The organism is Desulfovibrio sp. TomC, assembly GCF_000801335.2.
Classification (GTDB): Bacteria; Desulfobacterota; Desulfovibrionia; order Desulfovibrionales; family Desulfovibrionaceae; genus Solidesulfovibrio.
Window position 1 is genome coordinate 115,344 of record NZ_JSEH01000009.1, and the last position, 57,671, is coordinate 173,014.

The 57,671-nt window shown below is 65.3% G+C and carries 47 protein-coding genes (2 of these 47 cut by a window edge); 29 read left to right on the plus strand and 18 right to left on the minus strand.

All coding sequences use genetic code 11. The annotated features are described in order from the left end of the window. On the plus strand, positions 1–672 hold the 3' end of the coding sequence (locus tag NY78_RS10530) for a DUF7948 domain-containing protein (RefSeq protein ID WP_197084232.1). Its footprint begins 2,541 nt before the window's first position; 672 of the gene's 3,213 nt are visible here — the last part of the coding sequence; its start codon lies off the left edge, out of view; it ends in the stop codon at positions 670–672. Between the two features lie 12 nt (positions 673–684). Here NY78_RS10530 and NY78_RS10535 read toward each other — a convergent pair whose 3' ends face one another. Together NY78_RS10535 and NY78_RS10540 are read right to left on the minus strand one after the other, a co-directional pair. Next, positions 685–2,418 carry a TIGR03768 family metallophosphoesterase gene (locus tag NY78_RS10535; protein ID WP_043635363.1) on the minus strand — a complete coding sequence of 578 codons (1,734 nt, stop codon included), beginning with the start codon at positions 2,416–2,418 and terminating at the stop codon, positions 685–687. A gap of 147 nt (positions 2,419–2,565) precedes the next feature. Then, positions 2,566–3,603 (minus strand): HAD family hydrolase, encoded by a 1,038-nt coding sequence (locus NY78_RS10540; protein ID WP_053062187.1) that lies wholly within the window; start codon positions 3,601–3,603, stop codon positions 2,566–2,568. 201 nt (positions 3,604–3,804) lie between these two features. Here NY78_RS10540 and NY78_RS10545 point away from each other — a divergent pair, with 201 nt between their 5' ends. The 8 genes from NY78_RS10545 (at position 3,805) to NY78_RS10580 (ending at position 13,871) form a co-directional block, all read left to right on the plus strand. After that, positions 3,805–4,068 carry a hypothetical protein gene (locus tag NY78_RS10545; RefSeq protein ID WP_156180921.1) on the plus strand — a complete coding sequence of 88 codons (264 nt, stop codon included), beginning with the start codon at positions 3,805–3,807 and terminating at the stop codon, positions 4,066–4,068. Positions 4,069–4,276: 208 nt separating this feature from the next. Then, positions 4,277–5,365 (plus strand): HlyD family secretion protein, encoded by a 1,089-nt coding sequence (locus tag NY78_RS10550; RefSeq protein WP_156180922.1) that lies wholly within the window; start codon positions 4,277–4,279, stop codon positions 5,363–5,365. Then, complete coding sequence (rbbA, locus tag NY78_RS10555) at positions 5,362–8,115, plus strand: ribosome-associated ATPase/putative transporter RbbA (protein WP_043635368.1); 2,754 nt, start codon at positions 5,362–5,364, stop codon at positions 8,113–8,115. The genes NY78_RS10550 and rbbA overlap by 4 nt, the downstream gene beginning before the upstream one ends. Before the next feature lie 2 nt (positions 8,116–8,117). Beyond that, the gene (locus tag NY78_RS10560; protein ID WP_082139966.1) at positions 8,118–9,242 is read left to right on the plus strand and encodes an ABC transporter permease; all 1,125 of its coding nucleotides are present in this window, start codon (positions 8,118–8,120) and stop codon (positions 9,240–9,242) included. A gap of 281 nt (positions 9,243–9,523) precedes the next feature. Further along, positions 9,524–11,035, plus strand: a complete 1,512-nt coding sequence (locus NY78_RS10565) for a hypothetical protein (RefSeq protein ID WP_043635371.1) — start codon at positions 9,524–9,526, stop codon at positions 11,033–11,035. Then, entirely contained in the window at positions 11,025–12,074 is a 1,050-nt protein-coding gene (locus NY78_RS10570; RefSeq protein WP_043635373.1) for a DUF202 domain-containing protein, read from the plus strand. The genes NY78_RS10565 and NY78_RS10570 overlap by 11 nt, the downstream gene beginning before the upstream one ends. Further along, on the plus strand, positions 12,071–13,489 hold the full coding sequence (locus NY78_RS10575; RefSeq protein WP_043635375.1) for an ATP-binding protein: 1,419 nt from the start codon (positions 12,071–12,073) through the stop codon (positions 13,487–13,489). The genes NY78_RS10570 and NY78_RS10575 overlap by 4 nt, the downstream gene beginning before the upstream one ends. Beyond that, on the plus strand, positions 13,470–13,871 hold the full coding sequence (locus NY78_RS10580; protein WP_043635377.1) for a response regulator: 402 nt from the start codon (positions 13,470–13,472) through the stop codon (positions 13,869–13,871). The genes NY78_RS10575 and NY78_RS10580 overlap by 20 nt, the downstream gene beginning before the upstream one ends. Before the next feature lie 102 nt (positions 13,872–13,973). On the opposite strand, the gene phnW is transcribed toward NY78_RS10580, so the two are convergent. The 3 genes from phnW to phnX all read right to left on the minus strand — a co-directional run bounded on the left by phnW (position 13,974) and on the right by phnX (position 17,407). Beyond that, entirely contained in the window at positions 13,974–15,089 is a 1,116-nt protein-coding gene (gene phnW, locus NY78_RS10585; RefSeq protein ID WP_156180923.1) for a 2-aminoethylphosphonate--pyruvate transaminase, read from the minus strand. Positions 15,090–15,093: 4 nt separating this feature from the next. Then, positions 15,094–16,467 carry a (R)-1-hydroxy-2-aminoethylphosphonate ammonia-lyase gene (gene pbfA, locus NY78_RS10590; RefSeq protein ID WP_043635379.1) on the minus strand — a complete coding sequence of 458 codons (1,374 nt, stop codon included), beginning with the start codon at positions 16,465–16,467 and terminating at the stop codon, positions 15,094–15,096. Positions 16,468–16,576: 109 nt separating this feature from the next. Beyond that, a complete protein-coding gene (gene phnX / locus NY78_RS10595) occupies positions 16,577–17,407 on the minus strand; it encodes a phosphonoacetaldehyde hydrolase (protein WP_043635382.1) in 831 nt (276 codons plus the stop codon). Positions 17,408–17,802: 395 nt separating this feature from the next. On the opposite strand from phnX, the gene NY78_RS10600 reads away from it, so the two are divergent. Both NY78_RS10600 and NY78_RS10605 read left to right on the plus strand, forming a co-directional pair. Next, positions 17,803–18,396 (plus strand): TetR/AcrR family transcriptional regulator, encoded by a 594-nt coding sequence (locus NY78_RS10600; RefSeq protein ID WP_043635385.1) that lies wholly within the window; start codon positions 17,803–17,805, stop codon positions 18,394–18,396. Positions 18,397–18,588: 192 nt separating this feature from the next. Further along, positions 18,589–19,794 carry an MFS transporter gene (locus NY78_RS10605; protein ID WP_043635388.1) on the plus strand — a complete coding sequence of 402 codons (1,206 nt, stop codon included), beginning with the start codon at positions 18,589–18,591 and terminating at the stop codon, positions 19,792–19,794. Between the two features lie 121 nt (positions 19,795–19,915). Here the strand turns inward: NY78_RS10605 and NY78_RS10610 are convergent, their stop codons facing one another. Beyond that, positions 19,916–20,992, minus strand: coding sequence for an AraC family transcriptional regulator (locus NY78_RS10610; protein ID WP_082139967.1), 1,077 nt, complete (start codon positions 20,990–20,992; stop codon positions 19,916–19,918). 281 nt (positions 20,993–21,273) lie between these two features. On the opposite strand from NY78_RS10610, the gene NY78_RS10615 reads away from it, so the two are divergent. The 7 genes from NY78_RS10615 (at position 21,274) to NY78_RS25480 (ending at position 29,632) form a co-directional block, all read left to right on the plus strand. Continuing rightward, the gene (locus NY78_RS10615; protein WP_043635391.1) at positions 21,274–22,065 is read left to right on the plus strand and encodes a hypothetical protein; all 792 of its coding nucleotides are present in this window, start codon (positions 21,274–21,276) and stop codon (positions 22,063–22,065) included. Between the two features lie 111 nt (positions 22,066–22,176). Beyond that, entirely contained in the window at positions 22,177–23,415 is a 1,239-nt protein-coding gene (locus tag NY78_RS10620; protein WP_053062190.1) for a hypothetical protein, read from the plus strand. Between the two features lie 51 nt (positions 23,416–23,466). Then, the gene (locus NY78_RS10625; protein WP_043635393.1) at positions 23,467–25,965 is read left to right on the plus strand and encodes an arylsulfatase; all 2,499 of its coding nucleotides are present in this window, start codon (positions 23,467–23,469) and stop codon (positions 25,963–25,965) included. Between the two features lie 137 nt (positions 25,966–26,102). After that, positions 26,103–27,641, plus strand: coding sequence for a DUF1254 domain-containing protein (locus NY78_RS10630; protein ID WP_043635396.1), 1,539 nt, complete (start codon positions 26,103–26,105; stop codon positions 27,639–27,641). A 40-nt stretch (positions 27,642–27,681) separates the two neighbouring features. Continuing rightward, complete coding sequence (locus NY78_RS10635; RefSeq protein WP_043635399.1) at positions 27,682–28,515, plus strand: DUF2092 domain-containing protein; 834 nt, start codon at positions 27,682–27,684, stop codon at positions 28,513–28,515. A gap of 54 nt (positions 28,516–28,569) precedes the next feature. Beyond that, entirely contained in the window at positions 28,570–29,226 is a 657-nt protein-coding gene (locus NY78_RS10640) for a hypothetical protein (protein ID WP_043635401.1), read from the plus strand. 67 nt (positions 29,227–29,293) lie between these two features. After that, positions 29,294–29,632, plus strand: coding sequence for a hypothetical protein (locus NY78_RS25480; RefSeq protein ID WP_047960132.1), 339 nt, complete (start codon positions 29,294–29,296; stop codon positions 29,630–29,632). 131 nt (positions 29,633–29,763) lie between these two features. Here the strand turns inward: NY78_RS25480 and NY78_RS10650 are convergent, their stop codons facing one another. From NY78_RS10650 to NY78_RS10660, 3 genes are all read right to left on the minus strand, one after another. Continuing rightward, positions 29,764–30,555, minus strand: coding sequence for a sigma 54-interacting transcriptional regulator (locus tag NY78_RS10650; protein WP_043635404.1), 792 nt, complete (start codon positions 30,553–30,555; stop codon positions 29,764–29,766). A gap of 167 nt (positions 30,556–30,722) precedes the next feature. Continuing rightward, the gene (locus tag NY78_RS10655; protein ID WP_043635407.1) at positions 30,723–32,066 is read right to left on the minus strand and encodes a sigma-54-dependent transcriptional regulator; all 1,344 of its coding nucleotides are present in this window, start codon (positions 32,064–32,066) and stop codon (positions 30,723–30,725) included. Next, the gene (locus NY78_RS10660; protein ID WP_043635410.1) at positions 32,056–33,510 is read right to left on the minus strand and encodes a sensor histidine kinase; all 1,455 of its coding nucleotides are present in this window, start codon (positions 33,508–33,510) and stop codon (positions 32,056–32,058) included. The genes NY78_RS10655 and NY78_RS10660 overlap by 11 nt, the downstream gene beginning before the upstream one ends. A gap of 208 nt (positions 33,511–33,718) precedes the next feature. On the opposite strand from NY78_RS10660, the gene NY78_RS10665 reads away from it, so the two are divergent. The 7 genes from NY78_RS10665 to NY78_RS25755 are packed head-to-tail and all read left to right on the plus strand — an operon-like array spanning position 33,719 to position 43,809. Next, the gene (locus NY78_RS10665; protein WP_043635413.1) at positions 33,719–34,144 is read left to right on the plus strand and encodes a universal stress protein; all 426 of its coding nucleotides are present in this window, start codon (positions 33,719–33,721) and stop codon (positions 34,142–34,144) included. Then, complete coding sequence (locus NY78_RS10670; protein WP_043635416.1) at positions 34,141–35,082, plus strand: sulfite exporter TauE/SafE family protein; 942 nt, start codon at positions 34,141–34,143, stop codon at positions 35,080–35,082. The genes NY78_RS10665 and NY78_RS10670 overlap by 4 nt, the downstream gene beginning before the upstream one ends. 2 nt (positions 35,083–35,084) lie before the next feature. Continuing rightward, positions 35,085–35,831 carry a TIGR02186 family protein gene (locus NY78_RS10675; RefSeq protein WP_043635419.1) on the plus strand — a complete coding sequence of 249 codons (747 nt, stop codon included), beginning with the start codon at positions 35,085–35,087 and terminating at the stop codon, positions 35,829–35,831. 59 nt (positions 35,832–35,890) lie between these two features. Beyond that, on the plus strand, positions 35,891–38,392 hold the full coding sequence (locus tag NY78_RS10680) for a PEP/pyruvate-binding domain-containing protein (RefSeq protein WP_231583911.1): 2,502 nt from the start codon (positions 35,891–35,893) through the stop codon (positions 38,390–38,392). A gap of 2 nt (positions 38,393–38,394) precedes the next feature. Then, positions 38,395–38,829 carry a response regulator gene (locus NY78_RS10685; protein WP_047960133.1) on the plus strand — a complete coding sequence of 145 codons (435 nt, stop codon included), beginning with the start codon at positions 38,395–38,397 and terminating at the stop codon, positions 38,827–38,829. 10 nt (positions 38,830–38,839) lie between these two features. After that, complete coding sequence (locus NY78_RS10690) at positions 38,840–41,233, plus strand: PEP-utilizing enzyme (protein WP_047960134.1); 2,394 nt, start codon at positions 38,840–38,842, stop codon at positions 41,231–41,233. Beyond that, complete coding sequence (locus NY78_RS25755) at positions 41,230–43,809, plus strand: PEP/pyruvate-binding domain-containing protein (protein WP_047960135.1); 2,580 nt, start codon at positions 41,230–41,232, stop codon at positions 43,807–43,809. Before NY78_RS10690 ends, NY78_RS25755 begins: the two co-directional genes overlap by 4 nt. Before the next feature lie 233 nt (positions 43,810–44,042). Here the strand turns inward: NY78_RS25755 and NY78_RS10700 are convergent, their stop codons facing one another. The 5 genes from NY78_RS10700 to NY78_RS24690 all read right to left on the minus strand — a co-directional run bounded on the left by NY78_RS10700 (position 44,043) and on the right by NY78_RS24690 (position 47,248). Then, positions 44,043–44,714: a metallophosphoesterase family protein gene (locus tag NY78_RS10700; protein WP_043635425.1), complete on the minus strand. Its 672-nt coding sequence runs from the start codon at positions 44,712–44,714 to the stop codon at positions 44,043–44,045. Between the two features lie 312 nt (positions 44,715–45,026). Continuing rightward, entirely contained in the window at positions 45,027–46,085 is a 1,059-nt protein-coding gene (locus tag NY78_RS10705; RefSeq protein ID WP_043635427.1) for a sulfite exporter TauE/SafE family protein, read from the minus strand. A gap of 104 nt (positions 46,086–46,189) precedes the next feature. Further along, on the minus strand, positions 46,190–46,486 hold the full coding sequence (locus tag NY78_RS10710) for a hypothetical protein (RefSeq protein WP_043635430.1): 297 nt from the start codon (positions 46,484–46,486) through the stop codon (positions 46,190–46,192). Positions 46,487–46,540: 54 nt separating this feature from the next. After that, complete coding sequence (locus tag NY78_RS10715) at positions 46,541–47,080, minus strand: universal stress protein (protein WP_043635432.1); 540 nt, start codon at positions 47,078–47,080, stop codon at positions 46,541–46,543. A 6-nt stretch (positions 47,081–47,086) separates the two neighbouring features. Beyond that, a complete protein-coding gene (locus tag NY78_RS24690) occupies positions 47,087–47,248 on the minus strand; it encodes a hypothetical protein (protein WP_156180924.1) in 162 nt (53 codons plus the stop codon). Between the two features lie 251 nt (positions 47,249–47,499). On the opposite strand from NY78_RS24690, the gene NY78_RS10720 reads away from it, so the two are divergent. Further along, positions 47,500–49,524, plus strand: a complete 2,025-nt coding sequence (locus tag NY78_RS10720; RefSeq protein ID WP_043635434.1) for a S16 family serine protease — start codon at positions 47,500–47,502, stop codon at positions 49,522–49,524. A gap of 111 nt (positions 49,525–49,635) precedes the next feature. On the opposite strand, the gene NY78_RS10725 is transcribed toward NY78_RS10720, so the two are convergent. The 4 genes from NY78_RS10725 to NY78_RS10740 all read right to left on the minus strand — a co-directional run bounded on the left by NY78_RS10725 (position 49,636) and on the right by NY78_RS10740 (position 55,793). Then, complete coding sequence (locus tag NY78_RS10725) at positions 49,636–50,994, minus strand: sigma-54-dependent transcriptional regulator (protein ID WP_043635436.1); 1,359 nt, start codon at positions 50,992–50,994, stop codon at positions 49,636–49,638. Then, positions 50,991–52,445, minus strand: coding sequence for a sensor histidine kinase (locus tag NY78_RS10730; protein WP_231583912.1), 1,455 nt, complete (start codon positions 52,443–52,445; stop codon positions 50,991–50,993). Before NY78_RS10730 ends, NY78_RS10725 begins: the two co-directional genes overlap by 4 nt. Before the next feature lie 343 nt (positions 52,446–52,788). Beyond that, positions 52,789–54,411, minus strand: coding sequence for a peptide chain release factor 3 (locus NY78_RS10735; protein WP_043635437.1), 1,623 nt, complete (start codon positions 54,409–54,411; stop codon positions 52,789–52,791). Between the two features lie 344 nt (positions 54,412–54,755). Beyond that, positions 54,756–55,793, minus strand: coding sequence for a sigma-54 interaction domain-containing protein (locus tag NY78_RS10740; RefSeq protein WP_043635439.1), 1,038 nt, complete (start codon positions 55,791–55,793; stop codon positions 54,756–54,758). Positions 55,794–56,098: 305 nt separating this feature from the next. Between NY78_RS10740 and NY78_RS10745 the strand changes: the two genes are divergently transcribed. From NY78_RS10745 to NY78_RS10755, 3 genes are all read left to right on the plus strand, one after another. Then, complete coding sequence (locus tag NY78_RS10745) at positions 56,099–57,070, plus strand: sulfite exporter TauE/SafE family protein (RefSeq protein WP_043635442.1); 972 nt, start codon at positions 56,099–56,101, stop codon at positions 57,068–57,070. A 46-nt stretch (positions 57,071–57,116) separates the two neighbouring features. Further along, the gene (locus NY78_RS10750) at positions 57,117–57,536 is read left to right on the plus strand and encodes a hypothetical protein (RefSeq protein WP_043635444.1); all 420 of its coding nucleotides are present in this window, start codon (positions 57,117–57,119) and stop codon (positions 57,534–57,536) included. Between the two features lie 84 nt (positions 57,537–57,620). Next, positions 57,621–57,671: the start of a sigma 54-interacting transcriptional regulator gene (locus NY78_RS10755; RefSeq protein WP_043635447.1), read on the plus strand. Its footprint extends 1,227 nt past the window's final position; only the first 51 of its 1,278 coding nucleotides appear in the window; the start codon lies at positions 57,621–57,623; its stop codon lies beyond the right edge, outside the window.

A 57,671-nucleotide genomic window follows, 5' to 3' on the forward strand; every position in this document is an offset into this window, starting at 1 on the left:
GGCATCCTCGGCGACTGCGACTGCAGCGGCGCTGTCGAGTTGTGGGAATTGCAAAATGCCCTGAATGTCTACCTCAGTGCCCTGTCGCCGCCGTTTTGCATGGTCACCGACTACAGCGCCATCATCAAGGCCTCTGACCTGACCACCATCATCAACAACTATGCGATCCCGCCCAGCGACGCGGCCGCGGCGGACGCCTCCTTCACCCGGCAGGCCGATGCCGGGGCGTCGGCCGGACTGCGGCTCGGCACAGCGGAAAAACGGGCCGACGGCTGGTATGTGCCGGTGCTCTACACGGCCGCCAAGGATACCCCCACCAGCGCCGTGGCCACCCGTATCGGCTACGACGCAACGGCCTACGCCTCGGTGGACGCGATCATCGGACCGGCCGCCAAGGCGGCCGGCAAGGAACTGCTGGTCAACGCCAAGAACCCCGGTACGTTGGCCATGATGGCCATCAGCACCGCCAACAAGGCCTCCATCGGCGACGGCATTCTGGCCTGGCTGCGGCTCGTTCCCGTCGCCGGGACCGAGAACCCGCTGACCGCCCTGACCCAGGCCGGCGACGCCTCCACGCCCCAAGGGCAGGCCGTGGCGGTCCAAAGCACGGGCAAGGCCGTTCTGGCGGTTCCTGCCGGAGTCGGCGCTTCGCTTGGCCTGCTGCTCCAGTAGGCCAGGTGCGGCTTAGGCCCCGGTGGTCGCCGGGGCCGTGGCGGCTGGGATCGGCGTCCCGTGCGGGTGCAGTTTTGCCTGCATCTCCGGGCTCAGCGGCACCATCAGCTCGCCATTGTATGCGCCTGTGGGCAGGTAGGGCATGGGGTCGGAGGAGATCGCCGGATTCTTGATGAGCTGTTGGGCGGCGACGGCATGGGAACGGGACACGGTGGCCAAGGCTCCGTCCTCAAGCCGGGGGCCGGCATTGATGGTCACGATGGAGACGGTGCCGTCGCTGTTGCGCACGATGTCGAAGGTGCGAAACTGCTGGGGAAAGTCCCGCAATGAGGCGGTTTCGACCTGCCAGAAGCCAAGCTCCGGCCGGGCCGGGTCCGGGGAGGGAAAGGCGGTGACCGTGTTGTAATGCCGGTGTCCGGCGATCCACAGGAGGAGATTGGGATAGCTGTGCAGCTTGGCAAAAAGCGCCTCTTCCGTGACGTAGGCCTTGTCCCACCAACTCATAAACGCGCCCGGCTTTTCCACGCCGATGGGGATGTGGGCGGCGATGATCATGAGTTTGCCTTCGGCCTGCCCCTTGTCCAGTTCGCCGACCAGCCACTCCCACCGCTTCTTGTCCACGCTGCCGTGCCAGAGAAATCCCCGGCCGGAGAAGTCCTCGTTTTGCTGGGTGTCGTCGAGGACGATGACCCGAAGCGGCACGTCGGCCTTGGGCTCGAAGCTGTAGCAGGCAAAGTCCGCATCGACATTGGCCTGGCTGAAGCCATGGCCGACCGGTTGGGAGGACGTCTTTAAAAATTCGCCCATCCACTCCTTTCGCGTCAGCGGCCGGCGGTCGGGGTCGGGGACGACCGTGGGCGCAGCGGCGAAGTCGGCGACCGGCCCGGAACCGACCACCGTGCCGGAGGGCGTGCTCCCGTCGATGGTCCCCATGTAAAAGCCCCGGCTGTCCATGCCGTCGACCAGGATGTTCCCCAGGTTTATGACCGTATCGCCGAGGCAGGCCTGGCGCAGGGAGTCGTCGACCGGGGCGGACCCCAGCCAGAAATGGTCGTGGTTGCCCAGAGCCTGATACCAGGGGATCGACTGGTGCAGCCCGGCGGCCTGGAAGGGTTTTTGATAGTCGATGGTCTCGGCCCCGGCATGGGCTCCGGAACTGGGGGCGATGGGCTTGCCGTCCAGGATGTCGACGTACCAGCGCAGTTCGTTGTACAGGGTGCTGTTGCAGGCATCGCCCAAGGAAATGCCGAAATCGATGGGATCCTGGGCGTGGAGGGCGTTTATGGTCTGCACGGCCGCGTCGAACACCTGGGTGGTATAGAGCATGACCGGGGAATAGGCCGAGGAGATGTGCCGCGCAAGACCGAGACAGATCAACTGGGCCGGCGATTCCTTGTCCGTCAGATGAATGTCGCTGATGGTAAAGAAGCGGACCAGCCGCGCCGCCTGGGTCACCCCCTGGCCGGTGTAGGCAGACGGCATGAGATCCAGCCTTCTTTGGCAGGCCAGCCCCGGGGCATACTGCCAGGCCCCGTAGCCGTACCGGGCGAATTGGGCGATGTCTGTCGGCGGCAGCAGGGGAGACGCGGCCGGCACGGGGACAGGAATCACCGTCCGCTCCAGAGTGGTCCAGGGAATGACCGCCGCCGCCGCCGGTTGCGCGCCGGGCATGGCGAACACGCCGCAGGCAATACAGGCCGCGCCGGCTGCTCCGGTCTTCAGGAAGGCTCTTCTCGACAAAGCCATGGCTTTCTCCGATGTGTCAGCACGGTTGGGGTTTGGATGTGAGGCCCGATGGCTGCAACCGCCCCGGATACCGACAGGCCGGAGACACGGCGAGGGGATGGCCGCAAACCGGCCCGCCCTTTCGCCGCAGTCGTGGGGTGTCCGTCATTATTCCCAGGGAAAAATGCGTTTCCAGTCGTTTTTCATGCTGATGACGACCCAGCCCTGTTGGGCCGCTTCCGCCCTCAGGGCATCAGGGAACGTCCCGACCTTGGACTGCGCGCCATAGGCGTATTCCCGGACGGCGTCATCGTGATGCACGAGCATCATAAGGCGCGTCCCGCCGCCGGCCTGGGTGTATTCGAGCATTTCCTTGTCCCCGTCGGAGTTGCCGAACGCCGCCTGGGGACGCCGGCCGATCATGAGCTGGATGCCCTCGGGCTTGCCCGGTCCGACGTTGTTGAGCAACAGCCGGGGCTCCTCGGTGAGGACCGGCTTGCCGTCCGCGCCATAGCTGAATTGTGTGGCATTCAAGGTGCCGACCACCTGCTCGGGCGGGATGCCGTAGACCTTTTCGGCATAGGCGCGCAGGAAATCCTGGCCGCCGCCGGTGACGAAATAGGTCCTGTAGCCATGGGCGCGCAGGAGCTGCATCACTTCCAGCATGGGCTGGTAGACCAGCTCGGTGTAGGGCCGATGCCAGCGCCCGTCCCTGGCCGTGTCCAGCCACTGCCGCACCTGTTCTCCGAGCGCTTCGACCGGCATGCCGGTCATGGCGGCGGCGTAGAGTTTCACGATGTCGCTCATGGGCATGGCCGCCAGGCGCTCCATGTTGCCGGACAACACGGACTTGAACGGTTCGGCCTCGGCCAGCTCCGGCTTCTCCTTGGCCAACTCCCGCAGCCGCGCCAGACAGTAGAGCATTGGCGTGTACATGGGCTGTTCAACCCAGGTCGTGCCGTCCTGGTCAAAGGCGGCGATACGCGCCTCGGGCGGGACATAGCCCGGGTTCGACGCATCGGTGGTCGCTTGGACAAAGGCCAAAATCGCCTGCTTGGCCGGTCCCTCGTTCCACGAGGGCAAGGGGTCGGACTGGGCCAGCGCCGCCGTGGCCACAAGCAACAGGCAACACAAGACCAGGACGGCCAGGCGGCCCTGCCGATGCAGACCGCAAACAGTGCGTAAGGCTCGCAACCGGATACCCATGCTTTTCCTCCGCTTGATTTACGACCGCCGACGACCAGGAATCTGGCCGGCACAGTGCAGATACAATGGGGACGCGCCGGCCACGGACCGTCGATGTCCGGGCAAGACGCACCCCCCGTTTGCGTCAGTATACAAGGCGGCCATCACCGCGCCAAGCGGCCATTTGCCGTGGCCGGGGCGGCTCTCCGCCGTTGGAGGGCCTTGAACCGTTGGTCCGGCGTCGCAGCGGCATCCGAAACCCTTCACAAGAAGGCCGGACACACCCTCGAGTTTCCTGTCGCCCTGCCCAAAGGCGGCATGGCCCCCCAGGTTTTTCAGGCGTTCAACGAGCTTTTCGGCTTCAATCAAGATGGTCCGGGTCTGGGAACGGAGTTTCTCGTTGCTGGTGCGTCGGGCGGGGGACAGCTGTGGGTACAACACCATAATATGGCGATAGTACTAGGCTTGTTTTTCAAAAGGCGTTAATAGTAGGGCGTCGGTGCACTGCAGGAAGGCCCGAAGAATCAAGCGCGCGTTTCTCGAAAAAAGGCGCAGGACAAGGCCCCGCAGCGGCCGACTGGTTGTCTGGGCGCAGCCACCCGTTTTTGGAGAATGGACTTGCCGCGTCGGAGCATCCTGCAGTCCGTTGCGGCGCATCAGGGCCGTACGCAGGAATTTTGCAGGAGTGAAGGTCATGCCGTCCACACCGTTTAAGCGTTGGATCATGTGCGCCGGAATTCTTTTCTGCCTCGGCGGCGCGGCCCTCGCCTGGTATTTTTATGCCAACCAACCGGCAACTTTCGATTTTGCCTCGGGAAACGGGCGCATCGAGGCCACCGAGGTGCTCATCTCCACCAAGCTGGCCGGGCGTTTGGCCACGGTGCTGGCCAAGGAAGGAGACGACGTCGCCCAGGGACAGGTGTTGGCCCAAATGGACGTTACGGTCCTTGAGGCCAATCTGCGGGAGGCCAAGGCCGCCATCGGGCAGGCGACCTCCAGGAAAGCCAGCGCCATTGCCGCCGTCAATCAGCGCCAAAGCGAAATCGCTGCGGCCGAGGCCCTGGTGGCCCAGCGCATAAGCCAGTTGCACCTCTCGGCCAAAGAGGAAAAGCGGACCCGGCAACTCTACCAGGGCGACTTCATCACCGGCTCAAAAATGGACGTGGACCAGACCACCACGGAAACCAACAACGCCCAGGTGATCGCAGCCAAAGCCCAGCTCCAGGGGGCTTTGGCCGCCCTGGAGGCGGCCAAGGCCGGGGTCCTCGAGGCCCAGGCCGCCATTGAGGCGGCCATGGCCCAGGCAGCCCGGTATCAGGCCGACATCGGGGACTCCACCCTGACCGCGCCCATAAGCGGGCGCGTGCTCTACCGGCTGGCCGAACCGGGCGAGGTGCTCGGCGTCGGCGGCCATGTCCTGACCCTGCTCGATTTAAGCGACGTCTATATGACGCTCTTTTTGCCCACCTCCCAGGCCGGCCGGGTCGCGCTTGGGGCCGAGACTCGCATCGTGCTGGACGTCCGGCCGGATATCTCCATCCCGGCCCAGGTCACCTTTGTCTCGCCCCAGGCCCAGTTTACGCCCAAGGCCGTGGAAACCCACACCGAACGCGAAAAGCTCATGTTCCGGATCAAGGTCACGATTCCGCCGGACCTGCTCCTGGCCTATGCCAAGCACGTGAAAACCGGCCTGCCCGGCGTGGCCACCGTGCGCCTTGAGCCCGACGCCCCCTGGCCGAAGCGCATGCCGCCGCTTGTTGGCGAGAAGAAGATCGGCCAATGACCTCCCCCGGCGTGGCCCGGCTGGCCGGCGTGTCCTTGCGCTACGGGAAAACCACAGCCCTGGACGCCGTCGACCTGGATATCCCGTCCGGCTGCATGGCTGGCCTGATCGGCCCGGACGGCGTGGGCAAATCCAGTCTCCTGGCCCTGGTCTCCGGCGCGCGCCGTATCCAGACCGGCACGGTCGCCGTGCTTGGCGGCGACATGGCCGCTGCCGGCCACCGCAAGGCGGTTTGCCCCCGCATCGCCTACATGCCCCAGGGCCTGGGCAAGAATCTGTATGCAGCCCTTTCCGTGACCGAAAACCTGACCTTTTTCGGCCGGCTCTTCGGCCAGGGCCGGGCCGAGCGGGAAGAACGCATTGCCGCGCTGTTGACCGCAACCGGGCTGGCCGCCTTTGCCGACCGCCCGGCCGGCAAACTCTCAGGCGGCATGAAGCAGAAACTCGGCCTGTGCTGCGCCCTGATCCACGATCCCGACCTGCTGCTCCTCGATGAGCCGACCACCGGCGTGGACCCCTTGTCCCGGCGGCAGTTCTGGCGGCTGATCCAATCCATCCGGGCCGGACGTCCGGGCATGAGCGTGCTGGTGGCCACGGCCTACATGGAAGAGGCCGAGAGCTTTGACTGGCTGGCGGCCATGGACGGCGGCCGCATCCTGGCCCAGGGCAGCCCGCAGGAGCTTTTGGCGCACACGAAAACCCCCGACCTTGAGGCGGCTTTTATCGAACTGTTGCCCCAAGACAAGCGCCGGGGACATACGGCCCTGGTCGTCCCGCCGTTTGCGGTCCGGGAGGGGGAACCGCCGGCCATTGTCGCCAAGGGCCTGACCATCCGTTTCGGCGCGTTCACGGCCGTGGACCATGTGGATTTTGCGATCCGGCGCGGCGAGATCTTCGGGTTTCTCGGTTCCAACGGCTGCGGCAAGACCACGACCATGAAAATGCTCACCGGCCTTTTGCCGCCAAGCGAAGGGGAGGCCATGCTCTTTGGGCAAAAGGCCGATGCCCGGAATCTGGAAACGCGCAAGCGCGTCGGCTTCATGACCCAGGCCTTTTCGCTCTACAGCGAGTTGACCGTGCGCCAGAACCTCACCCTGCACGCCCAGCTCTTTCACCTGCCAACGGCCGAGATTGTCCCGCGCGTGGCCGAGATGCTGACCCGGTTCGATCTGACCGATCAGGCCGACGCCCTGCCGGACCAACTGCCCCTTGGCCTGCGCCAGCGCCTGTCCCTGGCCGTGGCCGTCATCCACCGGCCCGAGATGTTGATCCTGGACGAGCCGACGTCCGGGGTGGACCCCGTGGCCCGGGACAGTTTCTGGGAGCTTTTGATCGATCTCTCCCGCAACCAGGGCGTGACCATCTTTATTTCCACCCACTTCATGAATGAAGGCGAACGCTGCGACCGGATTTCCCTGATGCATGCCGGCCGGGTGCTGGCCAGCGACACGCCGGCGAAACTGGTCGAGCAGCGCGGCCAGGCCACCCTGGAGGATGCGTTCATCGACTGCCTGGAGGAAGCGACCGGCCGGGAAACAGCGGCGGCCGGCCCGGACCGTCCCGGTCCTGCCGCGTTGCCGCCGCCCGAGGCCGGCCCCCGGGGCCGGCCTCGGCGCGACCGGGGCAACAGCCTGCTGCGCCTTTTGGCCTACGCCGACCACGAGACGCGGGAGATGCTGCGCGACCCGGTCCGACTGGTCGTTTCCCTGCTGGGGTCGGTCTTGCTGCTCTTTGTCCTGGGCTATGGCATCACCTTTGACGTGGAGCATCTCAAATTTGCCGTTTTGGATCGGGACCAGTCGCCGGAGAGCCGGGATTATATCCGCAACATGGCCGGCTCCCGCTATTTTATCGAGCAGCCGCCCCTGGCCGACGCCGCCGCACTCGACCGGCGCATGGCCGGGGGCGAGTTGAGCCTGGCCCTGTCCATCCCGCCGGACTTTGGCAAGGATCTTCTGCGGGGCAGGGCGGTTGAAATCGGCGTCTGGGTGGATGGGGCCATGCCGTTTCGCGGGGAAACCGTGCGCGGCTACATCGACGGGTTAAACACCCTGTACCAGCAGCAACTGGCCCTTCGCACCCAGGGCGTCGTCACCGGGCTGCCGGCGGCCGGCACGCAGGTGCGCTACCGCTACAACCAGGATTTCCGCAGCCTCTACGCCATGGTTCCCGGGGTCATCCCCTTGATGCTGATCTTTATCCCGTCGATCATGATGGCCCTTGGGGTGGTGCGCGAGAAGGAACTGGGTTCCATTACCAACCTCTACGTCACGCCGGTGACCCGGCTGGAATTTCTTCTCGGCAAGCAACTGCCCTATGTGGCCGTCAGCATGGTCAGTTACCTCGGGATGATGGCTGTTTCCGTTTTCATCTTCGAGGTGCCGCTCAAGGGCAGTTTCCTGCTCCTGACCTGTGCCGCCCTGGTCTTCGTCACGGTCACCACCGACATTGGCCTTTTCATCTCTTCGTTTGCCAAAACCCAGATTGCCGCCCTGGCCCTGACAGCCATTTCGACCCTGCTGGTCACGGTCACGTTTTCGGGCCTGACCACTCCGGTTTCCTCCCTGCAGGGACCGGGAGCGTTTATCGGCACGGTCTTTCCGGTCACGTTTTTCATCAATATCTGTCGGGGAATTTTTACCAAGGCCTTGGGTTTTGGCGAACTTTGGCCCAATTTCCTGGCCCTGGCCGCCTACGCCCCGGCGCTGACCCTGGTAAGCGTGGCGTTACTGCCCAAACAGGAGAAATGACCATGCGCCGTCTGGTCAATGTCTACCGGCTGGGGACCAAGGAGTTTTACAGCCTGTGGCACGACAAGGTGTTGCTGGTCGTCATCTTCTGGGTCTTTACCGGCGGCATCTATGTGATAGGCACGGCCACATCCCAGGAATTGCACCATGCGCCCATCGCCGTGGTGGACGAGGATGCCTCGGCCCTGTCGGTGCGCATCATCCAGGCCTTTTACGGTCCCTATTTCCAGCCGGCCCGGGTTATCCCCCTGGCGGCGGTGGACGGCGAGCTGGATGCCGGGCGCTCCATCTTTGTCCTTGACATCCCGCCGGATTTCGAGCGGGACGTGCTGGCCGGCAAACAGCCCGACATCCAGGTCAATATTGACGCCACCTGCATGTCCCAGGCCTTTATCGGCGCAGTCTATATCGAGAACATCATTGCCGGCGAAGTGGCGGCCTTTGTCGCCTGGGGCCAGGAAAGGCAAAAAGCGCCCATCACCCTGACCACCCGCGTCAAGTTCAATCCCAACCTGACCAGCTCGTGGTTTGGCAGCGTCATGGAAATCATCAACAACATCACCCTGCTCTCCATTTTGCTCGTGGGCACGGCCCTGGTGCGCGAACGTGAGCACGGCACCCTGGAACATCTGCTGGTCATGCCGCTTTCGGCCACGGAGATTTTGCTGGCCAAGATCTGGCCCACAAGCCTCGTCATCCTGGTCTCGGTCACGGTCTCCCTGTACGGCGTTGTCCGGGGAGCCCTTGGCGTGCCGCTGGCCGGGTCCATTCCCTTGTTTCTTTGCGGAACATTGCTGCAGTTTTTCGCCACCGCCTGCATCGGTATTTTCCTGGGCACGATTTCGCGCAACATGCCGCAATTCGGGCTGCTCATGATCCTGGTCATTTTGCCGCTGCAAATGCTCTCCGGCAGCATCAGCCCGCGCGAGAGCATGCCTGTGGCCGTCCAGGACATCATGCTGGCCGCGCCGACCACCCATTTCGTCAATCTGGCCCAGGCGATTTTGTACCGCGGGGCGGATTTCGAGCAGGTCTGGCCGCGCTTTGTGGCCATTGCCGGCATCGGCGTGGTGTTTTTCGGGCTGGCCCTGGCGCTGTTTCGTCGCAGCCTGTCCCAGTCCCGGTAACGGGGGCACAGGGACGCTTTGAAACGGACGCTTAGGCCCGCATCGCCGCCGGAGCTGCCCGTTTGCGCAGCAAGGGCCATGGCCGAAGCCGAGGCGCGCCAGCCACGTTGGCTTACGGCAACACCGCTGGACGCGCGGCTCTTTTCCTTCACCCTGTCGGGCACAGCTTTGACCACTCCTCACAACGCAACCGCGCGAAAGAATGAGCGGGCAAACAGGGATTGCCTTTCTCCCCCCAATCTCGTTACTCCTGCGCCGACGGATGGAATCGTGGAGAAGGCATGAGCGAACAGAGCACCTGGGATCCTTTCGATTTGGCCGGGCTTGATGCGGACTTCGAGGTCCCCAAAATCTTTCGGGGAAGAGGAGCCTTGTCCGCCATGCGAACCGGCCAATGGGCACCCATCCGGCTCGTTGACGGCAAGGTGCTTGTTGCCGCTGTGGACCCGGGTCCGGCTGTGCTGCGGGCCGCAACGGAAGCCCTGGGCAATGACGCGATCCGCCTCGTGCCGGCCGATCCCGGCGTTGTCCGCCGCATTCTCGAAAACACCCAGGATGTCTGCCCGGGCTTTCCTCCCGAGGCCTCCCGGCTCGATCTGGCCAAGGTGCGCACGTATCTGGCCGGCCGGCGGTCGTTTTTGTCCGGATTTCGCACCACCCTGGCCCGTGGCCGCACCGGGCTTTCCATGTTCCGCACGGGCATCGCGTTTGTAACGGTCGTAATGGTGCTGTTCCGGGTCTTTGGCCTCGGCCTGACCCTGCCCCTGGAAGCCGTGCTCCTTGGAGCGGGCGTATTTTTTATCATCGACGGCATCATCTGGTATTTGCCGGCCAGACGCATGTCGCGGCGAGGACTGCCGCAGCGTGTTCCCGCGCCCGATCCGGCCCTGGGGAACACGGGCGTGCTGGCCGTATCGGCCAATCAGGTGTGGCCCTGTTTCCGGTGGTTGCCCCCTGTGCCCGGAGCCAAGGCCCTGCGGGCCGGGTGGGCGGCGTTGTCCCCCATCGCTCGGCGACGATTTTACGCCATGGACCGCACGATGCTTGCCCTGGAACGCACGACCCTGGCCGAACTGCGTTCCATCATGGCCCGCTCCCGCACGGGTCTGGCCCTGGGGCGCACGGGCATTGCCGTCTCCGGCGTCGGCATCGCCCTGATCCGCCAGTTCCACCACGGCTCCTGGGACATGGCCAGTTACGGACTCATTTGTCTGGGCAGCGTCATGGCCCTGGAAGGGCTGTCCTGGTATCTGCCGGCCAGGCGCGTCGGCAGCCAGTGCCAGGCGGCAATGTGCCGGGCCGAGGCCTGCCCCAGTCCCCGGACCATGGATGAAGCACAGTCCGAGGGCGGGCCGCGCGTCGCAGGGCCGGACGCCGGGGCAACGGTCGCGCCGTCGGCCGAGGGCGTGCTGGGGACCACGGGGCTGGCCTTGGAGCGCACGCTTTTAGCCGAGCGGCGCAACGCCATGGCCAGACTGCGCACCCATATGGCCCGCAGTCGCACCGGCCTTTCCTTCATGCGCACCGGTTTTAACGCCGTGGGCGTCGGCCTTGGCCTGCTGGCCTGGTTCGGCACGGCCTCCCTGGGCTGGACCGTATTCAACCTGATCCTTCTGGTCGGCGGCCTCGTCCTCATTGTCGACGGCTTGTGCTGGCATCTCCCGGCTGATCGGGCCAGACGGGCAACCACCTATTGCACGGCCGATTTCGAACTGACGGTGCCGGACTATGCCGTATCCGAAAGGGAGTGGGGCCGGGCCAGCGCCGGACTGGGAGGCGTCGATGCGGCCTGAGGCGAGCGCCCCGTTCGTTTATGATGAGACTTGCCTGGTTCCCGCCGCACTGCTGGCGCGGCTGACTGCCGACGACTTTGCCCGGGCGCGCTGGTTTCCGGTGGCCCTGGAAGGCGGGAAGACCGTGACGGCGGCAGCGGACGATCCGCATGATCCGCAGCTGTTGGCGGCGGTCGGGCAGGTTTTTCCGGAATACGTGGTCCGTCTGATCCCGGCCTCGCCCGACTGCCTGCGCCGTCTGGCCGCCGATTTCGCGCCGTCGGTCACTGGCGCGCCGGTGGGCGTTGTCCGCACCAATCTGGCCGCCTGGCGCAATACCATGGCCCTTTGGCGCACCCGGCTGGCCTGCTGGCGGACGGACATGGCCACGGGCCGCACCTGGCTTAACGTCATGCGTTTCGGCCTTGGGCTGACGGCGCTTGGCAATACGCTGTTGCGCTCGGCCCCAACCCCCCCCGCCCGTCTGGCCGACGCCGCCTGTCTCGGCCTGGGGCTGGCTCTGGCGACCGTGGCCGCCCGGGCCTATCTGCGCCTTCGCCTGTCCCGTCGCCGCCTGCCGGGCATCCAGACGTTGGTCGAGGTCTCGGCCGCAACGCTCCAGTTCCTGGAGGAGTATCATTTCATTGACGAACCGGGGCGGCGGCGCCCGGTTTCACGAGAAACGATGCTGGCCCGTCTGGGCGACCTGCTCGAAAACCACTCCACCATATTGGAAATCGCCTCGGGCGCGCCGGAACGCATCCATCTGGCCCGGGAACGCAATGTCCTGGCTGCCCAGCGCACGGTCTGCGCCTGCTACCGCACCATTGCCGCCAGAGCCCGCACCGGTCTGTCCTTCATCCGCACCGGCGTGGCCCTTCTCGGACTGGGTCTTGGGCTGCTGCGCTATTTCGGCGGCGGCTTCGCGTCCCTGCCCGACTGGCTGTTGGTCGTGGTCGGAGCGGCCATGATCGTTGACGGCTTGCTGTGGTATTGGCCGGTGCGCAAGGAACCGGTGCGCACGCCCCGGTGCATGGACCCTGTGGGAGAGCGGACGTGAAGATCAAGACCAAACTGATCGTCGGCAGTTGCGTGAGCCTGGCGCTGCTCGTCCTTTTGGCGCTCCTGGCCCGGCACGATATGGACCGGGTGGTGGACAAGCTGCGTTTCGTGGAGGTGCAGGACGATCTCAATGCCGATTTTCTGGAAATGCGGCTGGCTGAAAAAAATCTCTTTCTGTTTGGCGACAAGGCTGCCTTGCGCGAGATCGCGGCCAAGATAGACGAGAGCCGGAATTTGCTGGCCAAATCCAGCGATCGCATAGTGCGCGGAGCCGGCCAGGCCAATTATCTGGCCCTGCGCAGTCATCTGGACGCCTACGCCGCTGCGGTGGAAAAGGCCGGCCAGACCGACGTGGCCGGACAGGACGCGGAAGGGGCCATGCGCGAGACCGGCCGGGCCATGCGGGAATTCTCAACAACCCTGGTGTCCCGGGAACGAGAGCAGGTGGGTGAAATTATCAGCCTTTCCCGGCGCACCATGACCATTTCCCTGGCCGCCGTGGTCTGCACGGCGGTGTTGGCCGCGCCGCTGTTGTTCTTAAAGATCCTGCGCTCCCTGGCCAAGGTGGAACGTCTGGCCGGGGCCATCGCCGAGGGCAAGTTCGAGAGCATTGCCGAACCCCGCAGCCACGACGAACTCGATTCGGTCATTCGGGCCGTCAATTCCATGTCGCAGCGCCTGAGTTCCCGCGAAGCCGAAATCCTGCAATCGAAAAAGCTCGCTTCGCTTGGCACCCTGACCGCTGGCGTGGCCCACGAGATCACCAATCCCGTCAACAACATCTCCATGATCGCCGAAACCTACGAATCCCTGCAGGATGATTTGCCCGCATCCGACCGTCTGGAGATGATGCGTCAGATACAGAAGGAATGCGGCCGCATTCACGGCATCGTGACCAATCTTCTGGATTTTTCCAAACCCAAGGCCGCCAGCATGCGCCCGGTTGCGGTCAACGCGCTGGTGACCGACACGTTGCCGCTGGTGCGCAACATGCTCCACGTCTCCAACATCGACCTTAGGCTCGACCTGGCCGAGGACGCCTCCTGGGTGTTGGCCGACGTGTCCCAGATGCATCAGGTGCTGATCAATCTTATCACCAACGCCATCCAGTCCATGCCCCCGGGCGGCCGCCTGCGCGTGGCCACCAGGGCCGGGGCGCAGACGGCGCGCATCGTCATCGCCGACAATGGCAAAGGCATCCCTTCCGACGCTTTGCCCCACGTTTTTGATCCCTTCTTCAGCACAAAGGGGACCGAAGGCACGGGACTGGGGCTTTCGGTCAGCTACGGCATCGTCAAAAACCATGCAGGCCGGCTGTGGGTGGAAAGCATGCTTGGCGCGGGCACCACCTGCTTCATTGAACTGCCGTCCCTGCCCCCAACGGAGGTTCCCCATGCAATCACAGAGAGCTAGAGTCATGGTCATCGACGACGAAAAAGTGGTTGGCGACATGTTGCGCATCCACTTGACCAAGCGCGGCTATCAGGTGGAGACGTTTCTCTCCGCCGCGTCGGCCTTGCTGCGACTGGAGCAGGAGCCTTTCGACCTGATCGTCACCGATTTCAAGATGAAAGGCATGGACGGCATGGAATTGCTCAAGACCGTCAAGGAGCGCTATCCGGACATCCAGGTCATCATGATCACGGCCTTCGCCCATCTCGACACGGCCATTGAGGCGTTCCGGGGCCAAGTCCACGATTTTTTCCCCAAGCCATTTAAAATCAAAGATCTTCTGGAATCGATCGAACGGGCCTTGGGCCAAGGGAACCAGCCCCGGACCGAGGTCGGCCAGTAAGACGCCCGTGCTTGTCTGGCCGGGTCATCCCGGCCCGCCGCATGATTCCGGGTCGGCGGCCGGGCCAGTCCGTCTGCTTCCCGGTCTGCCCCCGACGCCACGCTAGACCAGCCAGTACCGGGCGTCCTTGACTGCCGTAAGGAGCCGTTCGATGTCGTCGGGATAGACCTCGCCGATGTTGCCGATGCGAAAGGTGTCGGCTGTGGTGACCTTGCCGGGGTAGATGACGAAGCCCTGGGCCTTGAGGCGGTCATAAAACGGCTTGAAGGCGTAGTCGGGATGGGTGGGACTGTGAAAGGCGGTGATGATGGGCGACTGGATGGCCCGGGGCAGCAGGGCGGAAAAGTCCAGGGCGGCCATGCCGGCGACCAGGGTTTGCTGGTTTTGGCTGTAGCGGGCGAAGCGGGCGGCCACGCCGCCTTCGGCTTCGAGTTCGTCCATGGCCTGGGCAAAGGCGCGCACCACGTGGGTGGGCGAGGTGAAGCGCCATTTGCCGCCGCCGTGCTCCATGGCCTGCCACTGGTCGTAGAGGTCAAGGCTCAGCGACCGGGCCTGGCCGGCGCAGCCCTCGACGACGTCGCGCCGGGTCAGCACAAAGCCAAACCCAGGCACGCCCTGGATGCACTTGTTGGCGCTGGAAATGAGCGCATCGGCCCCAACCTCGGCCATGTCGATGGGGATGCCGCCGAAGCTGCTCATGGCGTCGATGAGAAAGATCTTGCCGGCGGCTTTGACCGCCTCTCCGATCTCCCTGATAGGGTTGAGCATGCCGGTGGTGGTCTCGCAGTGGACCACGGCCACATGGGTCAGCTGGGGCTGGGCGGCCAGGAGCGCCGCGACCCGGGCCGGGTCCACCGGAGACACTTCGCCGAAATCCTCTTCCACGACCGGGATGCGCAGCACCCGGGCGATTTTGGCCATGCGCGCCCCGTAGGCCCCGTTGGCCAGGACCAGCAGGCTGCCGCCATCGGGAATGAGCGAGCCGAGGCAGGATTCCACGCAAAAAGTGCCGCTGCCCTGCATCAGCGTGGCCGTGAAGCCGGGCTGGCGGCTGGCCAGGGCGGCCAGACGGGCGCGCAGGTCGGCGACATCGGCATTGTAGTCCGCATCCCAGGTGCACCAGTCGCGCAGCATGGCCGCCTTGACCGTCTTGGAGGTGGAAAGCGGCCCCGGGGTGAGCAGGATATACGGGTTGTCGGGAATGCAGGACTGGTCCACGGCATTACTCCTTTGGCGGGCAAACCAGGGCCAGGGCGTGTTCCAGGATGTCAAAAGCCCGGTCCAGGTCGGTTTCGGCAATGGTCAGCGGCGGGGTCAGGGTCAGGATGTTGCCGTGGGAGGTCTTGAGCGACAGGCCGGCCTCCAGGCAGTGGTAGAGCACGGCGTCGGCCGCGTCAGGGGCCTTTTCCCGGGTGGCGCGGTTGCGCACCAGTTCCACGGCCAGGGACAGGCCAAGGCCCCGGACGTCGCCGATCAGGGTAAAGCGGGACGCCATCCCGTTCAGGCGGGCCAGGGCTTTTGCTCCCAGCCGGGCGGCCCGGCCGGGCAGGTCGTCGCGGCGCACAATGGCCAGGGCGGCCAGCCCGGCGGCGCAGGCCGTGGGGTTTTTTTCGTGGGTGTAGTGGCCAAGGGCCAGCTCCGCCCCGACGTCCAGGGCCGGGTCGGCCATGACGGCGGCCAGGGGCATGACGCCGCCGCCAAGGCCCTTGCCGCACACCACCATGTCCGGGGCGGCCCCGAAATGCTCGCAGGCAAACATCTTGCCGGTGCGGCCCAGGCAGGTGGCGGTCTCGTCAAAAATCAACAGCGCCCCGTGCCGGTCGCAGGCCGCGCGCACGGCCGGCCAATAGCCCGGCGGCGGGATGTTGACCGTGGTGGCCCGCAGCGGTTCGGTGACGACCGCGCCGACGTCGCCTTCCTTTTCCAGCACATAGTCGAGATAGCGGGCGCAGGTCAGATCGCAGCCGGCGCAGCCGTGCGGGTTGAGGATGCAGCGGTAGGGGTCTGGCGGCGGCACGTGCTCGGTCCCGGGCAACAGCGGTCCGATGCGGCTGCGAAAAAGCGCCTCGCCCCCCACCGAACAGGCGTCCAGCGACGCCCCGTGAAAGGCGTCCCACATGGACACGGTCTTGAAGCGCCCGGTGGCCAGCCGGGCGAGCTTGAGCGCCATGCCCACAGCCAGGGTCCCGGCCGGGGCAAAGAGCGCCTTGCGGCATTTTCCCGGGGCCAGGGAGGAAAGTTCTTCAGCCAGCCGCACCGCCGGTTCGTTGGTGAACCGGCGGGGACAAAAGGCCATGGCGTCGAGCTGGGCCTTGATGGCGGCCACGACCTCGGGGTGGGCATGCCCGGTCTGGTGCAGGGAGTTGCCGTGGAAATCAAGCAGCTCCCGGCCGTCCACGGTGGTCAGGGTCGAGCCGGCGCAGCCGGAGAGCGCGTCCAGGCAGGGCGTGGACAGGGACTGGCGCAAAAACACGGCCTCGTCGCGCGCAAGCAGTTCCCTGGCGGCCGGCGATCGCCCGGCCCGGAAGGCCGCCCGGCGCGGCGAGGTATTGGCGTCGCCCTCGCCCGGGGGCGGGGCCGGCGGATTGGGGGCCATGGCTAGTGTGCCGTTCGCAAAAAAACATTTATGTTTTTTTGCGAATAAAAATAATGATTACGGTCTATTGTTGCGCCAAAAAGTATCACGGCATTTCCCGAACGTGACACTAGCGGCCGCTCCCCGGGCGTTCCCCCCGGGCCAGCCGGGCGTCGATGGCGGTCAGGATGGCCGGGCAGGCCGCCAGATCCGGGGCCAGATAGTCCGCGCCGGCGTCTCCCAGTCGGGCCTCGACAACCGCCAGACGGCGGGCTTTTTCGGCCTCGGGCAGGGCCGCCAGTTCCGCCTCGGTCAGGCCCATCTCGTTGCCCCGAAGGGTCAGGGCGATGGTCCACATGCCGGCGCTTTTCCCCTCGGCCACATCGGCCACGGTGTCGCCGATCTTGACCATGGCCCAGAAGGGAAAAACGGCCAGATCAAGGGCGGCCTTGTAGCACATGAAGGGCGAGGGACGGCCGGCGGGGACGTCCGAGGAACAGACCATGGCGTCCGGGACATAGCCTTTGGCGGCGGCCTCCCGGGTCATGACCTCCATCATGGGGCGGGTGTAGCCGGTGGTCGAGCCGACCTTGAGGCCCATGGCCCGGAAGGCGGCCACGGCGGGGAGCGCCCCGACAATGGGGTCGGCGTGGGCGGCGATGCAGTCGACCATGAGCGGTTCGGTCAGCCGGTACATGGCCTCCACGTCGCCCTCGTCGGGATCGCGGCCGTGGACGGCGCGCCAGGCCGCGGCCACCCCGGGGTCCCGGGTCATGGCCCGGACGTGGTCCTTTTTCATAAGCCCCATGGGCTTTCGGGCCTGTTCGGCCGTAACCGCGACGCCCTGGCGGGCAAATACTTCGATAAAAACCGCCACCGGGCCGATGCAGCCGTGGTCCACCACGGTGCCGGCCCAGTCGAGGATGACGGCCTTGACGGTAGAGAGCGGAGTCGATTCCATCGACGTTCCTTTTGCCGCAGCGGTTGGTCCGGCCTCGCGCCGGAAGGCGGCGGCCGGAGGGATTGCGGATGCGCCCATGCCCGGCGCACAAGACGCCCCCGGCCGCCAAACGCGCGGCGCAGGGAATGCGCCGACGCCGGCGAGACAGGCCGGGCCGGCGGGGCTTGGGGCGCAGCCGGTGCCTGGGCCATTAATGCCTAAGGATGTGTCAACCGTGTGAAGGGGGCGGTGTTTTGCTGCGGTGTTGCCGGCTGCCCGCGGATTGTTCATACTGCGTCCCGCGTGCCTGTTCTCCCAAAAACAGGCCTCTTCCTTGGGCAATGACCAGGGCGGGTCTGCTCGTGCGCTGCCCGCGCCCGGGATTGGCCGCGATACGGGTTAAAGGAGCGATTGCCATGGGTGCTGCCTGCGCCAAACGCCAACCGGGCCGGCCCCGCAGCGATGCCGTGCGCAGCGCCGTGCTGGAAGCCGCCAACAGTCTGCTTACGGAAGTAGGCTTCTCCGGGCTGACCATGGAAGGCATCGCGGCCCGGGCTGGCGTTGGCAAGGCCACGCTCTATCGCTGGTGGCCGGGCAAGGGCGCGGTGGCCATGGAAGCCTTTTTGGCCGCTGTTTCACCGAAGATCGCCTTTCCGCAGACCGATTCGGCCGTGGCCGACATCACCACCCAGATGCTGCGGCTGGCCGAGGCCTACCGAGGCACGACCGGGCGGGTCGTGTGCGAATTCATTGCCCTGGGGCAGGCTGACCCGGAAATCCTCACCGCCTTCCTTGAGGGCTATATGTACCCCCGCCGCGACGCGGCCAAGGAAGTCCTGCGCCGGGGCATGGCCACCGGGGAGATCCGGGCGGATGTGGATCCGGACCTCATGGCGGACGCCCTCTACGGTCCCATCTTCCACCGCATGTTGCTGCGCCATCGCCCCCTGGACGATGCCTTCGTGCAACAGCTCGCCGCCCTGGTTTTTGCCGGACTCACCCGGAGCTAAGCCCCGACAACGCCCATGGATCGGCCCTGCTCGGCGGCCACGCCGGCCGGGCCGTCCTTTCTCGTCTCCATCTTCCTGATTCCAAAATAGAAGTTTGTATTTTGCGGGGTTTCGATTTTCGCCCTTGACTGCCGTTTGGGCTTGATTATATACGATACGTATCGTTTCGAAATTAAACACAGGAGTCGAGATATGCCAAGCGCAGCCGCAACAACCACACGAAACGCCGTTGTTCGACAGCCGGGCGCGGGGACCGTGGGCCTTTTGGCCACAGCCGCCGGCCTTTCCGTGGCAAGCATTTATTATAACCAGCCGATGCTCGGGATTCTGGCCCAGGAATTTCAGGTCGACGCGGCCGCTATTTCCTGGATCGCGGTGCTGACGCAAGTCGGTTACGCCCTGGGCCTGGTGGCGCTGGCCCCGCTTGGCGACCGTTTTGAGCGGCGAGGCCTGATCGGCCTGACCTTTGCGGCCTTGTCGCTTTCCCTGACCATGGCGGCGTTGGCCCCAAGCCTTGGGGTGCTGCTGGTCGCCAGCCTGTTCGTGGGGATATTGGCCACCGTGGCCCAGCAGGTGGTGCCCATGGCCGCCCAGCTGGCTCCCGAGGCGCGGCGGGGGAGTGTGGTCGGCGTGGTCATGGCCGGATTGCTGGCCGGCATTCTGCTGTCGCGCACCATAAGCGGGCTGGTCGCCGCCTATGGCTCGTGGCGGGACATGTTCGGTCTTGCCGCCGTGGCGTCGCTTTTCATGAGCGCCGTTTTGGTCCTGCGCCTGCCCCGGGTGGAACCGGCGACGGCGATTTCCTATCCGCAGATCCTGCTGTCGCTTGGCCGCCTGTTTGGCCGGTATGCAACACTGCGCCGGGCCGGGCTGGTCCAGGGGCTGCTTTTTGGCGGCTTTGTGGCTTTTTGGGCCAACTTGGCCTTGTTCCTGGAAAAGCCGCCCTTTTCCCAGGGCAGCGCCGTGGCCGGACTGCTTGGCCTGGTTGGCGTGGCCGGGGTGGTCTGCGCACCCTTGGCCGGCCGATTGGCCGATCGGGGGTCCAAGGGCCGGCTGGTGGCCTGGGGGGCGGGGGGCGTCCTGGCCGGGTTTGCGGTGCTCGGGCTGTTCCCGTCCTCCTGGACTGCACTGATTCTGGGCATTCTCCTGATGGATATCGGGCTGCAATCCGCCCTGGTGGCCAATCAGGCCCGGATCTACGGCCTGGACGCCTCGGCCCGCAGCCGGATCAACACTGTCTTTATGACCACGATGTTCCTGGGCGGGGCGGTTGGGACGGCTGCCAGCGCCCAGGCCTTTGCCGTGTTCGGCTGGGCTGGCGTGTGCGTCATGGGCGGGGGCTTGGCGGCGGCGGCGCTGGCCATGGAACTGTTTGGCCGGCAGGCCAGGGCCGCGTAACGCGGCAGCCCTCCCAGGGGTATTTGTCTGGATTGTCCGGTGATCGGCCGGAGGAGACAAGGGCTTGCGCCACTCGCGCAAGCCCTTGTCTCGTTTTTTCAATGTATGTGCCCGCGCCGCTTCACACCCCCGGGGGCTGCCTGAACTGCGCCTGCCAGGCTGTGGGGGAAAGGCCGGTCCAGCGGCGAAAGGCCCGGGTGAAGGCGCTGGTTTCGGCGTACTGGAGCGCGGCTGCGATCTGGCTGACGGACATGGCCGTATTGCCCAGGAGCTGGCAGGCCAGCACCGAGCGCACCTCCTCCACCAGCCCCTGGAACGTACACCCGGCCTCGGCCAGCCGGCGGTTGAGCGTGCGCGGGTGCAGGGAAAACAGTTCCGCCGTCCGTTCCAGGGACGCGCCCCGGGTCATGAGCAACGGGGGCAGGGCGCCGCGCAGCCGGCCAACCAGATCGCGCTGTTCCAGGCGGTCCAGGGCGGCGATCCGGTCTGTAACAAGCTTTATTTGCTGCGGATCAGCTCCTGGCAGCTTGTGGTCAAGCCACTTGGCGGGAAACGCCACCCCCGGTTGTTCCTGGTCAAAGCGAAGCGGCGCTTGGAAGAAGCGGCGGTACGGTTCGACGTCGGCCGGGGAGCGACGGGCGAAGAGGACAGCGACCGGGGCAAAGCCAGGGCCGCACAGCGCCCGCAGGGTATTGTGCAAAATGGCGACGACGCCGTCGTAGATCTGGTCCGTGGCTTCCACGTCCGGCTGGTAGATCAGATATCCCATCACCGCCGTCTCCGGGCCGACGGACAGCATGGGAACCGCGCCGCGGTCATGGACATGCAAATGTAAAATGAGGCTGCGAAGCGCCGTGCCGACATCCGGAGAACAGCCAAGCAATTGCCCGACCAGTCCCATACACTCCGGGCCGGCTCGTTGCCCGACGAGCAGTCCGAAGTGGGGGCAGCGCGTTTGCGCCGTGCATGAGGCCAGCAGGCGTCCCATGGCGGTGAACGAAATGACGTTTTCGCAATCGTCGAACAGGTCCGTCTCAAGGCCGACGCTGTGAAGCACTGCTGCCGGGTCGCGGCCAAACTCCCGCAATACCAAAGGCACGCCAATCAACGGACCGAGTCTGACACAGCCTTCCACAACCGGATGTTGCTGGAGATTGTGTATCTTGTCAGCATGTTCTGGCGTGAGAAAGTGGCTCATGTGAAAATAGTCCTCAAAGTTGTCGTGATCTGTCAAGCGCCGCGTGGATATATTGGCTACACCGTAATAGAGCTAGGGAGGGTGTTGCGGTCCATCTCCACGGATGGAGGCGTGAACAGAAGGAGAATCCCGACTGTCGCAAGAGGTTTGTTTGATAACCAGTTCAAGTGAAGCAGCGTGATCCCTGCTCGGAAACGACGCGGTTCTCTGTTGTCGGTCGTCCTTTTTTGCGTTTGCTCGGCTGTCCCTTTGTCGCTTCACAAGACGTTGAGGAGTGTTTCATGCGCGGAAAAATGTGCCTACTTTCATTTTTTTTCCTGATGGCAACAGTGCTTGGCAGCCCGGCCCAGGCCCAGATCGGCCAGAACAAGACGCAGGGCGATTTTCAGTGGACCATTGCGCCCTATGCCTGGCTGACCGGCATCAACGGCACGGTCGGGGCCAAGGGGTACGACGCCAACGTCAATGTCTCGTTTGCCGATCTGTCCAAATACCTGAACATGGCGGCCATGGTCCACGCGGAAATGCTCTACCGCGAGCGTTTCGGACTTTTTTCGGATTTCAACTATTCCCTGCTCGGGGCCGACGCCTCGGGCAAGCGCGCCTCGATTGACGCCAAGATGAGCCTCGTTTTGGCCGACGTGGCCGGGTTTTACCGGGTCGGAACCGTGCCCCTGGGCAAGGCCCTGACCTCGTCCGTGGACTTCGACGTGCTGGCCGGGGCCAGGATCTGGAGTCTGGCCATGAAGCTTGACGCCGATACCAACCGGGGCGGCCGCGACGTCTATGCCCAAAAGACCTGGGCCGATCCCATCGTCGGGGCCAGGGCCATCTTTCATCTGACCGATGCCTGGCTCATGAGCCTTCGCGGCGGCCTGGGCGGGTTTTCCATCAGCTCCGCCCTGACTTGGGATGCCACGGCCCTTCTTGGCTACACCTTCTGGGAACACGGCACGCTGCTGGCCGGCTACCGGGCCGTCGGCGTCAATCACACCGAGGGCAGCGGCAAGAGCGCATTCAAGTTCGACGCCACCTTAAGCGGCCCCATCCTCGGCGTGGCCTTTACGTTCTAGGGCTGCGCCGGGGTGCACCGCGCCGCCCCCCGCCGCCTCCCGCCTGTGTCCGGCCATGCCCGGGCTGGGCCGTCAGCTGCCAACCCTCGAGCTATTTCAAGGAGAGCTTTCATGCGCCGAGCCTTTGTCCCTGCCACGGTCCTGGTCTTTTGCGGTCTGCTTCTCGGTCTTGGCTCCCCGGTCCGGGCCACCGGTCCCTACGACACCCCGTTTGCTCCGGCGGCCAGGGCCATCCTGCCGCCAAGCATGTTGGCCGGGCCGAATTTCACCGTGGACCCGTCTGTTGAGACCGACGGCTATCTCTACGTCTATAAACTGCACACCCGCTTCGGCGACCTGCGCGTGGCCTCGACCGCGCTGTTGGCCACACGCATCGCCGAGACAGCCGCCCTGGCCCAGATGGAGCAGGTGAGTTCCATGCAGGAATTCGGCGGGGGCATCGTGAAAAAAGGCGAGCAGACCGTGCAGGGAGCGGTCAACCTCATCCAGAACCCGCTTGGCACCATAAGCGGCGCAGTCACCGGCGTGGGCCGGATGTTTGAGAGCCTCGGCCAGAACATTTCCTCGGGCGGCGGCTCGGCCGGCAATCTGCTTGGCGTGCCGGCCCTGGCCCGGCAGTACGCCAAACAGTTCGGCGTCGATCCCTACACCGCCAATCCGCTGGTGCAGGCGCGCTTGACCGCCATGGCCCGGGCCGGGGCGGCCGGCAACATCACCGGCACGGCCCTGTCCGCCCTTATTCCGGGCGGCGTGGGCATCGCCGTGTCCGCCGCCGGGACTACGGCCACGCTCAACAATATCGACCTCACCGCCTCCCCGGTGACCATCGCCCAGCAAAACCAGACCCAACTTATCAACATGGGCGTCGCCCCGGATGCCGCCGCCGCCTTTGTTGAGAACCAGATTTTCACGCCCACCGGACAAACCCGCGTGACCGCCGCCCTGGCCAACATGCCCCTGGTGCAAGACAAAACCGCCTTCGTGAATTTCCTTGCCGGCACCAGCGACCCGGATGTGGCCCTTTTCCGCCAGCGCATGGCCGAAATGTATGTCGGCTACAACGCAGGCGTGTCCCCGCTTTCGGGCTTCGTCAGCGTCGGTCGGCATGTGGCGGCCTTAAACGCTGCCGGCCGGCTCGTGGTGGTCTTCCCCACGGACTGCTTTTTCTGGACCGAAACCAACGCGGTCATCGCCCAAAGCCTCAACGACTTTGCCAAGACCCTGCCCGCTGCGGGCGTCGAGCTTTGGGCCGCCAACACGGTCAGCCGCGATTTTGCCCGCCACCTGCGGGCCATGGGCTGGACCGTGCATGACAAGAGCGCCCGGCGCTTGTTGGGACAAGCCTATTAAGGGTGTTGCGGCCGGTTGTCCGCAGCGTCCACGAAACTCCCGGAGGACACGATGAAACGCCTTTTCCTCTCTCTCCTGGCCGCAGCCGTCCTGGCTGTGGGCTGGGGCGGCGCTGCCCAGGCCCAGGGCGACAGCGGCCAGCCGGGTTCGCCCAGCGCCACCGTCGCCATCCCGGGCGACCAGCTCCCGCCGCCGCCGCAGCCATTTGGCGGCGTTATCAAGGACACTGCGCCCCAGTCGAAACCCTACTGGCCGGCGCGCATCGTGCCGCCCAAGGGCGCTCCCAACGTGCTTTTGATCATGACCGACGACTCGGGCTACGGCGTGCCGAGCACCTTCGGCGGCGTCATCCCCACCCCGGCCCTGGACCGCATTGCCGGGCAGGGGCTTCGCTACACCAACTTTCACTCGACCGCCCTGTGCTCGCCGACCCGGGCGGCGCTCATTACCGGGCGCAACCACCATTCGGTGGGCTTCGGGGTCATCGCCGAGCAGGCCACCGGCTACCCCGGGTACGACAGCTTCATCACCAAGGACAAGGCCACCATCGGCCGCATTCTCAAGGACAACGGCTACCGCACCTCCTGGTTTGGCAAGGACCACAACACCCCGGCCTTCCAGGCCAGCCAGGACGGTCCGTTTGACCAGTGGCCCATCGGCATGGGCTTTGAGTATTTCTACGGCTTTGTCGGCGGCGACGCCAACCAGTGGGAGCCCAACCTCTTTCGCAACACCACCCAAATCTATCCCTTCCTGAACAAGCCCGGCTGGAACCTGACCACGGCCATGGCCGACGACGCCATCGCCTATATGAACCGCTTAAACGCCCTGTCCCCGGACCAGCCCTTTTTCCTCTACTACGTGCCCGGCGGCACCCATGCGCCGCACCACCCGACCCCGGAGTGGATCGACAAGATCAGCCGGATGCACCTCTTCGATCAGGGCTGGAACGCGCTGCGCGAACAGATTTTCGCCAATCAGAAAAAGCTCGGCGTCATCCCGGCCGACGCCAAGCTGACGCCTTGGCCCGACGATCTGCTCAAGAAGTGGGACGCGCTGACCGACGACGAGAAAAAGATGTTCATCCGCCAGGTCGACGTCTTCGCCGCCTACGTGGCCTACACCGATCACGAGATCGGCCGGGTCATCCAGGCGGTCGAGGATTTGGGCAAGCTCGACAATACGCTCATTATTTACATCAACGGCGACAACGGCACGAGTTCCGAAGGCACGCTTATCGGCACGCCCAACGAAGTGGCCATGTTTAACGGCGTCGATGTGCCGGTGGCCGACCAGCTCAAGTACTTCTACGACGCCTGGGGGTCGGACAAGACCTACAACCACATGGCCGTGCCCTGGGCCTGGGCTTTTGACACGCCGTTCCCCTGGACCAAGCAGATTGCCTCGCACCTCGGCGGCATCCGCCAGGGCATGGCCATCTCCTGGCCCGGCCACATCACGGACAAGGGCGGCGTGCGCCAGCAGTTCCACCACGTCATCGACATCGTGCCGACCATCCTTGAGGCCACGGGCGTCAAGCAGCCCAAGACCGTGGACGGCATCAGGCAAAGCCCCATCGAAGGCGTGAGCATGGCCTATACCTTCGACGCGAAAAACGCCAAAGCGCCCTCGACCCACAAGACCCAGTACTTCGAGATGATGGGCGACCGCGCCCTCTACCACGAAGGCTGGCTGGCCAGCACCAAGGTCATGCGTCCGCCCTGGGACGTGGTGGCTGCCGCCAAAGATCCCATGACCTATCCCTGGGAGCTCTACGACCTCGGCGCCGACTGGACCCAGTCCACGGACATTGCCGCCAAGCATCCCGAGAAGCTCAAGCAGCTGCAGGCGATGTTCATGCAGGAAGCCAAAAAGTATCAGGTGTTGCCGCTTGATACCTCGGTGGTGACGCGCATGATCAACCCGCGGCCGAGCATCACGGCCGGGCGCAACGTGTTCACCTGGAAGCTGCCGCTGACCGGCACGCCCAACGGCGACGCGCCGTCAATCCTCAATGCCTCATACAACTTCAAGGCCGAAGTGGAGATTCCCCAGGGCGGGGCCGAGGGCATGCTCATCACCCAGGGCGGCCGCTTTGCCGGCTACGGCTTCTATGTCCTTAAAAACAAGCCGGTGTTCCTGTGGAATCTGGTCGATCTCAAGCGCGTGCGCTGGGAAGGCCCGGAACTGACGCCGGGCAAGCATGTCCTGGAGTTCGACTTTGCCTACGACGGCCTGGGCATGGGGACGTTGGCCTTTAACAACTTCTCCGGCGTCGGGGGCGGCGGCACGGGCGTGCTCAAGGTGGACGGGCAGGCTGTCGACACCCAGAAGATGGAACACACCTTGCCGTTCACCCTGCAATGGGACGAGGCCCTGGACATCGGGTCGGACACCCTGACCGGCGTCAATGACGCGGATTACCAGACGCCGTTCGCCTTTACCGGCACAATCGACAAGATCACCCTGACCGTCGACCGGCCCAAGCTGTCGCCGGAAGACGTCAAGAAGCTGGAGCAGGCCCAACGCAGCACCAAGGTGAGTGAATAACCGCAGCCCGCGCATACCCGCGACGGCATGGAAAACAGTCGGCGGCGCGCTTGCTGCGTCGCCGACTGCGCATATTTCCGAAGCCAGGGTCCCTGTCCTGGCCTTCTCTGTTCACCTTGCAACGAGGAGGGAGACCAATGTTTCGTTTGACGATCCACCTGGGCGCGGCGCTGTTGGCGCTGCTCGCCGTTGCCGCCGCGCCGGCCGGCGCCCAGCCGGCGGCCCCGGCCACACCGGCTGCTGCGACCTACAAAATGACCACGCCCATGCCCCCGGGCGTGGCTGCGCCGGACACGATGGAGACGCGCCTGGGAACGCTCAAGTTCTTTGACGGCTTTCCCGATCCGGCCAGCGTGGACACGCTGTACGACAACCTGGACTTCCAGCGGGCCGTCCAGGCCTACTTGCTGGCCTTGCCGGCCGTCAGCCAGGCGACCAACCGCAACGCCATCCGCACCCTTGGGCCGGTCAATGCGACCGTGCCGATTTTTGAGCAGCTCATGGATTCGCGTTCGACGTTTTTAACCGCCAACGACAACACCGTGTACAGCTGGACCTGGGTCGATCTGAGCCAGGGGCCGCTCGTGGTCGAAGTGCCGCCCAAGGTGCTTGGGGCCATAAACGACATGTGGTTTCGCTGGGTGGTCGATGTCGGCATCACCGGCCCCGACCACGGCAAGGGCGGCAAGTACCTGCTCTTGCCGCCGGGCTACACGGGCGCTGTGCCGTCGGGCTACATTGTCGTGCGTCCGCCGACCGTAAGCAACTGGATTCCCTGGCGCAGCTTCCTCGTGGACGGCGATCCGAAGCCCGGCGTGGAGCTGGTCAAAAAATACACCCGGATCTATCCGCTGTCCCAGAAGGCCAATCCGCCGAAAATGCAGTTCGTGGATCTGTCGGGCAAGCCGTTTAACACGGTGGCTCCGGCCGATGACCGTTTCTGGGGACTGCTTGATCAGGTCGTGCAGGAAGAACCGAGCGCGTCGCTTGATCCGGTGACCCTTGGTCTCTTTGCCGCCATCGGCATCGAGAAAGGCAAGCCCTTTAAGCCCGACGCCAGGATGCAGAAGATCCTCGCCGACGCCGCCGCCGTTGGCGACGCCACGGCCCGGGCCGTGGCCTTCAAGATGCGCCAGAAGGCTGACTATTATTACGACAAGAGTGCCTGGCGTCTGCCGTTCCTGGGCGGCTACAAGTTCGAGAGCCAGCCCGGGGTCAGCAATCTTGACGGCGCGATCATGTATTACTTTGCGGCGACGGGCGTGACTCCGGCCATGGAGGAAAAGATGGTCGGCCGGGGGTCGCAGTACGCCTGGGCCGTTGAAGGAGCCGACGGCAAGCCGCTTGACGGCGGACGCAACTATACCCTGCACCTGCCGCCGAATATCCCGGTCAAGGATTTCTGGTCGGTCATCGTCTACAGCAACCAGACCCGTTCGATGGTCCAGACCGATCAGGCCCACCCGAGCGTCGGCAGCCAGACCAAGGGCCTTGCCGTCAACGCCGACGGTTCGGTGGACGTGTACTTTGGTCCCAAGGCTCCGGCCGGCAAGGAAAACAACTGGGTGCAGACCATACCCGGCCAGGGCTGGAATACAATTTTGCGTTTGTATGGACCGCTTGCCCCATGGTTTGATAAAACGTGGCGTCCGGGTGAAATCGAGCCGCAACAGTGACGCGACAGAGATGGCCGGCGGGAATCTCAGGGAGGCCGTGATGGGGACGAAACGATGGACTGTGGTTGGAGCGGCAGTGGCCGTGGTTGTGCTGCTGGCCGCCAGCGGCTGGGCCAAAACCGGCAAGACCGCCGCATCGACGAAACCGGCCGAGGCTGCGCCGCAAGTGACCCTGGAACCGCAGGCCTTGGAGATTTTGAAGGCGGCCGGGGCCAGGCTTGCCAGCGCCAAGACGCTGTCGTTTACGGCCACGGCCGACTACGAATACCCAAGCCGGCTTGGGCCGCCGCTCGTCTACGCCATGCGTTACGACGTCGTCATGGCGCGCCCGGACAAGCTCAAAGTGGTCATCCCCGGCGACGGGCCGGCCTCGGAGTTTTACTGCGACGGCAAGGAAATGGCGGCCTTTGTTCCGGCCGAGAATCTGGCGGCCGTGGCCGAGGCTGCGCCGACCATCGAAGCGACGCTCAAAAAGGCCTTTGACACGGCCGACATCTACTTCCCCTTTACCGACCTGCTGGTGGCCGATCCGTATACCGCCCTGACCGAGGGCATGACCCATGTCTTTTCCGTGGGCACGTCCATGGTCGTTGGCGGGACCAAAACGGACATCGTGGCCGTGGCCAACGGCGAGGTGTTCCTGCAACTCTGGATCGGGGCCGAGGACAGGCTGCCGCGTCGCATCCGGGCCGTCTATCAGGCCGATCCGCTGCGTCTGCGCCATGATCTGGAACTGGCCGACTGGAAGCTGGATATCCCGGTTGCAGCGGAGGTTTTCGTCTCGCAGCCGGCCCATGCGGCCAACCGCATCGGGTTTGCCCGTCCGGCCCTGACGCCGGCCCCGCAGCCCCGCGCCAAGCCGTCGAAGCCGTAATCGTCGGTGGCAGCGGCCAGGGTCTTACGGTCCAACAGGAATGGGGGCAAGGATATGAAAAAGAGCATCACCGGCATCGCCATCGTGCTGGCCATACTGGTTCTGGCCGGGCCGGCCTCGGCCTGGCGAAGCGCCAACCGCTGGGGCGGCGGCAGTTATCACGGCTTTGGCGGATCGGCTCATGTCAACGCCTTTGGCGGCGCGACGGTTCACACCTGGGGCGGCGACACGATGCACGCCAATGCCTGGGGGGGCAGCACCGCCCGGGCCTGGGGCGGCGAGACCATGCACGTCAACGCCTATGGCGGGCGCACGTACGGCGGCGACGGAGCCGGGGTCCTCCATACCGGCCCGGTCGGCCCTGTCGGACCTATCGGGCCGGTCGGACCGGTCGGGCCGGGCGGCTACCCGCACCCGGGCTATCCCGGCTATCCGGGCTACCCGGCCTACCATCCCCCGGTGGCCGTGCCCTATTACGCCGGGGGCTGCGTCGGCTGCGCGGCTGCGGCCGGGGCCGTCATGGGCATGGCGGCCGGCGCGGCCATGGCCGGGGCCGCTGCCTACGCCATGGGCGCGAATTATGCGTCGCTGCCGGCCGGATGCAGCATGCAAAACGTCTACGGCTCGACCTACTATCTGTGCGGCGACGCCTGGATGCGGCCGGCCTACGGGGCCAGCGGCGTCTATTACACCGTTGTCCCGGCGCCGTAAGGCCGGGCGCCGGCAAACGCTGCCGTGCTTTGGGGAGAAACGACCGTCAACGCCAATGGAGGGCCTCATGAAACGTCTGGGCATTTTCATGTTCGTCGGATTGGCGCTGTGCGCCGCGATGAGCGGTTGCGCTCCGCTCAAGCCGGCCTCGCCGTCGATGTTTTTCGGCAACTGCATCACCCCGATGGGGCCTGACCCCTGCGATTCGGACATGAGCATCTGCCAGGTCTATGAAAACGTCATCACCCGGAAATACGCCACGGCCGGGGCCTGCCGCACGGCCTGCAACCAGGCCTTTAACCAGTTGAGCTACCAGTATATGGCCCAGGACTGCGGGTATATGTTCAATCGCGGCAGCGACCTGTGCGAGCAGGAATGCCTGCGCCAGTATCCGACGGGCAAGTAGGCGCTGCCCGGAGACCGGGACAAGGGAAACGCATCGCGCGGCATGTCCGGCTGGCAGGCCGGGCGTGCCGCACGATGCACGGGACGGGCGTTTCGAAAGGGCCGCCCGTTTTTTGCCGGGCCGGCGCAGCCCTATCCGATTTCGTCCGGCGGGCAGGCCGCGCCCCCGCCGATCTCCAGGCTGACCACGGATTGCAGCTCGCGCACATTGCCGTGAAACGCCCGGCGCGAGAGCCGGTTGGCCAGGACTTCCAGACTTTGCAGCGAAGTCTCCCGCGAGGCGGCCAGCCGGGAGAAATGGGCCACCAGGGCCGGGATGTCCTGCTTGCGTTCCCGAAGCGGCGGCACGTGGATACGTAAAAACCGGTCCAGAAATTCCGGCAGCATGGCCTGGGGCGGGCGCAAGGCCCGTAGCGGCAGGTTGGTGGCGGCGATCCACTGGACCGGTCCGCCCGTGATTTCGCCCGAGGCCTGCCCGTCCCAGTAACGCAACAGCCGCCGTTGGATGGACACGGGCAGATCCCCCATCTCTTCAATGACCAGCGTCCCCCCGCCGGCTTCCTCCACCATGGCCGGGCCGCCCGGCTGGCCATCTGTTGTACCGAAAATCCATTTGTCGAGGACGTCGGCCTCCAGGCCCGCGGTCATGCGCGAGAAAAACGGGGCGTAGGGATTGCGGCTGGCGTGGATGAAGCGGCACAGCAGGCTCTTGCCCACCCCGGTCTCGCCGGTCAACAGCACCGGGGCTGGATGCTCGGCCACGGACCGGCACAGGGCCACGATGGCGTGCATGGTCTCATGGCAGACCACCAGGGCCAGATTGTCGTCGAGCGGGATGACCTCCCGCTGGGTGAACCAGCCGGGCAGTTCGGCCAGCAGGTTCGGTTCCGGGCCATCGTCTTGGGGCAGGGGATGGTCGTTCATGGCTGGACACTAACAAGATGCGTGCCAGCCGCTGGACCGGGCGGCTCGGCGGCGAAGGCGACGACAAGAGTCGGAAATTGCTCCGGAAATGTGAACGGGCAACGAGTCCGGCCAGGGCTGCGGGTCGGGATAGGGCGACCGGGGCGTTTCATTTTGGAACAGGACGGTCAGTCGAGCTGGAACTGCTTGAGCTTTCGCCACAGCGTGGTGCGCGGAATCTCCAGAATCTGGGCGGCCAGGCCTTTGTTGTGCCCGGTGCGGGCCAGGACCCGGGCGATGTGGCGGCGCTCGACGGCCTCCAGGCTCTCCAGGCGTTCGCCCTCGACCGACGCGAAATCCATCTGCTGCAGATCGCGCGGCAGATCGGCCACCTCCAGGGTTTGGGAGTCGCACAGGGCCACGGCCCGCTCCACGATGTTTTCAAGCTCCCGCACGTTGCCCGGAAAGCCGTAGCTCATGAGGATTTGCAGGGCTTGGGGGCTGACCTCGCCCACCACTTTGTGAAAGAGCAGGCTGTACTTGTCCATGAAATGGCGCGCCAGAAGCGGGATGTCCTCCTTGCGTTCGGTCAGGCGCGGCAGCCGGATATTGACGACGTTCAAGCGGTAATACAGGTCTTCCCGGAAAAGGCCCTTGGCCATTTCCTGCTTGAGGTCGCGGTTGGTGGCGGCAATGACCCGGATGTCCAGATCAATGGGTCGAACGCCCCCCACCCGCAGGATCTGGCGCTCCTGGATGACGTGGAGCAGCTTGACCTGCATGGAGAGCGGCATCTCGCCGATTTCGTCCAAAAAGACCGTGCCCCCGCCGGCGGATTCGAGCAGGCCCACCCGGGTGGCGGCGGCTCCGGTGAAGGCCCCTTTCTCATAGCCAAAAAGTTCGCTGGAGATGAGTTCCTCGGTAAAACCCCCGCAGTTAAACGAGACAAAGGCCTGGTCCTTGCGGGTCGACAGGCGGTGGATGGCCCGGGCCACTAGGGCCTTGCCGGTGCCGCTGGCCCCTTCGATCAGCACATTGCAGCCAACCGGGGCGATCTTGCGGATCAGCTCAAAGACCTCGCGCATGGACTGGCTGGCCCCGATCATGGATTCCAGCCCGGTCTCTTCCCGGAGCGCCTGCCGCAGCCGCCGGTTCTCCCGGCCCATGGCCACCTTGTCGCAGGCCCCTTGCACCAGACTGCGGATTTCCGCCAGTTTGGCCGGCTTGGTCACGAAATGGTAGGCCCCGAGCTTGATGGCCTCGATGGCTGTTTCCAGGCTCCCAAAGCCGGTGACCAGGATGACCTCGGTGTCCGCGCCGTGTTTTTTAAGACGCTTGAGCGCCTCCAGGCCGCTTATGCCCGGCAGGCGCATATCGAGAAGGGCCACGTCAAAAGGGGCCTGCCCCGACTGCTCCAGAAAGGATTCGGCGTCCGGGAACAGGGCCACGTCGCAGCCGTCGCGGGTAAAGGCCTTGCCCAGGCGTTTGCGGGCCATGGCCTCGTCGTCGACAACGGCCAACCTAGCCGACATGGCCGGCCTCCTTGGGCGCCACCGGGTTGGCCGGGGCCTTGGGCAGGCAGACGACAAAGGCGGTTCCCTGGCCCGGGGCGCTTTCCACCTCGATGCGCCCGCCGTGGCGCTTGATGATGGAATAGGTCACGGCCAGCCCCAGGCCCGTGCCCTTGCCCACCTCCTTGGTGGTGAAAAACGGCTCGAAAATATGCGGCAGGTGTTCGGGATCAATGCCTTTGCCGGTGTCGCGCACCGACAGGCACACCGCGTCGCCGGCATCCAGGCCGGTCACCTCGATGCTGCCCCCGGCCGGGGTGGCGTGGGCGGCGTTTTGCATGAGGTTTAAAAACACCTGCTGCAGATGGCGCAGGTTCCCGGACACCTGGGCCAGATCATGGGGCACGGCCACGTGGATGGTCAGCCCGGAAATGAGCAGTTCGTTTTTGAGCAGGGCCACCGAGCTTTTGATGATCACATCCGGGGCCAGCCGGCTGAACTGGGCCTTTTCCGTGCGGGAGAAATCCAGCAGGTTGCGCACGATCTCCCCGGCCCGGTCGGCCTGGGCCAGGATGTCGCCGGCGATTTCCCGGGCATCCTCGTCCAGGGCGTCGCCGTGGACTTCCAGCAGGCTTTCGGCTGACAGGGCGATGTTGTTGATGGGGTTGTTGATCTCGTGGGCGATGCCGGCGGTGAGCGTCCCCAGGGCAGCAATCTTGCGGGCTTGCAGCAGGTCTTCCTGATTGGCGGTCAGCTCCAGGGCCATGCGGTTAAGGGCATCGAGCAGCCCGGCCACCTCCTCGATATGGTGCCCTCCGGTCTCGACCGGGCTGAAATCGCCCTTGGCCACCCGGGCCGTGATATTGCCGATCATGCTCAGGGGCTTAAGCAGGCTTTTGGCGATGACGTTTATTAAAATGGCCATGAAGACCAGGAAGATGCCCAGGTAGGCAAAGGGCAGAAGCGACACCTCGAAGATGGTCTTGTGGATGCGTTCGCGCTTGGTGGCAATAAGCTCCTCGGCTACGTCCACCAGCTGTTTGCCCGTGCTTCGGGCCAGATCCTTGCCCGAGGCGTGGGCGGCGTCGAGAGAGGAAAATTCCCGCCTGTACTGGGAAAGCGCCTGGCGAAAATCGTCCAGGGCCTTTGGTCCGGCGACGTGGCCGATGTCCGCTTCGAGATCGGCCAGGGCCGCATCGGCCAGATCCAGATAGAGCAGCCCGTCACGCCGGTTTTCCGCCCCGCCGTAGATCAGCAGGTTTTTTTCAAAGCGTCTGGCTTCCAGGATGTCGTTGAACAGATCGTCGTAGCGCTCCGAGAGGTGCAGGCGCTCGCGCACGGCGGAAAGCGTCCAGACATTGAGCAGCGTAAGCCCGCAAGCCGCCAGAAAGGCCACCAGGAACAGCGTAAATATCTTTCCTTTAATGGAATTGAAAAAGATCCTGAACCGATTGGCGGCGCACATGACGAAGCCCTCCTTGGTCGCAACGCCTTCATGCTAGAGCATGTTCCATTTTGGTACAAGCGCTTTCCCGGCCGCTGGTTTCAAATTGAAACAGGGCGTTCCGGCTTCTTTCGGCTGATCTGAAAAAATGGCAAAATTCCAGATGGTTGGTTGTTGATTCGATTCTGGCCCCTGGCTTGCTTTAGGGCGGGCGGCGGAACGCAAATCTATGGAACGAATCCTCGTCGGCATCGACGCACGCAATCCCTTCTGGGAAGCCCTGGACCGGGCCATGTGCCTGGGACCGCGCATTCAGGCCAGGGTGAGCGTTTTGGTGGTGTTTCCCCCAGGCGAGGGGAGCGGGGGAGAGGCTGCCGGGTCCATCCTGCGGCGGGTCGAATCCGAGATTGCCGCCGCCACGGCGACTGGGGCCAACGTTGAGCTGTTTGTGACCGAGGGGCGCTTTGGGCCGGAGCTTATCGGCGCGGCGCGGCAGCTGAAAACGACCTTGCTGGTGGCGACAGCCACGGGCTGGGATGAACAGGGCGGGGAACGGGAAACCGAAGACCTGGGCAGAATCCTTGCCGGAGTGGATTGCCGGGTGGAACTGGTTTCGCCAAAGCGGGGTCTCGCACCCAAAAAGGACGGGCTATGACCATACCCATGGAACTCTATCTGCCTATCGCAGGCAACAGCGTGAACATTGCGGCCGTATTCGGCCTGGGCGGGGCGGTGGGCCTGCTCTCGGGCATCTTTGGCGTCGGCGGCGGGTTCCTGATGACCCCGCTCCTCATCATGATGGGCATTCCCGCCACCGTGGCCGCGGCCTCGGACTCCAACCAGATCGTCGGCGCGTCCACGTCGGGCACGCTGGCCCACCTGCGCCTGGGCAACGTCGACGTCAAGATGGGCCTGCTGCTGCTCATTGGCGGCGTGCTCGGCGGCACGGTCGGCGTCGGCATCATCAAGGTGCTGCGCCAGATGGGCAACGCCGACTTCCTGATCAACATCACCTACGTCCTGATGCTCGGTCTGGTTGGCGGCTACATGTTCGTGGAGAGCCTGCAATCCATGCGCAAGGCCAAGGCCCCGGCCAAGGCCGAACCGGAAAAGCACGTCAAGTCCAGCGCCTTTGGCCGACTGGTCGGCAGCCTGCCCTGGCAGATGGACTTTGTGCGCTCGGGCGTGCGCATGTCGCCGCTGCTGCCGCTGTTTCTCGGCGTCCTGGTTGGCGTCTTGTCGGCCATCATGGGCGTTGGCGGCGGCTTCATCATGGTCCCGGTCATGGTCTACCTGCTGCGCATGCCCATGCACGTGGTGGTGGGAACTAGCCTGTTCCAGATTCTTTTCACCTGCATAAACGTCACGGTGATGCAGTCTGCGACCAACCACACCGTGGACTTTGTCCTGGCGCTCATTTTGCTTATCGGCTCGTCCCTTGGGGCCCAGCTCGGGGCCAAGGTCGGCAAGAAACTGCACGGCGACCAGCTCAAGATCCTTCTGGCCACCCTGGTCCTCGTGGTGATGTTCAAGATCCTCTACGAACTGATTGCCCGGCCGGATGTTCTGCTGGCCTATGTCGGAGGTCATTAGCCATGAAACGCTTGCTGTTTGCCCTCACCCTCGTTGTGGCCCTGCCGGTCCTGGCTGCGGCCGCGGGCCTGGATTTCACGGTCGCGCCGGCAACCATCGACATCCATGCCCTCTATAACGGCACAACCCTGCAGATCGACGGGCAGGTCCCGGCCGGCAGCCAGGTGGTGCTGCGGTTCATTGGCGCGCCCGAGAGCGTGGCCCTCAAGCAGAAGGGCAAGGTGTTTGGCCTGTTGTGGATGAACATGAACACCCTGCACTTTGACAATGTCCCCAAGGTCTGCCTGATCGAATCCTCGACGCCGCTGACAGATATGGGCACTGCCGGGACCGAGCTTGGACTGGAAAGTCTGGCCAAGGGCTTTGGCATCGAACCGGCCACGGCCGACCGCGCCATGCTCCTGCCGGAATTCCTGCTTCTGAAAAGCCAGGAAGGCCTTTATCGCCAGGAGGCCGGCGCGGTGGCCATGGGCGAAATCCGGGACGGCAACCAGTCCTTCCGGGCCACCATGCGCATCCCCTCGCGCCTCTCGCCCGGCAGCTACGCCATCGAAGCCTATGCCGTGAAAGACGGGGCCATTAAGGCCCGCGACGTCCAGGCCGTCGAGGCGGCGCTGAGCGGCGCGCCCGCCTTCCTGGCCAACCTCGCCTTCAACCATGGGGCATGGTACGGTATCCTGGCCTCGATCATCGCCATCCTGGGCGGCCTTGGCATCGGTCTGGTCTTCCAGAGCAAGGGAGCGCACTAGGTCCTATGAGACTTTCCGGCATCATAGACAGGCTTACGTGGTGGCACAGAAAGCCGCCCGTGCCCTTCTCGGTGCTTTTTAAGAAATTCAAAAGCATCCTGGAGCGCAACAACGCCATCCTGGAGCTTATCGCCGACATGGGCGATAAGCTCGGGGGCGACTACGTCTATGACCGGCAGTACATCTTCGATTCCTGCGAAAAGCTCGGCGATCAGGTTTTCAAGCTCGTTTCGGATCTAAGCCTCCTGTGTCAGCGCAAGAACGTGGCCCTTTTCAACACCTTCGAGCGCATCCAGCAGCAGATCCAGGCCGAGCTGGCCGGTCGTCGGGCCCTTTCGCGCCCCGACCACATTTTGCCCCTGGCCGAACTGACCCACGATCTGGCCGACGAGGGCGGCAACAAGATGGCCAACGTGGGCGACATCCGAAACATCCTCGGCTTCACCGTCCCCGAGGGCTTCGTCATTACGGCCGGAGCCTATTTCGAGGTCATGGAACGGGCCGGCCTGCGCCAGCAGGCGGCCGAGACCACCCGCCGCCTGTGCGACAGCCAGGGGGCGGAATTGGCTGCGGAGGCCGAACGCCTGGGCCGGACCATCCGGGAAATGCCGCTGCCCAAGGGCCTGGCCAGGGCCATCGAGCAGGCGGCCAAGCGGCTGTCCGAGGGCGGACGCTACTTGCTTGCCGTGCGCTCCAGCGCCTGGGGCGAGGATGGCGAATCAAGCTTCGCCGGCATGTACGAAAGCGTGCTCGGCGTTGCCCCGGGCGACATCCTGGCGGCCTACCGCCGGGTGCTGGCCAGTCTTTTTTGCGAAGAGGCTCTGCGCTACCGGCTGCACCGCGAGCAATGCGGCGAGGAGCCGGCCATGGCCGTCGGGGTGATGCGCATGGTGGAGGCCACGGTCAGCGGGGGGCTTTACACCTACGCGCCGCTGGAAGAGCAGGACCAGGCCATGGTGGTCAGCGCCGCCTGGGGCCTGGGCAAGCCCATTGTGGACGGCACGGCTGAAACCGACACCTATCTGGTCGGGCGCGAACCGCCGCATACCCTGATTTCTTCCGACATCGCCGCCAAAACGACCATGCTGTGCCTGGACCCGGCCGGGGGCACGTCCACCTGCGACGTTCCGCCGCCGGAGCGCGACGCGCCCTGCTTAAGCGCCGGCCAGCTCGACCGGCTGGCCCGGACGGCCATGGCCCTGGAGCGGTTTTTCAAACGTCCCCTGGACGTGGAATGGGCTCTGACGGACGCCGACGAGTTGGTGATCCTGCAGGCCCGTCCCCTGTCCATTCGTCCCCGATACTGCGCTTTGTCGGCCGACGCCGCCGATGCGGCCGGGGATGCGCCCGTACTGCTCTCGGGCCGGGGCATCACGGCCATGGGCGGCGTGTCCTCCGGTCCGGTCCATCTGGTGACCGAGGGCCAGGACCTCTCGGACTTTCCCTACGGGGCCATCCTGGTGGCCCGGCATTCCTCGCCCCGCTACGCCAAGGTGATGCCCAAGTGCCGGGGCATCATCACCGACGTCGGCTCGGCCACCGGCCATATGGCCACCATCGCCCGCGAGCTGCGCGTGCCCACCCTGGTCGGGGCCGGCAGCGCCACCCGCACGCTGCGCCAGGGCCAGGAGATCACCCTTGATGCCGACCACATCATTGTCTACGAGGGCTTTGTGGAAGCGCTTTGCCGCAACGAGCTGGTGCGCGAGGACGTCTTCGAGGAATCCTGGGAATACCGGACCCTCAAACGGGTGCTTAGGCACATAAGCCCCCTGACCCTGCTCGATCCCAAGGCCGATTCCTTCCGGCCGGAAGGCTGCAAGACCTTCCACGACATCGCCCGCTACGTCCACCAGCGGGCCGTGGACAAGCTTATTTCCCTGTCGGAAACCCACCAGGAGCTGACCAAGGGCGCACGCAAGCTCGCCACCCAGCTGCCCCTGGGCCTGACCGTCATCGACGTGGAAGGCGGCCTGGACCCGGCCGCCGGCAACGACGCCACCGAGGACGACATCCGCTGCCGGCCGCTTCGGGCCATCCTGGACGGCATGAACGCGACCGGCATGTGGGAGACCGCCCCGGTGGCCGTGGATATGAGCAGCTTCATGTCGAGCGTCACCCGCACCCTGTCGGCCGACATGGCCCATCCCGCGGCCATGGGGCGCAATCTGGCCGTTATCTCCAAGGAATACTTGAACCTCCACCTGCGCCTGGGCTACCACTTCACCGTAGTGGATGCCTTCCTGGGTGGTTCGGTCAACGACAATGTCATTTTTTTCCGGTTCATGGGCGGGGTAACGGATTTCACCCGCCGGTCCCGCCGGGCGACGCTGGTGGCTGCGGTGCTCGAACATTTCGATTTTGTGGCGGAGATCAAGGGGGATATGGTCATGGGGCGGGTCAAAAAACACCCCACCCGGGCCATGCTGGACAAGATGTTCATGCTCGGCGGGCTGATCGGCTACACCCGCCAGCTGGACGCCAAGCTCGACTCCGACGAAGCCGGGCAACGCCACCTTGAGCTTTTTTTGAACCGTATTGCCGCCGTGAGGGAGACGTGAGCGTGACCCCCGACACCCCCGAGACCCCGGCTTCCGGCCCGGACGCGCCGGCCCAGCGACCCAGAACCAGCATCCTGGTCCTTGACGACGAACCCATTGTCTGCAAGCGCCTCAAACCGTTTTTCCAGAAGGCGGGCTACGAGGTGGAAGCCTTCAACCTGCCGGCCGAGGCCCTGTCCCGGGTCGAGGAACGCCGCTTCGACGTGGTCATCACCGACCTCAAGATGCAGGGCCTGGACGGTCTGGCCTTTCTCGGCAAGGTCAAGGCCCTGTACCCGGATACCGACGTCATCGTCATCACCGGGTTCGCCACCATGGAAACCGCCCGGGAATCCTTCCGCAAGGGCGTGTTCGACTTCGTGGCCAAGCCGTTTAAGCTGGCCAAGATCCTCGACGGCGTGCGCCGCATCGAAAAGGAGCGGGGGCTCGTCCCCTAGGCGCGCCACGATGGGCAAAAACCGGGACCACAAGGAACACGAAGCCATGGGGCCGGGGTCCGCCCGGTTTTTGTTTCGCACGTTCAAACGCATTCTGGCCTGCAACACCGCCGCCCTGGAAGGCATGGCCCGCATGGACCGGGCTCTTGGCGGCGAGTACGTCTTCGATACGGCCTATCTCGAAAGCGCCGTGCGCGACGTCTGCCGCCTGACCCACCTCTCGGCCTACCACTTAAACGGCATGGCCGGGGAAGGGTATGTGGCCCTCTACGACGCCGCCCTGGCCGTCAAGGACGCCCTGGAAGACATCCTGGCCGGCGGCATGGGACCGCTGGCCGGCCGTTGGCTGCTCCCTTTTGCCGAAATCGGCTGGGAGATGGAGCCGCTGGTCGGGCTGGCTGGCGTTGGGCTGGCCGTTCTCGGCCGGCGCATGGGACTGCCGGCTCCGGACGGACTGGCGGTCACGGTCACGGGCATGGCCGAGGCTGCAACCGGGGAGCGGGCGGCCGTTTTGGCCGAGGTGGAAGCGGGTGTTGGCGAACTCGTTTCGCGCCTGGGCGGTCCCCGGCCCCTGGAACTGACCCTGGTCGCCGCCGGGGCCGAGGGCGCGGGAACGGTGCTGGCTACGGCCTATGCCGCCGGTCCTCGCGAGGCCGGACAGGCCGTGGCGGGCTTTGCCGAGACGCACGGGCACGCCGGCCCTGTGGCCGTCTGTGTGCGGCCGCACCTGACCGGGTCCGTGGCCGGCACGCTGCAAACCCTGGCCCACGACCCCAATCTTCCCCCAGCCATGCTGGCCGTGGCCCAGGGCCGGCCCCAGGCCGGGACGCCAGCCGGCCTGATGGACCGTTCCTGGCTGTCCCGCAATGCGCCGCACGCCCCGCTGCGCACCCGGCTGGCCGTCAAACCCCTGGACGGTCCCCTGCCCGGCGGCAGTCCTGCCGGCCCGGGGCGGGGCCATTCGCTTCGCGGCTCAAGCTGGCTCACCCCGCCCCAGACCGCTCTGTTGGCCGAGCTTGGGCTGGCCGCCGAACGCGCCCTGGGCGGCCCATGCCTGCTGTCCTGGGTCCTGGCCGAGGACGGCGGTTTCTGGCTGACCGGTCTGGAACCGGTGGCCACGGCCTATCCGGATTGGCCCGAGGATGCCGGCGAGACCTACCCCGCTCCCGGGGAGGCCGACCGGCTGCTGGTCGGCGGCCAGATGGCCTGCGGCGGGGTCGGGGCCGGGCCGGTGGTCCTGCTTAACGACGACACCCCGCCGGCTTCGGTTCCGCTCGGCTCCGTGGGCGTGGCCCGCACGGCCAGTCCGGCCCTTTCGCGCCTCGTTCCCCGGCTTGGGGCGCTGTTGGCCGAGGTGGGCACCCCGGCCAGCCATCTGGCCACGGTTGTCCGGGAAAACCGGGTGCCGGCGGTCTTTGGCCTGAAAGAGGCCGCCTCGCTGCCGGTCGGGACCATGGTCACGGTGGACGCCGAGGAGACCGCCGTCTACCGGGGCGTGGTCGAGCCGCTTTTGCGCCAGGCCGCCATGCAGGGCGCGCGTCTGGGGTCGGAACCCGAATACCTGATCCTGCGCCGGCTGCTGCGCCATATCCGGCCGCTCAACCTGGTGGACCCCAAGACTGCGAATTTTGTCCCGGAACAGTGCCGTACCTGCCACGACATCATCCATTTCGCCCACGAAAAGGCTGTGGATCGGCTCCTGGCCCTTGACGCAACCGGGCAGGGGGGGCTTGGCGCGCCCCGGCGGCTGCGGGAGGAATCGCCCTTTGAACTCGGCATCGTGGACGTGGGCGGCGGGCTGGCCGGGACCGGCGGCCCGGTGGGTCTTGACGACGTGCTCAGCCGGCCGCTGCGGGCGTTTCTGGAGGGCCTGCTGCTGCGCTCGGTCTGGCGTCAGGGTCCGGCCCGGTTGCGCCTGGGCGACATCATGGCCGGGCTTGGCCGCACCTCCCAGGCCCTGGCTGCCGCCCCGGGCATGGTCGGCAGCAATCTGGCCCTGGCGGCGGCTGATTACGCCAACATCACCCTGCGCCTGGGCTACCATTTCAGCGTGATCGATGCCGTGGTGTCGGACCGGCCGGAACACACCTTCATCTATTTCCGGTTTGCCGGCGGCTTTGCCGACAGCGACCGCCGCGCCCGGCGGGCCGGGCTTATCCTGACCGTGCTGTCGCGCCTGGGCTTTCGGGCCAGCCGGCAGGGCGATCTGGTGGTCGGCAAGCGAAAACTCATGGAAGCCGGGGAGGCTTTGGCAGTCCTGCGCCTGTTGGGGGCGCTTTCCGCCTACACCCGCCAGCTCGATGTGGAACTGGCCAGCGAGGACGCCGTGGCCCGGCTGGCCAGGGAATTCCTGGACATCTGTGGCCTGGACGCCGTCGAGGCCCTCTCGCAGGAGGCGCTATGACCCCGGGATGGTGGGCCTGGCTGACCGCGCCCTGGCGTCGGCGGCGTGCGCGCAAAAGCACGGTGGCCCTGGGCTGGATCAAGGCCCGCTACCACATCTTCCGCGTTCTTTTGGCCAACAACGAACGGGCCCTCGAAACCCTGGCCGAGGTGGACAGGCTTCTGCGCGAGAATGAGCCGTCCCGGCTGGCCGAAACGCTTCGGGAGCTGCGGGCCATTGTGCTGGAGCTGGCCGACGGCCTCAATCGCCTGACCGACGGCGAACATGAGGCCCTCTATCCCCGGCTGGCCGGCCTGGAACGCCGCCTGGACGCCGCCCTGGAACGCTACAGCCGGGCCCCGCGCCGGTTGTGGCTGGCCCTTGGCGAGGTCACGCCGGATATGCGCGAACAGGCCGGCGGCAAGGCCACGCCCCTTGGCGGCCTCATTCGGGCCGGGCTGCCCGTGCCGGACGGCGTGTGCCTCACCCGCCGGGCCTGCCGGGTCTACCTGCGCCAGACCGGCCTGGAGGATCGCCTCAAGGCGCTGTTGCAACAGGCCCGGGCCCCCGGGGCCGATCTCGGCGATCTGGCCCGGCAGGCCCGGGACATGATCGTCGCCTCGACCCCGACCGCAGCCTTTGCAGCCGAACTGCGCGCCGCCTGGGACAGCCTGTCCGACGGCGAAACCCGGGCCGTCTCCATTCGCAGCAGCGCCTCTTCGGAAGACGGCGCCGAGCACTCCTTTGCCGGACAGTATGCCAGCGTGCTTGGGGTGCGCACCTTCCCGGCCGCCGTGGCCGCCTTCAAGGACGTGCTGGCCAGCGCCTTTTCGGCCCGGGCCATGGCCTATAGGGCCGCCGCCGGGCTGGCCCGGGAGTCGGTGGACATGGCTGTCCTCGGCCAGCGGATGGTCGATGCCCGCACGGCCGGCGTGCTTTTCACCCTGGACCCCATGGACCCGGACAGCGGGCGCATGGTGCTCTCGGCCGTGCCTGGCCTGGGCACCCAGGCCGTGTCCGGGCAGGCCCCGGCCGATCTCTACCGCCCCAGCCGGGACATCGGCCGGGAACCCATCGAAGCAACACCGGCCGTTGTGGCCGAAAAAACCGTGCGCGAGGTCCTGGCCGACGACGGCGGCCTTCGCCTGGAAACCGTCCCGGACCAGGACCGGCTGGCTGCCCTGCTTGCTCCGACGGAAATCGGCCTGCTGCGCGACCACGGGCTGCGCATCGAAGCCCTGGCCGGCTGTCCCCAGGACATCGAATGGGCCATTGACCAGGATGGCGCGGTCTGGATTCTCCAGGCCCGCCCGGCCAGACTCGTCCGGCCGGCAGCCCCGGCCCAACCCGGCTTCCCGGATGGCCGAGGCGCGGGGCAGATTTTGTTGTCCGGCGGGGTGGCGGCCTCGCCGGGCAAGGCTGCCGGCCGGCTGGCCGTGGTCCGTACCCGCCAGGAGCTTGACCGGGCGGCCAAGGCCCCCAGGCCGGTGGTGCTGGCCCTGCACCAGAGCCTTGTGGACGCGGCCTCCCTGGTGCCGGAAGTGGCCGCACTCCTGGTGGACATGGGCAATCCCCTGGACCATCTGGCCGGGCTGTCCCGGGAACTGGGCATCCCCATGATCATTGGCCTGGGCACGGCCACCACGGCCCTGCCCGAGGGGGAGTGGGTGCTGGCCGACGCCGACCGGGGCATGGTCCTGGCCGCCGATCCGCTGGTGTGGCAAAGCGCGCCGGCCCCGATCTCCCGCCGGGCCGCGCGCCCCGACGACGCCGCCGCCTCGCTGCGCGAGTTGGTGCTGCCGCTCAACCTCACCGATGCCTACGGCCCGACCTTTTCCATCCTGGAGTGCCAAAGCCTGCACGATATGGTGCGCTACAGCCATGAAAAGGCGGTCATTGCCCTGTTCGAGGCCGGCGACGCCATTGCCGAAGAGACCTTTTCCCTGGTGCGCCGGCTCAAGGACGACCAGGGCCTGTCCTTTCTCATCATCGACCTGGGCGGCGGCATGGCGGCCGGGAGCGGGGCCGTGGTCGGGGTCGAGGCCATCGCCTGCGAACCGCTTGCCGCCCTGTGCCGGGGTATGGCCACGCCGGGGCTTCGCTGGGGCAAGGCCCCGCCCATTGCCGGGGTGACCGGGTTGCTGTCGCGCTCGCTCCTGGACGGACGCAGCGAACGGCCGGTCGGCAATCCCAACTACGCCCTGGTGGCCCGGGACTATCTCAACTTAAACGCCCGGGTGGACTACCATTTCGCCATGATCGACGCGGTCTGCGGGGCCAATCCGCGGGAAAATTCCATCCGCTTCCGGTTCAAAGGCGGCGGCACGGCCGAGATTCAGCGCAACCGCCGGGCCGTGTTCGTGGAAACCGTCATGCGCCAGGAAGAGTTCTTCACCACCCGCCAGGGCGACATGGTCACAGCCGTGCTGGTGGAAGGCTCCCGGGAGACGATCCGGGCCAAGATGGAGATGCTCGGCCGGTTCCTGGGCTTTAGCCGCTTGCTCGACGCAGCCATGATCGACGACGACATGCCCGGCCGCGTGGCCGCCGCCTTCCTGGCTGGCGACTACGGCCTGGAGCGTTTGGAGAGCGAGTAGAGGGGAGGGGAGGAGAGAAAGGCATGCCTCCGGCGGCCAAAGGGCAGTGCCCTTTGGAATCCCACCTCGTCTGCAGGCCACGCTATGCCCTTCCCCGTATCCTTCCCGTTTGGGGCGCGGCTGTGCCCTCGGGCCAAGCCCGAGGGCACAGCCGCGCCCCGGGCAGGGAGGGTCCGGGAGGGGGTTACCCCCTCCCGGCCGCCGGAGGCATTCTTACGACTTCAGCGTCTCATTTAGGCGTGGTGAAAGCGCAGCATCGGCAGTTCCACGGCTGTGAGCACCCGGCCCCAGCCTGCGCCGGTGTCCACGCCGATCAGCCCCGGGGCGACCAGCGGCGTCTCCAGGGGCACATGGCCAAAGACCAGGGTCCGGCCGCTCTCTGCCCAGCCCTGCCGGGGCAGGGTCCGGTTGGACAGCAGGCTTTCCAGGGCCAGGCCCTGGGCAGCGTCCGGGTCGGCGTCGTCTGGCAGGGGCGCGTGGAAAAAGACATAGGGACCGGCTTGATGCCAGCGGTGCAGATTCCGGAAAAAATCCTGATGTTCCTGGGGCATGAAGTCGATGCCCTGGTCCCCGGGGGCGCTTTCGTAGCTGTCAAGCGTGGCCTGAAAGCCAAAACGCCGCAGCAGGCGCAGGTCTTCCGGGGAGCGCGAGGCGTCGTAGCGCAGCAGGGCGGCTTCGTGGTTGCCAAGGAGAAAGACGGTGTCCGGGCGTTTGTTCCCCAGGGCCGCCAGCCGGTCGATCACCTGCCGGGAGTCTGGGCCCCGGTCGATGTAATCTCCCAGAAATACCAGTTGGGCCGTGGGGTCGAGGCCATCCAGACGGCCGAGCAGGGCGTCGAGCTTCTCTGCCTGACCGTGGATGTCGCCGACGGCGAAGAGGGTGTGGGGAAGCGGCGTGACAGGCATGGAGGTTCTCCGGTCGGCCCCGGTTGCTGGCTGTGCCGCTGCCGGGAAGCGGCCCCAGGCGCGGCGTGCGTGGTTACGATCAGGCGCATGAGCGGTCTGACTACGCCTTGGCCGCTTCCCCGACAAGGCCGGGAAGGTGGGCGGGTCGCGGCCGGGCTGGTGAAGCTGGTGTGTGCGGCGAGCTGTCGGGCACTTGCCGCAGCCGGGAGGCTGGCGCGGCAGCGGGGGGGCAAAACGGTCATGGCGGGACCTTTTTGCAAAGGCCCCGCCATGGTCTGCCATGGTGCGCCATGGCCTGAAGGCTGTGTCGGACTAGGCTTCCTGGGCCACGGCCTCGTCCGCCGGCCGCTTGGCCCGGAACATGCTGCCCAGGATGATGACCGCGCCGACCACCAGCGAGACGACCATGAAGCCGAAGCTTACTTTGCTGAGCAGTTCCAAGGTGGCTTCGCTGGTGTCCATCATGCCGAGCTTGACCAGATACTTCGGCATGGCCAAGGCCCGCGAGACCGCCACGATCAGCATGATGGTGCCCATGACGATCTTGATCATGTGTTCCTTGACGTAGGTGGTGCCGATAGCGCCGAGCTGCACGCCGAGGAGCGAACCGCCGAGGATGATAAGGGTCAGGCGGATGTCGATCATGCCCTGCATGGCCCAGTTGACGGAACCGGCCAGACCCATGACGAAGGCGATGACCAGCTCGGTGGCCGAGGCGACCAGGCTGGTGGCCCCCAGGATGTAGATCATGCCCGGGACGCCGACGAAGCCGCCGACGGCGATGGTGGCGGCCAGCAGGCCGGTGGCCAGACCCACGGGCAGCAGGAACCACAGGGAGATGCGCAGGTTGGCCTTTTTAAAGGTCATCATGGGCCACAGTTCGATTTTCTGCAGGCGAAGGGCCAGGGAGCAGGTCTGCTCCGTGCTGCACGAGGAGCGGGCGGACTTGACTGCGTCAGCCATGACGATGCCGCCCACAACCACCAGCACGATGACAAACGAGACGCTCACGTACAGGTCGGAACCGGCCGTTCCCCACAAATTCAGGATGTAGTTCTGGATCTTGATGCCGATTTGCACGCCGATGCCGGCAAAAGCCGCCAGATAGAGGCCCAGCTTGATGTCCACCTGACCGTACTTATAGCGCTTGATGGACCCGACCAGGGCTTTGGGAAATTTGTGGCACATGTTGGAGGCGACGGCCACGGTGCCGGGCACGCCAAGGCTCATCATGCCCGGAGTGAGGACGAAAGCCCCGCCGGAACCAATAAACCCGCTGACCAGACCGCCAATGAAACCGACGATGAAAAGAAAGGTGATCCCGGCGGGGTCCAGCTGGATAAACCGGGTGGCTTCGCTCATCATATCCATGTCTTGCTCTCCTTCAAATCGTGCGGAGCGACGTTACAGTTGCTGCCGTCCTCCTGAAACCAGTTGGGGGGTCCGGAGGCCTCTTCTCTCGGATGCGCGACGCCTTAGGCGCTGACCGTGGCCCGGGGGCGCGTGTCTTTGCGCGGGGCGGCAACCGGAGCCTGGACAGAGGCCTTCTTGACGGCGTTGATGCCCAGCACTTCCCACAGGGTGCCGGCAAAGGTGCCGTGAACCCAGGAGAAGAGGAAGACCGTGGCGATCGGCACCGCCGTGTACATTCCGCCCTTGGCCGCAGTGGTCAACAGCGGCTCCTGGAACAGGTACACGCAGGCGTACAGGATTGCGCTGCCAAGGCCGTAAGCCGCCAATTTGCCCATGGGCTTTTTTTTCTGCACTTTCATAACCGTCTTTCCTTCCTTCTTGGCTGTCGTCGTGGCGGTGGAACGGCGTCCACCTTAGCCTGTGACCTCAAACAGGGGCATGCTGACCTGAAAACCGTCTTTTGCCCGCTGTTCCCTGGCCGCCAATACGAATTCGACCCGTCGCAGTCGTCCACATTCCGCTTCAACCACATCCGCCGGCCGGCCAAACCGCACCACATGGCGAAATCCAACCCCAAGCCGTTTGGCTTCCAGGGCGAACTCCCCGGCGGAACGGCTGGCCTGTTGCAGGAACAACTCCCGGGCTTTGCCGGGCTGGCCTGCCTGGTCGGCCTCTTCCGGCTGGGCCACCGTCAGCCCCACGATCTCCGTTCCCAGGCGACCGGCCACGCCCAGGGCGCGGCGGATCAGGGATTGGGGAAATTCCGGCGCGGTGGAAACAGCCACGATCTTCTTCTCTTCGATCCCGGAGGTCATCGGCTCCTGGTCGATGCCGTACAGACCGTGCTCGGCAAGGCCGACGTTCTGTCCGGCATCTTCCAGGTATTTGCGCAGACGGGACATGCGCTTGGGGCGGATTCCCGTTTCCGGCGCATCGCCGAAACGCTTGACCATGACCGTCTAGACCCGCACCCGCGGCCGCTTGTCGGTCCGCTTGGCCGTGGCGGCCGTCTTCTTCTGTTCCGTTTGCGCTGTCATTTCGAGCGCTTCCTCGGACAGATTGTGTTCGGCAAAGGCCAGGGCGGCAAAAACGGTTTCCACACGTTCCCTGAAACTGGCCATGACAGTGTCCTCCTTGATCTCGATGTTCTCCTCTATAACAAGAAGCGTGCCGAGATATTGTTCCTTGAAATTATTAGGTATATTTGAGGGAAGAAAAAAATATCGTTGCGATGTGCAACGCGATTTCGCCAAGTGCTTTTTTAAGGCCGTTGCGTTACGCAACGGCTATTGCAAAATGCACCACCTTGAAAACTGGCAGTTGCGCCGGGACCGAAAAACCACGTACCAGGGGGGAAACCATCGGAGAGACCATGCTCTTTTTTCAAAAACGCACCGAGGGGGCGCTGCCGCCGTCCCCCACCAGCGATCTGGAGCAGTTGACCGCCCGCATCGAGACCGCCCAGTTGCCGCAGCACGCCCGGGAGGCGGCCCGGCGGGAACTGGAACGGCTCACCAAAACCGATCCGTCGGTGGCCGAATACGGCGTCGGTCTGGCCTATCTGGATTATCTGCTGGGGCTGCCCTGGAACGTGGCCACGCCGGACCGGCTGGATCTGCCCGGGGCCGAGGCGGTGCTTTCCGGCCGGCATCACGGCCTGGGGCAGGTCAAGGACCGGGTGCTTGAGTATCTGGCCTCCCGGTCGCTGCGAAACGCCACGGGTTTTCATGTACTGGTGGTGGACGACGAGGACATTGCCCGGGCCAATCTGGAGCATGTGCTGCGCAAGGAAGGCTATCAGGTGCGCGGCGCGTCCAACGGGCTTGAGGCCTTGGAGGAAGTGCGGCGTTGGGAGTTCGATCTCATCATCACCGATCTCAAGATGGACAAGATGGACGGGCTGGAGCTTTTGGCCGAAGCCCGGGTCCTCTCGCCGGCCACCCGGGTGATGCTGGTGACCGGTTTTGCCACGGTGGACACGGCGGTTGCGGCCATGCGCCAGGGCGCGGTCTATTATCTGGCCAAGCCGGTCAATCTTGATGAGTTGCGCTCCACGGTGGCCAGGTTGTCCCGGGAAAAGGCGGCTCCCACGGCCTTTCGCAGCCCGGTATTGTGTTTTTCCGGGCCTCCGGGCACGGGCAAGACTTCGGTCGGGCAGGCCATCGCCGAGGCTCTTGGCCGCAAGTTCCACCGCATTTCCCTGGCCGGGCTGCGGGATGAGGCCGAGCTTCGCGGCCACCGCCGCACCTATGTGGGGGCGCTGCCCGGCCGGGTGCTCCAGTCCCTAAGCCGGCTGGGCGTCCGCAATCCGGTCTTCATGCTCGATGAGATCGACAAGGTCGGGAAGGATTTCCGGGGCGATCCGGCGGCGGTCTTTCTGGAGATGCTGGATCCCGAGCAGAACGGCCAGTTTGTGGACAACTATCTGGAAGTGCCCTTCGACCTGTCCCAGGTGCTGTTTATTGCCACGGCCAACGACGTCGGGGAACTGTCCGGCCCGTTGCTCGACCGGCTGGAGGTGGTGCCGTTTCAGGGCTACAGCGCCGGGGAAAAGATCCGCATCGCCGAGGACCATCTCTTGCCGCGCCAGCTGCGGGAGCATGGCCTGACCCATCCCTATCCGGTGGTCACGCCCGAGGCCGTGCGCGTGGTGGTGGACGGCTATACCCGCGAGGCCGGGGTGCGCAATCTCGACCGCGAGCTTGGCCGCATCTGCCGCAAGCTGGCCAAGCTGCGCCTGGAGGGCGGGGCCGGCGCTTCGGCTGTTGGGGCAACGCCGGTGACCGTTGACGCGGCCCTGGTGCCGGCCTTGCTCGGCCCGCCGCGCTTTGTCCGGGAAGCCGCCGGGGCCAGCCCCCGGGTGGGCGTGGCCACCGGGCTGGTCTACGCCGGCTACGGCGGGGAGATCATTTTCGTGGAAGCCATCCGCATGCAGGGGGTTGGCGCGCTGACCATGACCGGGTCTTTGGGCGAGGTGCTGTGCGAGTCGGCCAAAACGGCGCTCAGTTTCGTGCGCTCCCAGGCCGAAACACTCGGCATCGAGCCGCAGGTCTTTCTCACCGACGACCTGCATCTGCACATTCCGGCCGGCTCCATTCCCAAGGAGGGCAGTTCCGCCGGCCTGACCCTGGCCCTGGCCCTGGCCTCGCTCTACACCGGCCGGGCGTTGCGTTCCGACGTGGCCATGACCGGGGAAATCACCCTGACCGGCCATGTCCTGCCCGTGGGCGGCATTCGGGAGAAGATGCTGGCCGCGGCCCGGGCCGGGGTCCGGCGGGTCATCCTGCCCGAGGGCAACCGCCCGGACGCCCTGGGGCTGGCCGAGGGGGACGGCCTGGAGCTGGAGACGGTCTTTGTGCGCACGGTCCTGGAGGCGCTGCCCCTGGCCCTGGCCTGAGGGGCCGCCGGCGCCAAGCCCCTCGAAACACTTCTCCCATCCCATCAAGGGGGTCCGGGGGGGATTCTCCCCCCCGGCCGCCGGAGGCATCGCTTTTTCTTCCTGCCTCTCCTACGCCCCATCCAGGCCCAGGCGCTTGACCTTGCGCCACAGCGACACCCGGTCGATGCCGAGGATTTCGGCCGCCCGGGTCTTGTTGCCGTCGCAGGCGGCCATGACGGCCTGGATATGGCGGCGCTCCAGCTCTTCCAGGGTGACCAGCGGCGGGGCCTCGTGCTTGACCAGGCTCGGCGCGTCGCCGCTTAAATCCTGGGGCAGGTCGCCGGCCTCGATGACGTCGCCCTTGGCCATGATGACGGTGCGCTGGACGATGTTTTCCAGCTCCCGGATGTTGCCGGGATATTCGTAGGCCATCAGCCGCCGCACCGCCTCGGAGGAAAAGCCCGAAAGCTTTTTGCCCATGGCGGCGGCGTACTTGGCGATAAAATAGGCGGCCAAAAGCGGGATGTCCTGGCGGCGGCCGGAGAGCGGCGGCACGCGCAGGGTGATGACGTTTAACCGGTAATAGAGGTCGGCGCGAAACAGCCCGCGCTCCACGTCGCCCTTGAGGTCCTTGTTGGTGGCGGCCAGGATGCGCGCGGTCACCGGGATTTCCTGGGTGCCGCCCACCCGGAAGAAATGGCGTTCCTGGAGCACGCGCAACAGACGCACCTGCATGGTCAGCGACATCTCCCCGATCTCGTCGAGAAAAAGCGTCCCCTCGCCAGCCACTTCCAGGAGGCCCTTTTTAAGCGTCGAGGCCCCGGAAAACGCCCCCTTTTCATGGCCGAAGAGTTCGTTGGCCAGGAGATCCTCGTTAAACGCGCCGCAGTTGATGGCCAAAAAGCGCCGGTCGTTGCGCAGGCTGGCCTCGTGGATGGCCCGGGCCACCAGTTCCTTGCCCGTGCCGGTCTCGCCGAGGATGAGCACCGTGGAATCGGTCGGGGCGATGTGGTGGATATTGTCTTTGAGCGCCTGGACCGCCGGACTTTCGCCGATAATGAGCGGCGTGCGGCCCATCTCGGCCACCTGCCGGGACAGCCGGGCCACCTCCAGGCGCAGCCGCCGCTTGTCCATGGCCTCGGCCACGGTGGCCCGGACCTCGGCCAGGCCATAGGGCTTGGTCAGGTAGTGGCAGGCCCCCAGGCGCATGGCTTCCACGGCCGTGGCCACGGTGGCGTGCCCGGTCATGACCACCACTTCGGTGTCCGGCCACAGCCGCTTGGATTCGGCCAGCACGGCCAGCCCATCCAGGCCCTTCATCCGCAAATCCGTCAGCACCAGATCGAACTCGCGCTCGGTCAGGATGGTCAGCGCCTCTTCGCCGCTGGCCGCGGTCGAGACGACATAGCCTTCCCGGGTCAGGATGTGGCCGAGGTTTTCCACGGCAATGGCTTCGTCGTCGACGATGAGGATGGCGCCGCCCTTCATGCCGTTTCCGGGAGACTGCCGGGGAGCGGCAGGCGGATGACGAAACGCGCCCCCTTGCCGGCGGATTTTTCCGCCGCAATGGAGCCGTGGTGCTTTTCGATGATGCCAAAGACGATGGACAGGCCAAGGCCCGTGCCCTTGCCCACCTCCTTGGTGGTGTAGAAGGGATCAAACACCTTGCCGAGGTCCTCATCCGGGATGCCGACGCCGGTGTCTTCCACGACAATGGCGGCCATGCCCGGGGTCGCGTCCGGCCCGGCCGTGACGGTGATGGAGCCGGGGGGCGTCTCGATGGCCTGGGCGGCGTTTAACAGCAGGTTGATCAGGACCTCCTGCATCCGGGCGGCGTCGAGATCGAGCACGAGGTCGGGCGGGACGTTCTGGGACAGGGTGATCCCGGACGGCACCTGGCTTGAGACCAGCCGGAAGGCATTGGCCACCACGCCGGCCAGGGGCGTGGGTTTGACGCTGAAGTCCTTGGCCCGGGAAAATTCGAGCAGGCCTTTGACGATGTCCCTGGCCCGCAGCATCTCCTGCTGGATGTTGCCGAGCATCTTGGCGGCAAAGACCGGATCGCACTCGCCTTGTTCCTCGATAAGGATCTGGCAGGAGGTGGAGATGTTGTTGAGGGGATTGTTGAGCTGATGGGCGATGCCGGAGGTCAGAACACCCAGGGAGGACAGTTTTTTCTCCTGGATCAGCTGTTCCTGGCGGCGTTTGAGCTCCCGGGTCATGCGGTTAAAGGCCTCCAGCACGTGGCGCGTCTCGTCGTTGGACGAGGGCACGTCCAGGGTCTTGAAATTGCCCTGGCCGATCTCGGCCGTGGCCTGGGTGATGACCGAGAGCGCCCGCAGAATCTTGCGGGCCAGGAGCAGGGCCAGGACGATGCCGGATACGGTGATGAATATCCCCGAGACCAGGAGCTGGCGCTTGAGGGTGGCGACCAACTGGAGGGTGCGGCTGCGTTCGGTGTTTTTGATTTCCAGGGACAGGTCCACCATGTCCTTGCCGGACTGGCGCAGATCGTCCAGGAGTTGGGCGGACGCGGCCGCCCCCTGGTCGGCGCGAAGGGCCAGGCCCCTGGCCTGGTAGTCGTCCAGGGCCTGGGACAGGGTGGCGATACCCTGTCTGGCCCGGCCGTCCCGGACGTCGGCCGCCATGGCGGAAACCATGGCGCGGGCCTGTTCGATGTAGCGCAGGGATTCGTCGAAGTCTTCGCTGTGGCCGTAGAGCAGGAAGTTCTTTTCGTAGCGCCGCACTTCCAGGATGTCGTTGGAAAGGTCGTCGGCCATTTCCATGAGGCCAAGTGTTCCTTCCAGACGAATCAGGTAGTTAAAGGACACCACCCCGACCACAGTGAAGATCAGCACGGGAATGATGACGCCGACCAACACCTTCTGGCGAATGGTGAGATGGGGCAGGGATGCCCAGGGAAGGGTCAACGTGCGCAATGCGTCCCCCCAAGGTTAACGGCCGAAGCGATCGCTTGTTTCGTCCCAAGGGTACGCGGGCAAGCGCACTTTGTCAGCCGCCACGATTGAGGCAAAAAGAGCGGGAGGACGGAAGGCGGGAGAGGCCTCCGGCGGCCGGGAGGGGGTAACCCCCTCCCGGACCCTCCCTGCCTGGGGCGCGCATTTGGCCTCGGGCCAGGCCCGAGGCCAAATGCGCGCCCCAAACAGGAAGGCTACGGGGAAGGAAATAACGGAGACCGTAGACGAGGTGGGGTTTCCAAAGGGGTTCAACCCCGTTGGCCGCCGGAGGCATGCCTTTCTCTCCCCGCATCGCCCGCTGGCGTCAGGCCGATTCGCCGCCGCATTCGCGGGTGGTTTCGAAGCGGATGGTCTTCCATTTTTCAACGGTGCGCCCCAGTTCCCACTCGCTGGTAAAGACCATGGCCAGATGGCCGCCGGCGTCCCTGACCATGGCCTGCGGCTCTTCGCGCTCAAGCTGGGTCAGGGTGTCCTTGGAGTCGCAGGCCAGCCAGCGCACGGCCACGAACCGGGTCGTGAGCAGGTCGATTTGCACGTCGTATTCCGTGGCCAGCCGTTCGGCAATGACCTCGAACTGGAGCACGCCGACCGCCCCGAGGATGATGCCGGTGCCGATGGTGGGCCTGAAAAACTGGATGGCCCCTTCTTCCGAGAGCTGGCCCAGGCCTTTTTCCAGCTGCTTGGCCTTGAACGGGTTTTTGAGCTGCACCCGCCGGAAGTGCTCCGGGGCGAAGTGGGGGATGCCGAGGTAGATGAGCGGTTCGCGGGCGCTTAACGAATCGCCGACATTGAGCATGCCGTGGTTGGGGATGCCGATGATGTCGCCGGGCCAGGCTTCGTCGACGCCGGTGCGGTCCTGGGCCATGAACAGGATGGCGTTGGCCGCCTTGATGTCCTTGCCCAGGCGGTGGTGGCGCAGCTTCATGCCCCGGGTGAATTGCCCCGAGCAGATGCGCACGAAGGCCACGCGGTCGCGGTGGGCCGCATCCATGTTCGCCTGGATCTTGAAGACGACCCCGGAAAAATGGTCTTCGAGCGGGTCAACCTCCCGGGTCTTGGCCTGCCGGGGCCGGGGAGGCGGGGCCAGCTCGGTAAAGGCTTCGAGCAGCTCCTTGACCCCGAAATTGTTGATGGCGCTGCCGAAAAAGACCGGCGTCTGCTGGCTGCTGCGGTAGCGCTCCATATCAAAGGGATAACCGGCGCCGTTTAACAGCTCGATTTCCTGGCGCAGTTCGTCGGCGCTGGCCTGGCCCAGATGTTCGACCAGGGCCGGATCGTCCAGGCCCTGGACCACCACGGATTCCCGGGGGCGCGAGCCTTTTTCGGACTGGGGGGCGAAAAAGCGCAGGCTGTTGTTGCGCAGGTCGTAGACGCCCTTGAATTCCTTGCCCATGCCGATGGGCCAGGTCATGGGGGCGGCCTCGATGCCAAGGCTCTGTTCGATGTCGTCGAGCAGTTCAAACGGGGTGCGGCCGGCGCGGTCGAGCTTGTTGATGAAGGTAATGATCGGCGTGGTGCGCATCCGGCAGACTTCCATGAGCTTTTTGGTCTGCGTCTCAACGCCCTTGACGCTGTCGATGACCATCAGGGCCGAGTCCACGGCGGTCAGCACCCGGTAGGTGTCTTCGGAGAAGTCCTGGTGGCCCGGGGTGTCGAGCAGGTTGATGGTGCAGCCGTTGAAATCGAAGCTCATGACTGAGGAGGTCACGGAGATGCCGCGCTCGCGCTCGATGGCCATCCAGTCCGAGGTGGCGTGGCGGCCGGCTTTTTTGGGCTTGATGGCCCCGGCCATGTCGATGGCTCCGCCAAAGAGCAGGAGTTTTTCGGTCAGGGTGGTTTTGCCGGCGTCAGGGTGGCTGATGATGGCGAAGGTCCGCCGCCGGGCGGTTTCCCGGCGCAGTTCCCGGGCGCTTAACTGATCTTGCATGTCGTGGCCTCAATGGCGTTTGGGGTACCGTGTTGGGCCGGCGTTGCCGGCTTGGCGTCGTCAGGGGAAAGGGTGCATCCGGGATGGCCGCAGCCAGGGAGGGCTTCGGCTGTGCGCCGCAGCCTCGATCGGGCACTGCCGTTACAAATAAGAGTGGATGCGCGAAAGGCCATAGGCTGCCCGGGCGCGCAGGTCAACGGCCTTGCATCCCGGGACTGGTGGCGGGGCGCGTTTGGACGGGCCGGCCAGAGTGGAAATGCGTCCCCCTTAACCCCTGTCAGGGAGGGTCCGGGAGGGGGTTACCCCCTCCCGGCCGCCGGAGGCATCTTCCCTCTTTTCTTCTCTTATATCTTCCGAATGCCCAATTCGCGCACCAGATGGCGCAGGGTGCGGGGGCTTATATCCAGGCGTTCGGCGGTTTTGGCCCGGTCGCCGCCGCAGGCGGCAAAGGCCCGCAGGATGGCCTGGGTCTTGGCCTGCTTCACGGCCTCGTCCAGGGTGACGGCGGCATTGGGATCGGACCCCCGGGGGGCGATTTCGCCGCCAAGGCGCATGTCCTCGGGCAAGTCGCCGGCGTCGATGGGGCCTTCGCGGCTGAGAAGGGCCAGGCGTTCGATGAGGTTTTTAAGCTCCCGCACATTGCCCGGCCAGTCATGACCGGTCAATTCCGTCAGGGCCGCCTTGGTGAAGCGCAGACCGGGCTTGTGGTAGCGCTGGCGGTAGATGGACAGGAAATACTCGGCCAGAAAAACGATGTCTCCGCTACGCTCTCGCAGGGGCGGCAGGACAAGCGGCACGACGTTTAGGCGGTAGTAGAGATCGGCCCGGAAGGCTCCCTGGCGCACCATTTCGGTGAGTGTGCGGTTGGTGGCGGCCACGATCCGGGCGGCAAAGCGGATGGGCCGCTCTCCGCCGAGCCGGCGAAAGGAGCGTTCTTCCAGCACGCGCAGGAAATCGACTTGGTTTATGCCTGGGATTTCGCCCACTTCATCCAGAAACAGGGTGCCGTCGCCGGCCATCTCGAAGATGCCGCGCGAGACCTTGGCTGCGCCGGTGAAGGCTCCGGCCTCGTGGCCGAAGAATTTGTCGGCAAAGAGTTCGCCTTTGAGCACGCCGCAGTTGACCGGGACAAAGGGTTTTTTGCGCCGCCGGCTGAGGTTGTGGATGCACTGGGCCAGCAGTTCCTTGCCGGTGCCGGTTTCGCCGGAAATGAGCACGCAGGCGTCGGAGGGGGCGATCTGGGTGGCGAGGTCGTAGACGGCCTGCATCTCTGCGGAACAAAAGAGGAATTCTGCTTCAGGCGGGGCCTGTCCGGCGGTGACGGGATCGTCCGCGTCCAGCGGCAAATATTTGCCGCAAAGCAACATGCTGGAATCAATCATGTTTGGCGTCACCGTCCGTGGCGTCGGGCATCGTGGCATTTGTCGGGACGGCCCACCATGCGCTATTGGCCCCAAAATGACAACGGCAAAAATTTGCCGCAGGCCGGCAGATGTTTGCCGTCCTGGGGGTGGCGAGAAATGTTAATGTACTGAAATTAAAACTAATTCAAAAAGGCACAATCCTTGATAAGAGGGGTGGCAAGGGACGGTTCGCACCGATTGCCGCGGACCACGGCCTTGCCCGCGCCATCGGCCGGAGCCGGGCCTGCCCACCACACCACTTGGAAAAGGAGAACGAGAGGATCATGAAACGGCAAATTTTTCTGAAAGCGGGCCTGCCGGTCCTCGCGGCTGCCCTGCTGATCGCGGTCTTCGCCATGGCGGCCCAGAACGACGCGGCCGTGACCCAGGCCCTGACCCAGGCCGGGGCCTCCGGCCCCTGGTGGATGTGGCCCCTCATCTTGTTGTTTTTCTGCTTCATCCTCGGCATCATCGCGGTGTTGGCCGGGGTTGGCGGCGGCGTGCTCTACGTGCCGCTGGTCAGCGGATTTTTCCCGTTCCACCTCGACTTCGTGCGCGGCGCGGGCCTGATGGTGGCCCTGGCCGGAGCCCTGGCCGCCGGACCGGGTCTGCTCAAACGCAACCTGGCCTCGCTGCGTCTGGCCCTGCCCGTGGCCCTTATCGCCTCGTCCTGCGCCATCGTCGGGGCCATGATCGGTCTGGCCCTGCCCACCAACGTCGTGCAGACCTGCCTTGGGGCCACCATTCTTTTCATCGCCATCCTCATTCTCAAATCGAAGAACGTGGCCGTGCCTGAAGTGAAAAATCCCGATGCCCTGGGCATTGCCCTGGGGATGAACGGCGTCTACCACGACGCCTCGTCGGGCCAGGACTATGCCTGGAAGACCCACCGCACCCTGCCCGGCCTTTTGATGTTCATCATCATCGGCGTCATGGCCGGTATGTTCGGTCTGGGCGCGGGCTGGGCCAACGTTCCGGTGTTGAACCTCATGATGGGCGTGCCGCTCAAGGTCGCGGTCGGCACTTCCAAGTTCCTGCTGTCGATCACCGACACCTCGGCCGCCTGGATCTATTTGAACCAGGGCTGCGTCATTCCGCTCATGGCCATTCCGTCCATCGTGGGCCTCATGTTTGGTTCCTTCGTGGGCGTGCGGCTTCTGGCCAAAGCCAAGCCGAAGTTTATTCGCTACATGGTTATTGGCGTGCTCCTTTTCTCCGGAGCCAAGGCGCTGCTCAAGGGCCTGGGCATCGGCTGAGCCTCGTTTACAACCACTCACGACACGACACGAAACGGAGATTTCCATGAGCACCGATACCTCGAAGACCCCACCGGAACAGGTCCTGTACTCCAACATGCTCTTTTATGGCTGCTGGGGCTCCCTGGCCCTCATGGCCGTGACCTATGTGCTCTACATAAGCGGCGTGGTCACCCCCCATGTGCCGCTTGATACCGTGACCCAGCTGTGGTCCCAGCCGGTCAAGGCCTACCTGGCCCAGGGCAACGTGCCCACGGGCTGGGGCTGGTTCAAACTTATCGGCCAGGGTGATTTTCTCAATTTTATCGGCATCGTGCTTTTGGCCGGCATGACCATCCTGTGCTATGTGCCGCTTATTGGCGCGTACCTGAAAAAGAAGGAGCCGATTTTCGCCGCCATCGCCGTGCTGGAAATCCTGGTGCTTGCCTTTGCCGCTTCCGGCATCGTCGGCGGCGGGGGACACTAGGCCTGCCCGCTTCCCTGTGGCCGGCGGTTCGACTATCGTGACACCTCGCAGTATGCGAAGCGCCGCAGGCATGGAGGAGTGAGCGTGGCAACAACGGACAAGGCGGTTTGGTTTGCCGAGAGTGGGTTGGACTTG

Bases quoted from the DNA above. Each gene is read 5' to 3' on its own strand.
- NY78_RS10535 (WP_043635363.1), bottom strand. From the start codon at position 2,418: ATGGCTTTGTCGAGAAGAGCCTTCCTGAAGACCGGAGCAGCCGGCGCG.
- NY78_RS10540 (WP_053062187.1), bottom strand. From the start codon at position 3,603: ATGGGTATCCGGTTGCGAGCCTTACGCACTGTTTGCGGTCTGCATCGG.
- NY78_RS10550 (WP_156180922.1), top strand. From the start codon at position 4,277: ATGCCGTCCACACCGTTTAAGCGTTGGATCATGTGCGCCGGAATTCTT.
- rbbA (WP_043635368.1), top strand. From the start codon at position 5,362: ATGACCTCCCCCGGCGTGGCCCGGCTGGCCGGCGTGTCCTTGCGCTAC.
- NY78_RS10560 (WP_082139966.1), top strand. From the start codon at position 8,118: ATGCGCCGTCTGGTCAATGTCTACCGGCTGGGGACCAAGGAGTTTTAC.
- NY78_RS10565 (WP_043635371.1), top strand. From the start codon at position 9,524: ATGAGCGAACAGAGCACCTGGGATCCTTTCGATTTGGCCGGGCTTGAT.
- NY78_RS10570 (WP_043635373.1), top strand. From the start codon at position 11,025: ATGCGGCCTGAGGCGAGCGCCCCGTTCGTTTATGATGAGACTTGCCTG.
- NY78_RS10580 (WP_043635377.1), top strand. From the start codon at position 13,470: ATGCAATCACAGAGAGCTAGAGTCATGGTCATCGACGACGAAAAAGTG.
- pbfA (WP_043635379.1), bottom strand. From the start codon at position 16,467: ATGGCCCCCAATCCGCCGGCCCCGCCCCCGGGCGAGGGCGACGCCAAT.
- phnX (WP_043635382.1), bottom strand. From the start codon at position 17,407: ATGGAATCGACTCCGCTCTCTACCGTCAAGGCCGTCATCCTCGACTGG.
- NY78_RS10600 (WP_043635385.1), top strand. From the start codon at position 17,803: ATGGGTGCTGCCTGCGCCAAACGCCAACCGGGCCGGCCCCGCAGCGAT.
- NY78_RS10605 (WP_043635388.1), top strand. From the start codon at position 18,589: ATGCCAAGCGCAGCCGCAACAACCACACGAAACGCCGTTGTTCGACAG.
- NY78_RS10610 (WP_082139967.1), bottom strand. From the start codon at position 20,992: ATGAGCCACTTTCTCACGCCAGAACATGCTGACAAGATACACAATCTC.
- NY78_RS10615 (WP_043635391.1), top strand. From the start codon at position 21,274: ATGCGCGGAAAAATGTGCCTACTTTCATTTTTTTTCCTGATGGCAACA.
- NY78_RS10620 (WP_053062190.1), top strand. From the start codon at position 22,177: ATGCGCCGAGCCTTTGTCCCTGCCACGGTCCTGGTCTTTTGCGGTCTG.
- NY78_RS10625 (WP_043635393.1), top strand. From the start codon at position 23,467: ATGAAACGCCTTTTCCTCTCTCTCCTGGCCGCAGCCGTCCTGGCTGTG.
- NY78_RS10630 (WP_043635396.1), top strand. From the start codon at position 26,103: ATGTTTCGTTTGACGATCCACCTGGGCGCGGCGCTGTTGGCGCTGCTC.
- NY78_RS10635 (WP_043635399.1), top strand. From the start codon at position 27,682: ATGGGGACGAAACGATGGACTGTGGTTGGAGCGGCAGTGGCCGTGGTT.
- NY78_RS10640 (WP_043635401.1), top strand. From the start codon at position 28,570: ATGAAAAAGAGCATCACCGGCATCGCCATCGTGCTGGCCATACTGGTT.
- NY78_RS25480 (WP_047960132.1), top strand. From the start codon at position 29,294: ATGAAACGTCTGGGCATTTTCATGTTCGTCGGATTGGCGCTGTGCGCC.
- NY78_RS10650 (WP_043635404.1), bottom strand. From the start codon at position 30,555: ATGAACGACCATCCCCTGCCCCAAGACGATGGCCCGGAACCGAACCTG.
- NY78_RS10655 (WP_043635407.1), bottom strand. From the start codon at position 32,066: ATGTCGGCTAGGTTGGCCGTTGTCGACGACGAGGCCATGGCCCGCAAA.
- NY78_RS10660 (WP_043635410.1), bottom strand. From the start codon at position 33,510: ATGTGCGCCGCCAATCGGTTCAGGATCTTTTTCAATTCCATTAAAGGA.
- NY78_RS10665 (WP_043635413.1), top strand. From the start codon at position 33,719: ATGGAACGAATCCTCGTCGGCATCGACGCACGCAATCCCTTCTGGGAA.
- NY78_RS10670 (WP_043635416.1), top strand. From the start codon at position 34,141: ATGACCATACCCATGGAACTCTATCTGCCTATCGCAGGCAACAGCGTG.
- NY78_RS10675 (WP_043635419.1), top strand. From the start codon at position 35,085: ATGAAACGCTTGCTGTTTGCCCTCACCCTCGTTGTGGCCCTGCCGGTC.
- NY78_RS10690 (WP_047960134.1), top strand. From the start codon at position 38,840: ATGGGCAAAAACCGGGACCACAAGGAACACGAAGCCATGGGGCCGGGG.
- NY78_RS25755 (WP_047960135.1), top strand. From the start codon at position 41,230: ATGACCCCGGGATGGTGGGCCTGGCTGACCGCGCCCTGGCGTCGGCGG.
- NY78_RS10700 (WP_043635425.1), bottom strand. From the start codon at position 44,714: ATGCCTGTCACGCCGCTTCCCCACACCCTCTTCGCCGTCGGCGACATC.
- NY78_RS10705 (WP_043635427.1), bottom strand. From the start codon at position 46,085: ATGGATATGATGAGCGAAGCCACCCGGTTTATCCAGCTGGACCCCGCC.
- NY78_RS10710 (WP_043635430.1), bottom strand. From the start codon at position 46,486: ATGAAAGTGCAGAAAAAAAAGCCCATGGGCAAATTGGCGGCTTACGGC.
- NY78_RS10715 (WP_043635432.1), bottom strand. From the start codon at position 47,080: ATGGTCAAGCGTTTCGGCGATGCGCCGGAAACGGGAATCCGCCCCAAG.
- NY78_RS24690 (WP_156180924.1), bottom strand. From the start codon at position 47,248: ATGGCCAGTTTCAGGGAACGTGTGGAAACCGTTTTTGCCGCCCTGGCC.
- NY78_RS10720 (WP_043635434.1), top strand. From the start codon at position 47,500: ATGCTCTTTTTTCAAAAACGCACCGAGGGGGCGCTGCCGCCGTCCCCC.
- NY78_RS10725 (WP_043635436.1), bottom strand. From the start codon at position 50,994: ATGAAGGGCGGCGCCATCCTCATCGTCGACGACGAAGCCATTGCCGTG.
- NY78_RS10735 (WP_043635437.1), bottom strand. From the start codon at position 54,411: ATGCAAGATCAGTTAAGCGCCCGGGAACTGCGCCGGGAAACCGCCCGG.
- NY78_RS10740 (WP_043635439.1), bottom strand. From the start codon at position 55,793: ATGATTGATTCCAGCATGTTGCTTTGCGGCAAATATTTGCCGCTGGAC.
- NY78_RS10745 (WP_043635442.1), top strand. From the start codon at position 56,099: ATGAAACGGCAAATTTTTCTGAAAGCGGGCCTGCCGGTCCTCGCGGCT.
- NY78_RS10750 (WP_043635444.1), top strand. From the start codon at position 57,117: ATGAGCACCGATACCTCGAAGACCCCACCGGAACAGGTCCTGTACTCC.